Annotated in this window: 51 protein-coding genes, 4 pseudogenes and 1 riboswitch; of the genes and pseudogenes, 45 read left to right on the top strand and 10 right to left on the bottom strand. The window is 41.4% G+C overall.

Annotated elements, in window-relative coordinates:
• Window positions 1-546: 546 nt before the first annotated feature.
• The 3 genes and pseudogenes from EAE90_RS19205 to EAE90_RS19195 all read right to left on the bottom strand — a co-directional run bounded on the left by EAE90_RS19205 (window position 547) and on the right by EAE90_RS19195 (window position 4,134).
• Window positions 547-1,119 carry a hypothetical protein gene (locus tag EAE90_RS19205; RefSeq protein ID WP_214054832.1) on the bottom strand — a complete coding sequence of 191 codons (573 nt, stop codon included), beginning with the start codon at window positions 1,117-1,119 and terminating at the stop codon, window positions 547-549.
• Window positions 1,120-1,615: 496 nt separating this feature from the next.
• The gene (locus tag EAE90_RS19200) at window positions 1,616-3,130 is read right to left on the bottom strand and encodes a trypsin-like serine peptidase (protein WP_214054831.1); all 1,515 of its coding nucleotides are present in this window, start codon (window positions 3,128-3,130) and stop codon (window positions 1,616-1,618) included.
• Window positions 3,131-3,538: 408 nt separating this feature from the next.
• A pseudogene (locus EAE90_RS19195) lies at window positions 3,539-4,134 on the bottom strand (molecular chaperone TorD family protein).
• A 344-nt stretch (window positions 4,135-4,478) separates the two neighbouring features.
• Window positions 4,479-4,665: riboswitch (cobalamin riboswitch) on the top strand.
• A 101-nt stretch (window positions 4,666-4,766) separates the two neighbouring features.
• Here EAE90_RS19195 and EAE90_RS19190 point away from each other — a divergent pair.
• The 15 genes from EAE90_RS19190 to cobS all read left to right on the top strand — a co-directional run bounded on the left by EAE90_RS19190 (window position 4,767) and on the right by cobS (window position 17,817).
• Complete coding sequence (locus EAE90_RS19190; RefSeq protein ID WP_214054830.1) at window positions 4,767-6,149, top strand: cobyrinic acid a,c-diamide synthase CobB; 1,383 nt, start codon at window positions 4,767-4,769, stop codon at window positions 6,147-6,149.
• A complete protein-coding gene (cbiB, locus tag EAE90_RS19185; protein WP_214054829.1) occupies window positions 6,146-7,105 on the top strand; it encodes an adenosylcobinamide-phosphate synthase CbiB in 960 nt (319 codons plus the stop codon). The genes EAE90_RS19190 and cbiB overlap by 4 nt, the downstream gene beginning before the upstream one ends.
• A gap of 15 nt (window positions 7,106-7,120) precedes the next feature.
• Window positions 7,121-7,753, top strand: a complete 633-nt coding sequence (locus EAE90_RS19180) for a cobalt-precorrin-8 methylmutase (RefSeq protein ID WP_214054828.1) — start codon at window positions 7,121-7,123, stop codon at window positions 7,751-7,753.
• Entirely contained in the window at window positions 7,750-8,901 is a 1,152-nt protein-coding gene (gene cbiD / locus EAE90_RS19175) for a cobalt-precorrin-5B (C(1))-methyltransferase CbiD (RefSeq protein ID WP_214054827.1), read from the top strand. Before EAE90_RS19180 ends, cbiD begins: the two co-directional genes overlap by 4 nt.
• On the top strand, window positions 8,898-9,500 hold the full coding sequence (locus tag EAE90_RS19170; RefSeq protein ID WP_214054826.1) for a cobalt-precorrin-7 (C(5))-methyltransferase: 603 nt from the start codon (window positions 8,898-8,900) through the stop codon (window positions 9,498-9,500). The genes cbiD and EAE90_RS19170 overlap by 4 nt, the downstream gene beginning before the upstream one ends.
• Window positions 9,490-10,059 carry a decarboxylating cobalt-precorrin-6B (C(15))-methyltransferase gene (locus EAE90_RS19165; RefSeq protein ID WP_214054825.1) on the top strand — a complete coding sequence of 190 codons (570 nt, stop codon included), beginning with the start codon at window positions 9,490-9,492 and terminating at the stop codon, window positions 10,057-10,059. The genes EAE90_RS19170 and EAE90_RS19165 overlap by 11 nt, the downstream gene beginning before the upstream one ends.
• Entirely contained in the window at window positions 10,052-10,825 is a 774-nt protein-coding gene (locus EAE90_RS19160) for a cobalt-precorrin-4 methyltransferase (protein ID WP_214054824.1), read from the top strand. Before EAE90_RS19165 ends, EAE90_RS19160 begins: the two co-directional genes overlap by 8 nt.
• Window positions 10,806-11,867 carry a cobalt-precorrin 5A hydrolase gene (gene cbiG / locus EAE90_RS19155; RefSeq protein WP_214054823.1) on the top strand — a complete coding sequence of 354 codons (1,062 nt, stop codon included), beginning with the start codon at window positions 10,806-10,808 and terminating at the stop codon, window positions 11,865-11,867. The genes EAE90_RS19160 and cbiG overlap by 20 nt, the downstream gene beginning before the upstream one ends.
• The gene (locus EAE90_RS19150; RefSeq protein WP_036777387.1) at window positions 11,861-12,586 is read left to right on the top strand and encodes a precorrin-3B C(17)-methyltransferase; all 726 of its coding nucleotides are present in this window, start codon (window positions 11,861-11,863) and stop codon (window positions 12,584-12,586) included. The genes cbiG and EAE90_RS19150 overlap by 7 nt, the downstream gene beginning before the upstream one ends.
• Entirely contained in the window at window positions 12,583-13,368 is a 786-nt protein-coding gene (locus EAE90_RS19145; protein WP_214054822.1) for a cobalt-precorrin-6A reductase, read from the top strand. The genes EAE90_RS19150 and EAE90_RS19145 overlap by 4 nt, the downstream gene beginning before the upstream one ends.
• Window positions 13,369-13,381: 13 nt before the next feature.
• The gene (gene cbiK, locus EAE90_RS19140; protein ID WP_214054821.1) at window positions 13,382-14,176 is read left to right on the top strand and encodes a sirohydrochlorin cobaltochelatase; all 795 of its coding nucleotides are present in this window, start codon (window positions 13,382-13,384) and stop codon (window positions 14,174-14,176) included.
• On the top strand, window positions 14,176-14,889 hold the full coding sequence (locus EAE90_RS19135) for a cobalt-factor II C(20)-methyltransferase (protein WP_214054820.1): 714 nt from the start codon (window positions 14,176-14,178) through the stop codon (window positions 14,887-14,889). The genes cbiK and EAE90_RS19135 overlap by 1 nt, the downstream gene beginning before the upstream one ends.
• Window positions 14,890-14,993: 104 nt before the next feature.
• A complete protein-coding gene (locus EAE90_RS19130) occupies window positions 14,994-16,532 on the top strand; it encodes a cobyric acid synthase (protein WP_214054837.1) in 1,539 nt (512 codons plus the stop codon).
• A complete protein-coding gene (gene cobU / locus EAE90_RS19125; protein WP_214054819.1) occupies window positions 16,529-17,074 on the top strand; it encodes a bifunctional adenosylcobinamide kinase/adenosylcobinamide-phosphate guanylyltransferase in 546 nt (181 codons plus the stop codon). Before EAE90_RS19130 ends, cobU begins: the two co-directional genes overlap by 4 nt.
• Entirely contained in the window at window positions 17,071-17,817 is a 747-nt protein-coding gene (cobS, locus tag EAE90_RS19120) for an adenosylcobinamide-GDP ribazoletransferase (protein WP_214054818.1), read from the top strand. Before cobU ends, cobS begins: the two co-directional genes overlap by 4 nt.
• 43 nt (window positions 17,818-17,860) lie before the next feature.
• On the opposite strand, the gene EAE90_RS19115 is transcribed toward cobS, so the two are convergent.
• Together EAE90_RS19115 and EAE90_RS19110 are read right to left on the bottom strand one after the other, a co-directional pair.
• Window positions 17,861-18,166 carry a HigA family addiction module antitoxin gene (locus EAE90_RS19115; RefSeq protein ID WP_214054817.1) on the bottom strand — a complete coding sequence of 102 codons (306 nt, stop codon included), beginning with the start codon at window positions 18,164-18,166 and terminating at the stop codon, window positions 17,861-17,863.
• A 9-nt stretch (window positions 18,167-18,175) separates the two neighbouring features.
• The gene (locus tag EAE90_RS19110; RefSeq protein ID WP_214054816.1) at window positions 18,176-18,472 is read right to left on the bottom strand and encodes a type II toxin-antitoxin system RelE/ParE family toxin; all 297 of its coding nucleotides are present in this window, start codon (window positions 18,470-18,472) and stop codon (window positions 18,176-18,178) included.
• A 285-nt stretch (window positions 18,473-18,757) separates the two neighbouring features.
• Between EAE90_RS19110 and EAE90_RS19105 the strand changes: the two genes are divergently transcribed.
• From EAE90_RS19105 to EAE90_RS19085, 5 genes are all read left to right on the top strand, one after another.
• A complete protein-coding gene (locus EAE90_RS19105) occupies window positions 18,758-19,378 on the top strand; it encodes an adenosylcobalamin/alpha-ribazole phosphatase (RefSeq protein WP_214054814.1) in 621 nt (206 codons plus the stop codon).
• Between the two features lie 4 nt (window positions 19,379-19,382).
• Window positions 19,383-20,432: a nicotinate-nucleotide--dimethylbenzimidazole phosphoribosyltransferase gene (cobT, locus tag EAE90_RS19100; protein WP_214054813.1), complete on the top strand. Its 1,050-nt coding sequence runs from the start codon at window positions 19,383-19,385 to the stop codon at window positions 20,430-20,432.
• Window positions 20,433-20,693: 261 nt separating this feature from the next.
• Window positions 20,694-21,008 carry a hypothetical protein gene (locus tag EAE90_RS19095; RefSeq protein WP_036777367.1) on the top strand — a complete coding sequence of 105 codons (315 nt, stop codon included), beginning with the start codon at window positions 20,694-20,696 and terminating at the stop codon, window positions 21,006-21,008.
• 411 nt (window positions 21,009-21,419) lie between these two features.
• On the top strand, window positions 21,420-21,899 hold the full coding sequence (locus EAE90_RS19090) for an Hcp family type VI secretion system effector (protein WP_214054812.1): 480 nt from the start codon (window positions 21,420-21,422) through the stop codon (window positions 21,897-21,899).
• 7 nt (window positions 21,900-21,906) lie between these two features.
• On the top strand, window positions 21,907-22,692 hold the full coding sequence (locus tag EAE90_RS19085; protein ID WP_214054811.1) for a DUF4225 domain-containing protein: 786 nt from the start codon (window positions 21,907-21,909) through the stop codon (window positions 22,690-22,692).
• 408 nt (window positions 22,693-23,100) lie between these two features.
• On the opposite strand, the gene EAE90_RS19080 is transcribed toward EAE90_RS19085, so the two are convergent.
• Window positions 23,101-23,550 carry a hypothetical protein gene (locus tag EAE90_RS19080; RefSeq protein WP_214054810.1) on the bottom strand — a complete coding sequence of 150 codons (450 nt, stop codon included), beginning with the start codon at window positions 23,548-23,550 and terminating at the stop codon, window positions 23,101-23,103.
• Between the two features lie 840 nt (window positions 23,551-24,390).
• On the opposite strand from EAE90_RS19080, the gene EAE90_RS19075 reads away from it, so the two are divergent.
• Window positions 24,391-25,038 (top strand): hypothetical protein, encoded by a 648-nt coding sequence (locus tag EAE90_RS19075; RefSeq protein ID WP_214054809.1) that lies wholly within the window; start codon window positions 24,391-24,393, stop codon window positions 25,036-25,038.
• 122 nt (window positions 25,039-25,160) lie between these two features.
• On the opposite strand, the gene eutC is transcribed toward EAE90_RS19075, so the two are convergent.
• From eutC to eutA, 3 genes are read right to left on the bottom strand one after another with little or no spacing between them, the layout of a single operon-like run.
• Window positions 25,161-26,027 (bottom strand): ethanolamine ammonia-lyase subunit EutC, encoded by an 867-nt coding sequence (eutC, locus tag EAE90_RS19070; protein WP_246550963.1) that lies wholly within the window; start codon window positions 26,025-26,027, stop codon window positions 25,161-25,163.
• 22 nt (window positions 26,028-26,049) lie between these two features.
• Window positions 26,050-27,411 carry an ethanolamine ammonia-lyase subunit EutB gene (locus tag EAE90_RS19065; protein ID WP_214054808.1) on the bottom strand — a complete coding sequence of 454 codons (1,362 nt, stop codon included), beginning with the start codon at window positions 27,409-27,411 and terminating at the stop codon, window positions 26,050-26,052.
• Window positions 27,412-27,423: 12 nt separating this feature from the next.
• Window positions 27,424-28,836 carry an ethanolamine ammonia-lyase reactivating factor EutA gene (gene eutA, locus EAE90_RS19060; RefSeq protein ID WP_214054807.1) on the bottom strand — a complete coding sequence of 471 codons (1,413 nt, stop codon included), beginning with the start codon at window positions 28,834-28,836 and terminating at the stop codon, window positions 27,424-27,426.
• A 440-nt stretch (window positions 28,837-29,276) separates the two neighbouring features.
• Between eutA and cobA the strand changes: the two genes are divergently transcribed.
• From cobA to cobO, 5 genes and pseudogenes are all read left to right on the top strand, one after another.
• A complete protein-coding gene (gene cobA, locus EAE90_RS19055) occupies window positions 29,277-30,059 on the top strand; it encodes a uroporphyrinogen-III C-methyltransferase (RefSeq protein ID WP_214054835.1) in 783 nt (260 codons plus the stop codon).
• Between the two features lie 31 nt (window positions 30,060-30,090).
• Complete coding sequence (gene cobD / locus EAE90_RS19050; RefSeq protein WP_214054806.1) at window positions 30,091-31,164, top strand: threonine-phosphate decarboxylase CobD; 1,074 nt, start codon at window positions 30,091-30,093, stop codon at window positions 31,162-31,164.
• Window positions 31,157-32,017, top strand: coding sequence for a GHMP family kinase ATP-binding protein (locus EAE90_RS19045; RefSeq protein ID WP_214054805.1), 861 nt, complete (start codon window positions 31,157-31,159; stop codon window positions 32,015-32,017). The genes cobD and EAE90_RS19045 overlap by 8 nt, the downstream gene beginning before the upstream one ends.
• A 19-nt stretch (window positions 32,018-32,036) precedes the next feature.
• Window positions 32,037-32,666, top strand: a pseudogene (locus tag EAE90_RS19040) (NAD(P)-dependent oxidoreductase); the annotation flags it as partial.
• A gap of 55 nt (window positions 32,667-32,721) precedes the next feature.
• Window positions 32,722-33,279 carry a cob(I)yrinic acid a,c-diamide adenosyltransferase gene (cobO, locus tag EAE90_RS19035; protein WP_214054803.1) on the top strand — a complete coding sequence of 186 codons (558 nt, stop codon included), beginning with the start codon at window positions 32,722-32,724 and terminating at the stop codon, window positions 33,277-33,279.
• On the opposite strand, the gene EAE90_RS19030 is transcribed toward cobO, so the two are convergent.
• Entirely contained in the window at window positions 33,272-33,439 is a 168-nt protein-coding gene (locus EAE90_RS19030) for a hypothetical protein (RefSeq protein WP_214054802.1), read from the bottom strand. The genes cobO and EAE90_RS19030 overlap by 8 nt on opposite strands.
• A gap of 621 nt (window positions 33,440-34,060) precedes the next feature.
• On the opposite strand from EAE90_RS19030, the gene EAE90_RS19025 reads away from it, so the two are divergent.
• The 19 genes and pseudogenes from EAE90_RS19025 to EAE90_RS18925 form a co-directional block, all read left to right on the top strand.
• A complete protein-coding gene (locus tag EAE90_RS19025; protein WP_214054801.1) occupies window positions 34,061-34,699 on the top strand; it encodes a hypothetical protein in 639 nt (212 codons plus the stop codon).
• A 237-nt stretch (window positions 34,700-34,936) separates the two neighbouring features.
• Entirely contained in the window at window positions 34,937-36,736 is a 1,800-nt protein-coding gene (locus EAE90_RS19020) for an RCC1 domain-containing protein (protein ID WP_214054800.1), read from the top strand.
• 850 nt (window positions 36,737-37,586) lie between these two features.
• Entirely contained in the window at window positions 37,587-38,609 is a 1,023-nt protein-coding gene (locus EAE90_RS24315) for a hypothetical protein (protein WP_281422376.1), read from the top strand.
• A 656-nt stretch (window positions 38,610-39,265) separates the two neighbouring features.
• Window positions 39,266-39,793 (top strand): GNAT family N-acetyltransferase, encoded by a 528-nt coding sequence (locus EAE90_RS19010; protein ID WP_214054799.1) that lies wholly within the window; start codon window positions 39,266-39,268, stop codon window positions 39,791-39,793.
• 211 nt (window positions 39,794-40,004) lie between these two features.
• Complete coding sequence (locus EAE90_RS24005) at window positions 40,005-40,838, top strand: gp53-like domain-containing protein (protein WP_246550959.1); 834 nt, start codon at window positions 40,005-40,007, stop codon at window positions 40,836-40,838.
• Between the two features lie 600 nt (window positions 40,839-41,438).
• Complete coding sequence (locus EAE90_RS19000; protein ID WP_214054798.1) at window positions 41,439-42,413, top strand: tail fiber protein; 975 nt, start codon at window positions 41,439-41,441, stop codon at window positions 42,411-42,413.
• 4 nt (window positions 42,414-42,417) lie between these two features.
• The gene (locus EAE90_RS18995; RefSeq protein ID WP_214054797.1) at window positions 42,418-42,969 is read left to right on the top strand and encodes a tail fiber assembly protein; all 552 of its coding nucleotides are present in this window, start codon (window positions 42,418-42,420) and stop codon (window positions 42,967-42,969) included.
• A gap of 462 nt (window positions 42,970-43,431) precedes the next feature.
• Window positions 43,432-44,916: a pyocin knob domain-containing protein gene (locus tag EAE90_RS18990; protein WP_214054796.1), complete on the top strand. Its 1,485-nt coding sequence runs from the start codon at window positions 43,432-43,434 to the stop codon at window positions 44,914-44,916.
• Between the two features lie 598 nt (window positions 44,917-45,514).
• Window positions 45,515-46,930, top strand: coding sequence for a tail fiber assembly protein (locus tag EAE90_RS18980; RefSeq protein WP_214054795.1), 1,416 nt, complete (start codon window positions 45,515-45,517; stop codon window positions 46,928-46,930).
• Between the two features lie 197 nt (window positions 46,931-47,127).
• Window positions 47,128-48,114, top strand: coding sequence for a phage tail protein (locus EAE90_RS18975; protein WP_214054794.1), 987 nt, complete (start codon window positions 47,128-47,130; stop codon window positions 48,112-48,114).
• Between the two features lie 495 nt (window positions 48,115-48,609).
• Window positions 48,610-49,197 (top strand): gp53-like domain-containing protein, encoded by a 588-nt coding sequence (locus EAE90_RS18970; protein WP_214054793.1) that lies wholly within the window; start codon window positions 48,610-48,612, stop codon window positions 49,195-49,197.
• Between the two features lie 2 nt (window positions 49,198-49,199).
• Entirely contained in the window at window positions 49,200-49,622 is a 423-nt protein-coding gene (locus tag EAE90_RS18965; protein ID WP_214054792.1) for a tail fiber assembly protein, read from the top strand.
• 590 nt (window positions 49,623-50,212) lie between these two features.
• Window positions 50,213-51,121 (top strand): gp53-like domain-containing protein, encoded by a 909-nt coding sequence (locus EAE90_RS24000; RefSeq protein WP_246550956.1) that lies wholly within the window; start codon window positions 50,213-50,215, stop codon window positions 51,119-51,121.
• Between the two features lie 12 nt (window positions 51,122-51,133).
• Window positions 51,134-51,556 (top strand): tail fiber assembly protein, encoded by a 423-nt coding sequence (locus tag EAE90_RS18955; protein ID WP_214054791.1) that lies wholly within the window; start codon window positions 51,134-51,136, stop codon window positions 51,554-51,556.
• Window positions 51,557-51,958: 402 nt separating this feature from the next.
• On the top strand, window positions 51,959-52,618 hold the full coding sequence (locus EAE90_RS18950) for a DUF4431 domain-containing protein (RefSeq protein WP_214054790.1): 660 nt from the start codon (window positions 51,959-51,961) through the stop codon (window positions 52,616-52,618).
• 374 nt (window positions 52,619-52,992) lie between these two features.
• Window positions 52,993-53,649: pseudogene (locus tag EAE90_RS18945) on the top strand (tail fiber protein); the annotation flags it as partial.
• 228 nt (window positions 53,650-53,877) lie between these two features.
• A complete protein-coding gene (locus tag EAE90_RS18940; protein ID WP_422616004.1) occupies window positions 53,878-54,501 on the top strand; it encodes a tail fiber assembly protein in 624 nt (207 codons plus the stop codon).
• Between the two features lie 428 nt (window positions 54,502-54,929).
• Entirely contained in the window at window positions 54,930-56,258 is a 1,329-nt protein-coding gene (locus tag EAE90_RS23995) for a phage tail protein (protein WP_246550953.1), read from the top strand.
• Window positions 56,258-56,549 (top strand): annotated as a pseudogene (locus EAE90_RS18925) (tail fiber assembly protein); the annotation flags it as partial. The gene EAE90_RS23995 and the pseudogene EAE90_RS18925, both read left to right, overlap by 1 nt.

Genomic DNA, 56,549 nt, shown 5'->3' with positions numbered 1-56,549 from the left:
CCCGGAAAAGCCCCCACATCCCCGGCATTCAAACTGACATCCCCAGTCAAAGGTTTCCCATTAATTTTCCGACTATTTGGCACGGCACTTTTCGCCAAATTCACGGTTTCCATCAAACCAAGGTTTTATAGAATCCATAAATTAACAATAAATCGTGTTGAAGCAGTGTGCTGGGGCATTAAATGGGGATCAGAAGGGTAAAAACTGGATATATCTGTGTGTTAATAAATAACCAGAATGACGATTATGGGGATTAGAATTGTGAATGATTTAATTGTGAGCAACTTTTGGTCATAAAACAACCTATCAATAGTCAGAATAGATCAATGTGTTGGCAAAACATCTATCTTTACCAATCACGATGGAAACAGATTGACTATAAACTGTATCAGGTACCATCTTTCTCTGCTTTTCACATTCTGATTCTGGAGATTTGTTATAGCGAATAAATTGGAGAGTCACCTGTAATCTTGTATAGGATTTAGTAACCATATCAAAACAGGCAACTCCCAATTTTAGATAAAATTTCAACTAACACATCCAAATTTATTTAACAGAAAGCTCTATATTCACACTTCGATTTCTTACCCAAAAAGCCTGGCTGTTATAACAAATCTGTCCTCCGCAGATAGCATTTTCAACTATATCAGGACACCCTTTAATTAATGTATACCATTCTGGGCCAGATCCATCTGAATTTGCATGACCACGACCATGCCGAAATGTTAGTGTACAATTTTCTGTGTCTGTATTGGCAACATTAATATAACTAACACTCCAATCGACAGTTTTGATTTCATTTGTACATCCATCTATCCAGTTATTATTATCTTTTAAATTTCCTAGATAGGTTTGACCTGCCTCTAAACGTATTTTTTCGTCCCCACTATCGTACATGCAGCTAGATGATTGCGTAACAAGGGTAATGCTCTTTGTCGCTGATGAGTTTTTAATTTGTAGTGCATATGTGGCTGATAGATTAGAAATTTTATCTTCTGGGACTTCTAATGTTGCCTCCTTATCGGTAATGTTTTCTTTTGTCTCAGTAGCTAAAGCTAATTGTGTTGACGAAGCTAAAATCACAATAGCTGTACCAACTAAAGTTTTCAAAGTGATCATATTAGTAAACTCCTTTGATGAAATTATTCGCAACCTCATTAGGTGATATTAGGTGATTTTTGCGAGTTAACTTTCACCCATCAGATAGCTTCCATAGGATATTAAGAGCTGATCCCAGTAGAGTTATTTTATTTGTACTTAAATAAGTGTTGTTGAACGTTATTGATATCATAACGATATTTATAAGTATAATTCATATTTTTATCTTTTGAGTTGTTTTTTTAGATTAAATTCCTGATATATATCAGGATGTAATCTGGTGGAGTGTTGGTGAATATGGTTTTTATAGATTTAGTTTATTATGAAAATAATAACAAATAGGTTTTTTTAAATTTAAAATAATTCCATCAATTAAACAAGAGTATCATCTGTATGTTTGTTGTTTTAATGTGATTAGAGGTGATGTTTATCACATTGAACTTGAGAGGTTTTAATTGATTTTATATTTATAAGTGAAAATAAAAAAGGCCAGCAAATGCTGGCCAATGTTAAAGATTTATTTTTTAACTTTAAAATCATTAAAAAATATTGGGCCTTTGTTACCTGCTTGATCTAAGCCGTATACACAAAAGCGTACTGGGGAATCTTTCTTTTTAAGCGAAATCGGGATTCTTCTATAAATAGAGTAACCGGTGTCATCGTCGCATTTTGTGGATTTTAATGGACCTGATTTTACACGTAAGTCAACAATTTCATAGGGATTAAAAGTAGGATCAACAATCCAACTATCCTCTGTTTCAAAAACTAATCTTGTTGTTGGTTTTATTGCCGGAGGCGTGTCATCAATTTCACGTAATTGTATTGATGCGTTAGACGTACTCTGCCAGCTTTTATTTGCAGAATGTTGTCCAATAACACACATAGCGTAAACCCCTTCTTTGGAAGGAACGGTAAGTTTATTCAGCGGTTGTGTAGTGACTGAAATAGGTTTGCTGTATCCTTTAGGATCTGAACAATCAATATTACTCGCAAGTCCTCCTTTATAGCGAATATTATCAAAACCCTGTTCCTCAAGATGTAAATTCCAGGTGGCAGGTTTGTTATTAACTGTGCTCTTAGTAATTAGAGGGCCGCCAGGGTTAATAGTGATCCCTTTTCCATCATCAAATTTACTTAAATCCAGTTTTCCATCAGGGGTAAATGCACGTGCAATTTTATCAACAGGAATGTAATAACTGTCACCTTCACGTGAAAAACCTTTATCCTTAACCAACTCACAAGGCCGATTAACACCACAGCCCGTGTAATTTTGATCAACAGTGGTATTTAATACACCAATTATCTCGGGTTTATCTTTCAATATAACCGGTGAACCAGAAGTTCCTCCCGAAACACCGGCGCAATCAACAGAAACGGCCGGAGACCAAACCCATGTACCTTCATACACGAGAGGGGTTTTTCCAGTAATGGAGCAAGCCGAATAGCGTAGATAGCGTTTATCGCCTGCGATGCCATTGGCTGGAATGTGGGCAAGTTCGATCGGCTGACTGACCGATGGTTTATAATCTTTTTGTAAAGTCACCGGCAGTATCCCGCGATTTGCCAACTCACCATAAGTTGCTTTAAGTCTGAATACTGCAAGGTCGCCGCCTTTCATTGTTGCGTATAAAACCCTATCAACACTAACAGGTTGGTGTTTATTGATTAAGTCAATAAAGTAATTTGGTGTGTATGTCCAACCAGGGCCTACAGGTTGATCAATTATTACTTCGTTAGTATCTAATGAAGAGTCAAAACAATGGCCTGCGGAAAGAATAAGGGCTTGTTGATTGGCATCAGGGGTTTCTGAACCGGCAATAAGTGTTGCGGTACATAGTCCACGACCGCTTAGTTTTCCCACATGTTTAAATCGCTCAGCGCCCGGATCGGTAGATTTTAATAGCGGAGCTTCGTTGCTGGTATTGTCTTGTAGATCAGCCATATGCTCGCTTTTATTTTCGGGAAGTGCTTGTACGAAACAGCTTGTTGACATAATCCCTGTAATAAGTGTAGCTAAAAAGGTTTTTCTCATGTTTTTACCTCATGTTGTTTACATTTTTAATCTTTCCATGTAATGGAAACAGACATTCAATTGAAGAAATGTTTTTAAAGCTTCAATAAATCCTCTATATGAGTATTTAATGTTTATTAATTTATGAATTAATAGACAGCTTTTTTAGCGCATAAAATCATTCCATTGGGTGCCTGTTATCCATAGCCAATAATAAGTAACATAAAAATCAGGTAAATAGTTTTATATACTGCAATAGGGCTATAACGTTCAATGGAACGAGAACGGGTTATAAAGGTTTTTCTGGTATAAATTCGTTGTTATAAAGGATGAATTGATTAAATGAGAGTTGAACTCTGGGAGAATATATATTTATTTGTTGTTACTAAATTTATTACCTGGAGCATTTGTTGTGGAATAATAAAAGTGTTAGAAAAATAATTCTAGCTTTGCCGGAATGAGTTTTAATTCAGTTTGCAATGTTTTTAAATAGTCAATAGCAATAGTCGCTAAAATGGCATAAAAATCATTTTCCAGTTTAGTTGTCTGAACCAATTCCAGATAACGGTAGGCCCACGGTAATAAGTGCTGTTCTAACAGTATACGTGCGGCAGGTTTATGCCCTTGTTCCAAAATATAAACTAAGGCCAGCAGCATCAGACCGAATTGATCTTCGGGTTCCCGTTGTTCACTGGACATGACGATATTCTGTTTTGCCAGAAATTCCCGGTAAGCCAGTGTGCTTTCACCTGATAACGAGTTTTCTCTGTCCAGATAAACCGATCCCCAAGGTGGGGCTGGCATAACACCTTGTCCTTCGAACAGGATAGAGTAGTCATATTGTAAGATTCGGCTGAGAAGGTAGCGAGCTTTTTCGTCAGGTTTTCTATTTTACGGTTATTTGACCAGGGAAATAATTTATCAATATCGGTAAATAATGGAATTAGTGGGCGGATTTGTTCTGATTTCGGCGAGTAATAAAAACAGGTGCCAATAATACGAGGTACAGAGGTATCTAATAGCACTGGCAGTTCCCATTGTGATTTGGTTATACAGATGATGTAAGCAGTGGTTTTACGATAAACAACATCATAATCTTATATGATATGAATAGATAGTTGATTATGATCAACGATTAATCTGTTGTGGCGTTGCTACTATCTTTGTTACCAGATTGACGGTGATTTTTGTTATAAAGTGAATAAGTTTATCGCCGAAAATAATAAAATTAGCCGCTTTGTTGGTATGGAAAAATATATTTAATCTACATTTTAATTCAACGAATTTAATAAGGTTATTATGGTAAAAGTGAATATATATCATTAGTTATCTAATGATTTAATAACTTGAAAAGTAGACCACGTTAAAAATAAATAGACCGCCGTTAGGTTAATACCACACCTTAATGGTGTGGTTGGGAAGGAGGTGAAAATCCTCCGCAGCCCCCGCTGCTGTGATGCTGACAACTCCGCTGATGCCACTGGTCGAAAAGACTGGGAAGGTTGCGGGGAAGGGTGACGCTAAGCCAGAAGACCGACCTGACAGGCATGAGACATTAACTCCTTCGGTGGGAAGCGGGTTGTCATCCGAGTGGTGTGCGCAGTGCTGGCACGTCTTATTGGCGCTCATTCTCCGATCGATATATCGGGAATTTTCTATGCAATGGTCAGGCAGGAAGGCGTTTGTTATCGCCGGTACGGGTAGTGGCTGTGGTAAGACTACTGTCACCCTTGGCATTTTGCGGGCATTGATGTTGAGAGGGCTGGCTGTCCAGCCGTTTAAAGTGGGGCCGGATTATCTGGACAGCGGCTGGCACAGCTCTGTGTGTGGCGTAGCATCTCGTAATCTTGATGCATTTATGCTGCCAACAGCGACGCTTAATGGTCTTTATAATGAGCATATGCGTCATGCTGATGTCGCGGTTATTGAAGGTGTGATGGGGTTGTATGATGGTTATGGTACTAACCCAAATTATTGCAGTAGCGCCGCAATGGCTAAGCAGTTGGGATGCCCGGTGATTTTGTTGGTAGATGGTAAGGCTGTATCGACTTCTGTCGCCGCAACTGTTCTGGGTTTTTGTCGGTTTGATCCCTCTTTAACGATTGCGGGTGTCATTGTTAACCGCGTCAATTCTGAAAATCATTTCGAACTTATTCGTCATGCGATTGAACATTATTGTGGTGTTCCGGTGCTAGGGCGTTTACCCGTGATGAAGGATGTGTCACTACCGTCTCGTCATCTTGGCCTTATTCCTGCCCAAGAGCAGGCGGACAATGATGCTCGCTGGCAGCGGCTGGCTCAACAGGTGGAGACGTATATCAATCTTGATCGTCTGTTGACGCTTTGTGACTGCCCTACTTTACCAGAGGGGGAGACGCCATCATTACCTGATCCCGCATTGGCTGATGGCTTGACGTTAGCGTTGGCAGATGATGAGGCTTTTAATTTTTATTACCCAGATAATTTGGAGATGTTGGAGCGGGTGGGGGTACGTATTCAGCGTTTTAGTCCACTGCATGATCGCCGTTTACCCGATTGTCAGATGATTTATCTCGGTGGTGGTTATCCTGAAATATATGCCGCTAAGTTGGCCGCCAATAGTGCCATGCGGAAAGCTTTACAGGATGCTCATTATCGTCAAGTTCCCATTTATGCTGAATGTGGTGGTCTGATGTACCTTGGCAAATCGTTGACCGACGGGGAGGGGGAGAACCACCAGATGGCCGGTATTTTGCCGGGGGAAAGCCATATGGGGACGCGATTGATGCGCTTTGGTTACTGTCAGGCGCAGGCCCGTTTTGATACTTTGCTGGCCGCAGAAGGTGAGATTTTACGGGGCCACGAGTTTCATTATTCTGATTTTATTAGCTCAGTACCCTCAGTCTTTGACTGTACTAAATGGCGTGACGGGATGGCAATACAGCAATGGGCTGGAGGCTATCAGGTACAGCAGACACTAGCCAGTTATCTTCATATCCATTTTGCTCAGCGTCCTAGTTTGCTTGATCGCTGGTTGAGGTCTGCAAGGAGGCTGTTGTGACACTTGCTGCCTGGTTTGCTGCTTTCTTGCTCGATAGCTGGTTAGGTGATCCGCCGCATTGGCCTCATCCGGTGCGTTGGATTGGTAAGCTGATCTCTCTGGTACAACGGGCAGTTCGGCGCTGTTGTCACAGTGAACGTGCATTGAAAGTTGGTGGAGCAGGGCTATGGATAGTGGTTGTTGGGCTGACCTGGCTAGTAAGTTGGGGATGCTTGTGGCTGATGAACTCTATTCATCCTTGGGTCGGCTGGCTGGTCGAAGTGTGGATGATTTATACCCTGTTGGCTGGCCGTTGTCTGAGTGACACCGCGCTAGAGGTGCATAGCGTATTGCAACAGGGCTCTTTGGATGAGAGTCGCCAGCAATTGTCATGGATTGTCGGGCGAGATACTTCTCAACTGGATACACCGCAAATCACCCGCGCCGTAGTGGAGACGGTGGCGGAAAATAGCGTTGATGGGGTTATTGCTCCGCTGTTTTTTCTGATGATTGGCGGTGCGCCGTTGGCAATGGCTTATAAAGCAGTTAACACCCTTGATTCAATGGTAGGGTACAAAACCCAGGAATACCGCGCCATTGGGTATGTTTCTGCTCGCATGGATGATCTGGCGAATTGGTTTCCGGCGCGGTTGAGTTGGCTGCTATTGAGTGCGGCAGCCTGGTTCATCCGGCTTGATTTTCGCCAGGCGTTGCGTATTGGCTGGCGTGATCGTTATCAGCATACCAGTCCTAACTGTGGCTGGCCGGAAGCGACGGTTGCGGGAGCGTTGGGTATCCGCCTTGGTGGTCCGAATTGTTATTTTGGTGAACGAGTAGATAAACCCTGGATTGGTGATGAACGCCGTAAAATCGCGCTGACGGATATCCCGCGCAGTATCCATTTGATGATGATAGCTTCGCAACTGGCCTTACTGTTGTTTGCGCTGTTGCGTTTACTGTTGGTCGGAATGGCTTAGAAAAGGGCAACAATTATGAACTACCTCCAGAAACCTCAGCAGATTGAACAGAATAGCTTTGCGATTATTGGCGATATTATTGCCAGTGAGCGCCCTGATTATCGTTTTGTTGATGAGATGCAAGAAGCGGTAATTAAACGAGTGATCCACACTACCGCAGACTTTGATTGGTTGGATATTTTATGGTTCTCGCCGGGTGTGCTGGCTCGCATGACTGAAGCATTGAGTCGGGGATGTACTTTGTATACCGATACGACGATGGCTCAGTCCGGTATCAATAAAGCGCTGTTACATCAGATGGGGTGTGAATGCCGCTGCTATATCAGTGATCCGCGTGTAGTCGCAATGGCGAAAGCGCAGGGTATCACGCGTTCTATGGCCGCGGTAGATGTCGCATTGGCCGAAGAAGGCGACAAAATCTTCGTGTTTGGTAACGCTCCAACCGCTCTGTTCCGTTTGTTGGAAAGGCAGGCTTCGCCATTGGCGGTGGTTGGAGTGCCTGTCGGTTTTGTCGGTGCGGCGGAATCGAAAGCCGCGTTGATGCAAAGTGAACTACCTTGTATCGCCGCCGCAGGTCGTAAAGGGGGAAGTAATATCGCGGCGGCGATTATCAATGCCATTTTGTACCGCTTGCGGGAGGCGCCATGAGTGACACTATTCAATTAGACACCATGCAACTAGACACTATCTGGCATAACGGTAAGCAGTATCGCAAAGGTTATACCACCGGTTCCTGTGCTACCGCTGCCGCCAAGGTTGCCGCATTAATGGTGCTGCGTCAGCAAGTTATTGATCATGTTTCTATTGTGACACCTTCTGGTGTGACACTACGTCTTAACGTTGAACAGCCGCTGATTGAAGGCCAACAGGCGACTGCCGCTATTCGTAAAGATGGTGGCGACGATGTAGATGCGACGCATGGCATGCTGATTTTTGCCCGTGTCACTCTATGCGATCACGGTGAGATCCATCTGCGTGGTGGGGAAGGTGTGGGTACGGTTACTCGCAAAGGCGTCGGATTACCGGTAGGCAGCTCTGCGATTAATCGTACACCACGTCAAACCATTGAGGCAGCAGTACGGGAGGCCATCGGCCCTTTACGGGGCGCGGAGGTGGAAATTTTCGCACCGGAAGGTGAAGAGCGGGCAAAGAAAACTTACAACGGGCGATTGGGAATACTGGGCGGCATTTCCATCATTGGCACCACCGGTATCGTCACGCCAATGTCGGAAGAGAGTTGGAAGCGTTCTTTGGCGATAGAACTGGAAATGAAGCGTTCGGCGGGGGCTGAAAAGGTCATTCTGGTGCCGGGCAATCACGGTGAGCGTTTTGTGCGTGAACAATTGGGGCTTGATGGTCAGCTAGTGGTGACTATGAGTAACTTCGTTGGTTACATGTTGCAGGAGGCGGTACGGCTTGGGTTCCGCCATATTATGTTGGTAGGGCATCCCGGCAAACTGGTGAAAGTGGCCGCAGGTATTTTCCATACTCACAGCCATATTGCTGATGGCCGCATGGAAACGTTGATTGCTTATTTGGCACTGATGGGAGCGTCGCAGGAATTGCTGTTAGAGGTGAGTCACTGCGATACCACGGAAGCTGCAATGGAACTGATCGCAGAACACGGCTTGCAAGCGGTTTATGACCGTATTGCCGAACGTATTTGTGAGCGAATGCGTGAGATGTTGCGTTTTGCGGTTAACCCACCGTGCTGTGATGCCATTATGTTCTCTTTTGATAATCAGATACTTGGCACTAGTCGTCCATTGAATGACATTTTGGAGGCAATGCGATGATCACCGTAGTGGGAATTGGTCCTGGCGATACTGCGTATCTGATACCACAGGCACAACACTATATCACTGAGGCGGAGGTATTGGTTGGCGGTAGGCGTCACCTGGAGATATTTAGCGGTGTCACTCACGAAACACGTGTACTGGATGCTGATCTTGCCAGTTTGCTGGTTTGGCTCCAGAACAACAGTACACGCCAGATTGTGGTATTGGCGTCTGGTGATCCGTTGTTATACGGCATTGGCAAATTATTGTCTGAATATTTTACCGCAGATGATCTGCGCATCATTCCGGGTATCAGTTCAATTCAGTATCTGTGCGCCAAAGCTGCGCTGGATATGAACGATATCTATCTGACCAGCAGTCACGGGCGTACCCCGGATTTTGGCTGGCTTTTGCAACACGACAAAGTAGGCATGGTAACTGATGGGCGCGTCGGCCCGCGGGTAATTGCGGAGGCCATTATTGAACGTGGCCTGAACCGTACATTGATTATTGGTGAAAACCTCTCTTTGGCTAATGAGCGTATTCACCGTCTGCGGCCGGAAGCGGTGGCGACTGACTATGACATGAATGTGGTGGTGATCCTAAATGAGAGATGATGAATTTTTACGCGGACAGAAAGTGCCAATGACCAAAGAACCCGTACGTGCATTGGCGCTGGAGCGGCTGGAACTCAGTGATGCCAGCCAATTGATTGATGTGGGAGCAGGTACAGGCAGTGTGGCATTGGAGGCGGCATTACGGTTTCCATCGTTGACTGTTACTGCTATTGAACGCAACTCGGCGGCACTAGCCTTGATTGAAGAGAATCGTCAACGACTAGGTTGTCATAATGTGGAGATCATTGCTGGAGAAGCGCCGTTAGCATTGGATGTGATGGCAGATGCCGTGTTTATTGGCGGCAGTGGCGGGCAATTAACCGCCTTGATCGATTGGGCGCTGGATCACATGTATCCCGGCGGCCGTCTGGTACTGACTTTCATTTTGTTGAATAACCTGAATGATGCACTGGAGCATTTGCGGACCTGTCAGATCAGTCAATTGGAGTGCATACAATTACAAGCCTCTACTTTGGCGTCCCTTGGTAATGGTCACTATTTCAAACCGAATAATCCGACTTATCTGATTTCCTGCTACAAGGAGAAGATCGATGTCTGAATATTTTGATCCTCGAAAAGTGTGGTTTGTCGGGGCCGGACCGGGCGATAAGGAGTTGATCACCTTAAAAGGCTACCGTTTGCTGCAACAGGCGCAGGTGGTGATTTATGCCGGCTCGTTGATCAATACCGAACTGTTGGATTATTGCCCGCCGGAGGCTGAGTGTCATGACAGCGCCGGTCTGACGTTGGAACAGATTGTTGCACTGATGGTTGATGGTGTACGTGCAGGTAAATTGGTGGTGCGACTGCAAACCGGCGATCTCTCGTTGTACGGTTCCATACGCGAACAAGGGGAAGCGTTGACCGATGCGGGCATCAGTTTTGTCTCGATACCGGGTGTCAGTGCTTTTCTCGGGGCTGCCGCGCAATTGGGGGTGGAGTATACCGTACCGGAAGTGGCGCAAAGTTTAATCATTACCCGGATTGAAGGGCGTACACCGGTGCCGCCGCTCGAACAGTTGGAATCCTTCGCTGCTCATCAAACTTCAATGGCGATTTATCTTTCTGTACAGAAGATGAGGCATGTGGCTGCGCGACTTCAAGCTGGCGGCTATCCGGCGACTACACCGGTTGCGGTGATATACAAAGCGACTTGGGCTGACACGCTTACTGTGCGCGGCACGTTAGCGGATATTGCTGAAAAGGTACAGGCTGCGGGTATTCGCAAAACCGCTTTGATTCTGGTCGGTGCTTTTTTGGGAGAGGAGTACCACTATTCCAAGCTTTACGATGCGGGGTTTAGTCATGAATATCGCCGGGCATGAATCGATTGCGGTGTTCTGTCTGACGCCGGGCGGGGTCAGACTGGTACGCCGGTTGCAAGCTCATCTTCCTCTGACCTGTTTTACCAGCGAAAAGCTATTGGTAGCGGGATTTACGCCTTTCAATGGCAGCTTTGGCGACACGTTGCGCGAGGCATTTAAATGCTATTCGGCGTTGGTGGTGGTGGCCGCGCTTGGCATCACGGTCCGCATGCTTGCGCCGCTCATAAACGACAAAATGCATGATCCTGCCGTGGTGGTGATTGATGAAGGCGGTCAGCATGTTATCAGCCTGTTATCCGGTCATGTGGGTGGGGCTAACGCGTTGACTCACCATTTGGCGGCGTTATTGGGGGCTGATCCAGTGATCACGACAGCTACGGATGTTAACGGGATGGCGGCGTTGGACACCCTTGCCACTCAATTAGATGCCGACATGCAGGATTTTCGCCATGTGGTGAAGGTGATAAATCAAATGCTGGTCAGTGGTCAAAAAGTAGGATTGTGGTGGGATGAACCACTACTTAGTGAACGCGAGCAGTGTGATATCCGGGGTTTTGTCTCGGTAGCGTGTCTGGAGGAATTACCAGAATTGGATGCGCTGGTGTGTATCACATTGCGAGATTCATTGCCGGAATTGGCTCTACCGGTTTACAAACTGGTGCCGAAACGGGTGGTGGCCGGGATTGGTTGTCGCCGGGATACGCCATTGCAAACAGTGATTGAGCTATTACAGCAGCAGATGGCGGAAAATCATTTCGATCTGATGGCGTTGCGTGCCATCGGCAGTGTTGTCATTAAAAAGGATGAACCGGCGCTGAATCAACTTGCACAGCGTTGGCGTGTACCGTTTGAGTTGTTCAGTGTTAATGAATTAAGTCTTCATGAGCAACGCTTTCCTGCTTCCGATTTTGTGCGCCAGACGATAGGAATTGGCAGTGTTTCACAACCCGTCGCTTGGTTGATGAGCGAAGGAAAATTGGTTGGTCGGACCTTGCGTCAGCAGGGCGTCACTATCACTTTGGGGGTATCACAATCATGTTAACGGTAATCGGTATTGGACCAGGCAATGAATCCATGATGACGCAGGAGGCCATTGAGGCGATCCGCGAAGCTGAAATTATTGTCGGCTATAAAACCTACACCCATTTAGTTAAACACCTGACGATGGATAAAGAAGTGATTAAGACCGGGATGTGTAAGGAGATTGAGCGCTGCCAGAGAGCGATCGATCTGGCGTTATCCGGCCGTAAAGTCGCTTTGATCAGCAGTGGTGATGCAGGAATCTATGGCATGGCGGGTTTAGTGCTGGAATTGGTTTGCCAGCAACAATGTGATCTTGAAGTGAGGTTGGTCGCCGGGATTACCGCCAGTATTGCCGCGGCGTCGTTGTTAGGCGCGCCGTTGATGCACGATTTTTGTCATATCAGTTTAAGTGATCTGCTAACACCGTGGCCGATGATTGAGAAACGTGTTATTGCCGCTGCGCAAGCGGATTTTGTCATTTGTTTCTATAACCCGCGTAGCCGTGGCCGGGAAGGGCATCTTGCCAAAGCATTTGAACTTATGCGGCCGTGGAAAGCAGCACAGACGCCGGTTGGCGTAGTAAAAGCGGCGGGACGTAAAAAACAAGATAAATGGATTACCACGTTTGGCGAGATGGACTTTTCCCCGGTGGATATGACCAGTCTGGTGATCGTTGGCAATCAAACGACCTATTGCCGTGATGGATTGATGATCACGCCACGGGGGTATGAATTATGAGCCATCCGGCTATCCATGTTTTTGGCGGCACCAGCGATGCTCGGTTGCTCTGTCAGGCACTAGACGCAGCAGGAGCACGTTATCGGCTCTCTGTCGCTACTGATGCAGGAAGACAACTGGCGGGTGATATTCAGGGAGAAGTGGTGGTGGGGCGAATGGATGCCGAGGCTATGGTGGATTACTTTGATCGGCATAAGGTACGTTGGGTGATTGATGCTTCTCATCCTTACGCAAATGCGTTAAGTCACAACGTGATCACCGCTTGTCGTCGTTTGTCGCTGCGGCTTACTCGTTATCAGCGTCCCAGTGAAATTGACTTACTGAGCCATCCACTGTTGCACAAAGTGAATAGTATAGAGGCGGCTTGCGACGTTGCCCGGGCACTAGGGCAACGGATCTTGCTCACCACCGGCAGTAAGCAACTGGAGCTGTATCAGCGTTTACTACCGGGAAAAACCTTGCTGGTGCGAGTATTGCCGACCGCTGAGGTGTTGATTCAGTGTGAGGCGTTAGGATTGGGGGTTGATCACATTATCGCGTTGCGTGGGCCATTTACGGCTGAATTCAATCATGCAGTGTATGAATTTTGTCACCCTGATGTGGTGATCACAAAAGAGTCCGGGGCCGAAGGGGGATATCAACAGAAAGTCGCTCCCTGCCTGGCGCTCAATATTCCCTGTATTGTGGTGTGTCGTCCTACACAGACCTTACAGGGAGATGACGGAGAGCAGATTAGTTCGCTGGATGAGTTTGTCCAACACCTAGCCAATTGGCAGGAATAATGAGGGCAATAAAATGAAAAAAGCACTATTAATTATTAGCTTTGGTACCAGCTATCATCAAACCCGGCAAAAAAATATTGATGTCTGTGAACAACAACTGGCAGCGGCTTACCGTGATCGCGATCTGTATCGTGCATTCACCTCAGAAATGATCATCCGTAAATTAAAAAGACGTGACGGCCTACAGGTGGATAACCCACGTCAGGCGTTGGAGCGTTTAGCCAATGAAGGTTATCAGGATGTCGCTATTCAATCCCTGCATGTTATCAACGGTGACGAATATGAAAAGATCGTCAGTGAAGTGCGTGCTTTTAGTGATCATTTCCAACGATTGGTAGTAGGTACGCCGTTGCTTAATAGCTTTGCCGATTATCAACAACTGCTTGTTGCCCTGAAAAGTCAGATGCCGCCATTAGCGGCGGATGAGCGCGTGGTATTTATGGGACATGGTGCAACCCATCATGCCTTTTCTGCCTATGCATGCCTTGATCACCTGATGAATTCACATAATTTCCCGGCGTTAGTTGGCGCGGTGGAGAGCTACCCAGAAATCGACCATATCATCATTCGCTTGCGGCATCAGGCGGTGCGTAAAGTACATTTGATGCCATTAATGATGGTGGCCGGCGATCATGCGATTAACGACATGGCATCAGACGAGCCGGATTCGTGGCGTTCTCAACTGGAGGCTGTTGGGATCAAAACCCAATCTTGGTTACAGGGATTAGGTGAAAATCCGTTGATTCGCCAGATGTTCGTTCAACACTTGGCAGATGCGTTACAGGCAGATCAGCAGGAGGTGGTGTGATGAATGGAAGACTTTATGCTATAGGCGTTGGTCCGGGCGCCAGTGATTTAGTTACCGTACGTGCAGCTCGAATACTTGCTCACCTTGATGTGCTTTATGCACCCGCTGGACGTAAAGGAGGGGATAGTCTGGCGCTCTCCATTGTGCGTGAATACCTGTTGCCCCACACGGAAATTCGTACCTGCCATTTTCCAATGAGCACTAATGGCGAAGAGAAACAGGCGGTATGGGATGAAGTGGCGCAACAACTGCAAGATGAAGTCGCAAAAGGGTTGCAAGTGGGTTTTATCACGTTGGGTGATGCCATGTTATTCAGTACTTGGGTATTTTTGCTGGCGCGAATTGGTCGGCAAGAGTGGCTGGAAATTGTTCCAGGCATCACCTCTTTTGCCGCGATTGCCGCGCGTACCGTCTTACCGCTGGCGATGGAACAGCAATCAATGGCGATCATGTCTTGTACTGCGCCGGAAACCGAGCTGGAGCAGGCACTGCAAACGCATGATTGCGTAGTGCTGATGAAAGTTTATAACCGTTTTGCCGCAGTGAGTACATTGTTGGCGCGTCTGAATTTGTTTGAACATGCCCTATTGATGGCGGATGCTACATTGCCAAGTGAACAGTGCTGGCGTCGTTTGGATCAGGTAGACGCCGATCGGAAATTACCTTATTTCTCCACTATTCTAGTGAATAAACAGTGGCATACGGAGAAATAAGTGCTGGAGCGGCAGCTAAAGCTGCATGGCGAATGGAATCGTGGCGGTAAAAACTGGGGAGCAGCTTTTTGCTCTGCTACACCAATAATGAAGGAGATAGCATGATGGGCTTGTCTTTAATGTTGCAGGGTACGGCATCCGATGTTGGAAAAAGTGTATTGGTTGCGGGGTTATGTCGCATCTTTGTTCAGGATGGTTATCGCTGCGCGCCGTTTAAATCACAGAATATGGCGCTGAATTCTGGTATCACTATTAACGGTGAAGAGATGGGCAGGGCGCAGATTTTTCAGGCAGAGGCGGCGGGTATCGAGCCTGATGTACGGATGAACCCGGTATTGCTTAAACCCACCAGCGAGCGTAAGGCGCAAGTGGTGTTAATGGGAAAAGTGGCCTGTAGCATGAATGCGGTGGAGTATCACCAGTACAAGCCCAGTTTGCAGCAGCAAATTTGTGAAGTTTTTCACAGTCTGGCCCGTGAATATGACGTCATTGTGTTGGAGGGGGCTGGCAGTCCGGCGGAGATCAATCTGCGAGATCGAGATATTGTCAATATGGGGATGGCGGAAATGGTGGATGCCCCTGTGCTGTTGGTCGCGGATATCGATCGCGGCGGTGTATTTGCGGCCATTTATGGCACATTGGCACTGTTACGCCCGGAGGAGAAAGCGCGGGTAAAAGGGGTGATCATCAATAAATTCCGAGGTGATGTCAGCTTGCTCCAGCCGGGTATTGAACAGATTGAAGCCTTAACCGGAGTGCCGGTATTGGGCGTCATGCCTTGGCTGAATATCGATCTGGAAGATGAAGACGGTGTAGCACTGCAAACCGGCAAATATGATAGCGCGACAGAAAAGGCGCTGGATATTGCGGTGATTCGTCTGCCCCATATTGCTAATTTTACTGACTTTAACGCGCTGGCGGTGCAACCGGATGTTCGCTTGCGTTATGTGACTCAACCATCAGCGTTGCAGCCATCGGATCTGATTATCTTGCCCGGCAGCAAAAACACGTTGGGAGATTTGCAATGGCTGAGGCAGAACGGGTTAGCGGATGCCTTGTTAGCGGCACATCAGGCGGGTGTTCCGGTTATCGGTATCTGCGGTGGCTATCAAATGTTGGGGAAACGGATTATTGATGGCGTGGAATCAGGTATTGAACAGATGAATGGCCTTGGATTACTGGATATGGAAACCTGCTTTGCCCACGAAAAAGTAACGACTAGGGTAAACGGTAAGAGCTTGTCAGCATTGCCGGGCTTGTTGTCAGACTGCATTGAGCAGCCTATTCGCGGTTATGAAATTCATATGGGTAATTCGATACTGGGAGCGGATGCGACCCCGTTTGCCTGTATTACCGAGCGTAACGGCCAGTCTGGTGGTTGGTGTGATGGCGCAGTTAATCGGGAGGGCAGTGTGATGGGAAGTTATATTCATGGTTTGTTTGATAGCGCTCATTTTACCCGCGCTCTGCTTAATACTTTGCGTCAGCGCAAAGGATTGGCGGCTTATCAGGGGGAAACATTGGATTATACCCACTACAAACAGACTCAGTTTGACCTTCTGGCGAAAGCCATGCGCGAACATCTTGATATAGAACGGATTTATCAGTGCATGAAAACCCATCGACAAGGTTCGGCTCCGTGATCTTGATCACTGGCGGGGCTCGTAGTGGAAAAAGTGTGCTGGCGGAGAAACTGGCGGCACAAGCGAGTGAACAGGTGTTGTATATTGCGACTGCCGTAGTAACAGACAGTGAAATGGCTGAACGTATACAATTGCACCGTAAGAATCGGCCCGCTCATTGGCGCATATGGGAGGGCTATCGCGATCTCGGTGCAGTTATCACGACGCAAACCCGACCGGGAGAAGCGGTTATCTTGGAATGTATCACCACCTTAATTACCAACCTATTATTTGAGCAAGCTGGAGAAATACCACCTGAACAAATGGATTTTGCTGTATTGGAGGTGGGAATTCAGCAGCAAATTAGCGATCTGCTAGCAGCTTGTACCTACATGACTTCCCCGATATATCTGGTTACTAACGAACTGGGAATGGGCATTGTGCCGGAGAACCGTCTGGCCCGACATTTCCGTGATATTGCCGGAAGGGTTAACCAGCGGCTGGCGGCTGCGGCCAGTGAAGTATTTTTGATGGTATCGGGAATTGAGGTAAAAATTAAATGAGCCTGCGTTTGTTTCTTGCCACCTTACAATTTATGACTCGCATTCCGGTACCATCGCGCTGGACACAGGGATTAGAAATCGATCACTACGTGCGTGGCATAGCGAGTTTTCCATTGGTTGGATTGATCGTCGGTATGCTTGCGGCGGCGATTTTTACCTTGCTGGCTCCCTGGTGTGGCGCTCCCTTGGCGGCATTGGGTTACGTATTAGCGCTGGCATTGTTAACTGGGGCGCTTCATCTTGATGGTTTAGCGGATACCTGTGATGGCGTATTTTCTGCCCGTAAACGGGAAAGGATGCTAGAGATTATGCGTGATAGCCGTTTGGGAACCAATGGTGGGTTGGCATTGATCTTTCTCATTTTGGCGAAAGTGCTGGTGGTGAGCGAATTATCTCTGCGTGGCGCTTCTATGCTGATGGCTTTAACTGCTGCGTCAGTGGCGGGCAGGAGTGCGATTATCTTGTTAATGTACCGCCAGCGTTGTGCTCGTGAAGGGAGTGGGCTGGGGAATCTCTATATTGGTCGGGTTAACGGTTATCAGACACTGTTGACATTGTTAAGCGGGGCAATGTTGATTGCTCTACTGATGCGATGGTCTGGCGTGCTGGCATTGGCGATTACGCTGTTGGTTATCGGGTTGCTGGCAATGTATCTGCACCGCCGTTTAGGCGGTCAGACCGGTGATACCCTTGGCGCGTCAGTGGAAGTTGGGGAGTTGGTATTTTTACTGGCGCTACTGTGAGTAATTGCTTGGCAAAATACCCAACCCCTATTCTCGCTAAGTGTTAGCTGGCTGAGAGAATAACAGTAATAGGTACATAATGCTTACGGGCGGAAATTTGGCGACTTTCCCAGCGATCATGAGCTGCTTGAAGGTTAATCCAAAAATCCTCATCCGTTTCAAATAAACCGGCTAATTGCGTGGCCTCTGCAACGGATAGGCGCCGGGAATTATTCACAATTTGGCCGATAACCTTGCGAGAAACACCCATCGCACTCGCTAACTGCTGTTGAGTTATTTTCAAGGGTTTCAAAAACTCTTCGGTCAACATTTCACCTACAGTGGTAGGTTCTGCTGTTCTGGTATCCATAAAGCCTCCTTAGTATTTGTGCGGGTCAAGATAAAGATCATAAGCATGGCCGTCACGCCAGCGAAAAATGAGCCTCCATTGAATAGATACACGAATGCTAGACCATCCATCTAAGTTTCCTGAAAGGCGCTCATAATTATTACTACGAGGAGAGAACAGTGATTTCTCTGTAGTGGAGGCCTCCAGAAGAGAAAGCTTTCTACGTAAAGGACTTATGATAGTAGCAGGTATGTCTCCTCCTCGAATGCTGTCAAAGTAGAACTTTGCCAATGAGCCTGTTTCTCCATCCCTAAAACTACCAATCATTGGCCTTTCCTCTAGTTCATTCTTGATAAAATAATTGTACCCAAAATGGACGCATAGTGAAACCAAAAAGGAACAAGATGCCCCTAAAAAACATATGATACGCTGGAATTATAAAACAGAAATACTTTATCTGAGCGAATGAGCAGTGACATAGCTCGCAGCGTTTTATGCTCACCTGATGAAAAAGGTGCTATCGCTATTAGGATAGGGCATTCTGAGAAAACGTTATCCGATAGAATCGATGTTTGGCCAGTTAAAAAACATTCTCAAAATAGAGTAACAACAATGCGACTATTTTTGGTTCGGCACGGTCAAACAGAAGCGAATCTGAGCGGTGTTTTCTGTGGTATGACGGATGTGGAGCTGACTGAAACGGGGATAAATCAGGCTAGGCAAGTTGCCCGTTATCTATCGGCAGTGACATTTTCGCAAGCGATAAGCAGCGCGTTACGGCGGGCGCGTCATACTGCGGAGATTATTCTGGCCGATCATTCGCTATCAGCTACCATTGATGTGCAACTCAATGAGATGCATTTTGGCGCATGGGAAATGCGCCATCACCGCGATTTGCAGCATGAAGACGCAGAAGCTTGGGTTGCTTGGTTAGCGGATTGGCAACAGACATCCCCGACCGGGGGTGAAACCTTTCCGACATTTGCGGCTCGGATAGAGAATGTGGTTCAGCAACTGCTGATACAAGAAAGTCAGGATAATTTGTTGTTAGTCGCGCATCAGGGAGTATTGGGCTTATTACTGGCGCGTCTGCTAACTATGCCGCCTGCTGCTATGTGGCGCTTTCATTTTGAACAGGGAACGTACAGTGTCGTGGAAATCCAACACGGATTTACTACCTTGCGCACATTTAATAACCGGACTGGCTGGCAGCCGCCTGAGACACGGAAATAACACCATGCAAACATTTTCATCGATCATTAATGCGATTGTGCCATTGGATAACGTTGCGATGGCGCGTACTGCTACTCGATTGAATGAGCTGGTTAAACCAACAGGCAGCTTCGGACGTTTGGAACATCTGGCGATTCAGCTTGCCGGAATGAGGGGATTATCGGGCCATCATATTGATCGTAAGCAGATTATTGTGATGGTTGCTGATCATGGGGTTTATGACGAAGGCGTGACCATATCGCCCAAATCAGCAACGGCTATTCATGCGCAGAATATGATGAAAGGGATCACCGGTGTTTGCGTGTTGGCGGCAAATGCGGGTGCTGATGTGAAAGTTGTGGATGTAGGCATTGACAGTGATCCTGTGCCGGGATTAGTGAATATGAAGATGGGGCGTGGCAGTGGCAACATTGCTCAAGGACCGGCAATGAGCCGCCAGCAAGCAGAAGATCTATTGCTGGCAAGCGCACACCTGACGCTGGAACAGGCTGCAAATGGCGTGAAACTGTTTGGTGTGGGGGAATTGGGTATGGCGAATACCACACCGGCGGCGGCTGTGGTCAGCGTCTTTACAGACAATGATCCACAACAGATTGTAGGAGTTGGGGCTAACTTCCCCAGAGAACGCTTGCATCACAAAGTGGCGGTTGTGCAACAGGCGATTGAAATCAATCGGCCTGATGCCAGAGATAGCATTGATGTATTGGCCAAGGTTGGAGGTTATGATTTGGTGGGTATGGCGGGCGTAATGCTTGGCGCCGCCTCTGCCGGGTTGCCGGTGATTCTGGATGGATTCCCTTCTTACGCGGCGGCGCTGGCCGCTTGTCGAATTGCTCCTGATGTGCGTCATTACCTAATTCCTTCGCATTTATCGGCAGAGAAAGGTTCCATTATTGCGTTGCAACACCTGCAACTAGAGCCTTACCTGCATTTGGACATGCGTTTAGGGGAAGGTAGCGGCGCTGCGTTGGCTATGCATCTGGTGGATGCGGCTTGTGCTATGTATAACGATATGGGACTACTCGCTGAAAGTAATATTGTGTTACCGTTCTAATTGTCAGGATAATTTAATAACCAGCATTAATAAGAAAATAAAATAATTATATTCAGACTTGAATATTGTCAGGTCTGGAATTCTACTAATCTTACCGTTGAATGAGACTTATATACGATGAGTTCGTTTATCGTATTTCTTTTACTTCACTGATAAATTTCAATATTTAACTGTTCACGGAAAGTGTTAAGTTAAATTTCATAGGTGAAATCACCTATTATATATTTCACTAAATAACAGTTAAAATAAGGAAGGAATAAAATGTCATCGAAAGTTATAGCTATAAACCCTGGTCAATCGTTTGAGATTTTTAAGCATGGAAATGTAATATTTCCCAATCATTATCCTTTGGCGATTATAAAAAACAATGGTATGGCGCCGATTAGGGCGGTAAATTACTGGGCTCCCCCGATTGGAGATTATAACCAGTATGGTTATATTGATGTTTACCCTGGTGAGGAAAAAACATTTCTCGCACCTGTTAACGCTGTTTATTTTTATAAAATTATAGTCACCAATCTCAGCACTATTTACAACGCAGAAATTGAAGTTACATCGCAATTTTGGAATTGGTAGTTGATCTTTCATGAACCCTATTTTAAGAATTTCACTATCTACCAAACCAATCAGGAGGCAGGTTTTGACCTGCCATCCTTTATTTTTAGTTGATATTAAATTTCGCTCTTTTGGATTCCCTTATTCTTGGATAATAATTTTAAGCATTTTTAGTAAATATATCCCGTAATATTTGCTTGGCAATGACTTTCATTATACTTAATCGTATTGGATTAAAAATCCATTCAAATTTAATTTAAGTGGAATATTGGCAGCAATTAAATGTTATTTATAACACCAAAGGATTAGCTAAATTTCCCTTATCATGAGGTTTATCACATTCTTTGGCAATGAACCCAATATCTATATTATATTTTTTATCAAGATAATATATATTCATGTTTTTGAATATTGACTAACTGATGGTTTTCTATGGCGAATATAATCTATTTAGAAATTAGGGGTGATAAGCAAGGTTTGATATCACAAGGATGTTCAACGGTTGATTCTATTGGTAATACATGTCAGCTTGGTCATGAAGACCATATATTTGTTTATGAATTGACGTCTAATATAACCAGAGGTCAACATGTTAACCATCAGCCGGTTGAGATAAGAAAGCCAATAGATAAATCTTCTCCTCTTTTGGGATTAGCCATAACCAATAAAGAATCGCTGCAATGTATTTTTTATTTTTACAGAACATCAACTAAAGGTGGTTTAGAACTCTATTATAAGATAAAACTCACCGGCGCATATATATGTGGATTGAATGGGTTTTATCCAAACTCATCTACGCATAATGAATGCCAGCCACAGGAGAGTTTATCTTTGATGTATAAATCAATAACGTGGGAACATATTATGTCCGGCACCAGTGCATATAGCATATGGGAAGACAACGTTTACTGAGGATTTTATGAAAGGGATATCTCATCTTTCTTATGATTTAAATAATTACGCTTCGTCATTGAAGCGTAAAGCACACTTGGCTGCTAGTTTTTTTATAGAAGATAGCCAGTTGAGAATGTCATATTTAAAAGAAATTGATGACTTTGTTAATATAAAAACACGTGAGTTTAAAAATACATTTGATGTAAATGAAAAGAAGAGATTGGTTTATGAAGTAAAAGATGAATATGAAATAACGGAAAGAGAATATCAGGCTTTAAGGCGTAAGGATTATACCAAATATATTGTAACCGATATATTTGAAGATCAGGGCGTGGTTAAATACGCAAAAATAGGCGGTGGGGTTGTTGCTGGTGGTGTTCAGATGTTTGCTGGTTTTTCAGTTTTTAAGTCAGGTAAATTAGTAAGATCTAAAACTGTCAAATCACTGGGAGTTGTTTTATTCGCTCATGGAGGTAATAACTTTTATGAATCTATTAGTCCGATTCTTTATGAAAATCAAGATATCGGCTGGGTCAGGGCAGGATATAGGCACATCTCTCATGCTTTAGGTTATGATGATGGTGTAGCTGATGTTGCTTATAGTACAGTTGATTTAGTGGCGAGTGCATATGGAACATATGGAATGTTTAAACTTAAACCGGGAACAGGGAAATTGTTCAGATATATTAATTCGGATTTTTCCAGAAAATGGCGGTTAACACCAAATCCTATTTTAACCATTCAAATATCTGGTAGTATATATAAAGTCAAACTTTTGATAGATGATATAAATAAACTTCATGACGATTGAAATTTATTTTTTATTTTAAAACGAATATAAAAGGCTGCTAATTTTAACCCTGTGATGGGATTACAGCTAACGGAAAGGCTATAATAAATTGAGAATGAGATAAAAAAGAGTAAGTAAATAAATGACATTAATGGAATACTATATTCCTTTTCACTGAAAAACATACCTGATATTATAAATAAACAAACTGAGGTTAACATTATTAGTGGTGCAGCAACTTCTTCAGCTATAAATAGTAGATAATGACAAAAACAATCTGTTTTGCTTTGATATTTATTATAAATGTGCGGGTCATCTTTATGCAGGACAAGAAAGCTTCTCTTTATCTTAATCAATTCTTTAAAGGTGAATCCACTATTTAATATTAATTTTCTTAAGTTAGTTAGGTTCATTTATTTAGACCCGATTTTATTTTGTTTTATAATTGGCTATTTTTGTTGATATTTTATTGATGAATTTAATAATTGGGCTTGTTTTTATTTTAAAACGAATATAGAAAATTAACAATTTTGAACCTGTGATTAAATTACAGCTAACGGAAAGGCTGTAGTAAATAAAAGCAGAAATAGCAAAAAATAAGTAAATAGATGACATTAATGGAATTCCATATGCCATTTCACTGAAAAACATGCCTGTTATTATAAATAAAAAAACTGAAGTAGAAAATGTTAATGGTAAAGAGACTTCTTCAGCTATAAATAACAGATAATGACAAAAACAATCTGTTTTACTTTGGTATTTGTCATAAACATCAGGCTCATCTTTGTGTAGAATAATAAAGCTTCTCTTTATCTTAAGTAATTCTTTTAAGGTGAATCCGCTATTTAATATTAATTTTCTTAAGTCAGTTAGGTTCATTTATTTAGGCTCGATTTTATTTTGTTTTATGGTTATTTTTATTATTTTTTATAATTTCTTGAGTTTTTCTTTTATTTTAAAGCGAATATAGAAAATTATTAATTTTATGCACATGGGGAAAGTATAATTTTGACAAAAATGTTTGTAACATAAACATATCATTGTCACAATGACATAAGTAAGTGATGTAAATGGAATCATAAACCACGCATTATCGTACAGTTCTATTAATATGAATACTACATACCAGGCAGTTATGTATAACACAGGAAAACCTACTTCTTCAGAAAATAATATTATAACATTGTAAATATTATCGCTTTTTGTGTAATGTTTTATTACATATCTTCTTTCATCATCGTCAAGATTTTTAAAGGTTCTTTGCATCATAAGAAGCTCCTTAAATGTGAATCCACTACTGAGGGTTAATTTTCTTAATTTCTCCAAATCCATCTATTCAATCTCATAATATTTTGTTGATATAATGACTTATCATAACATAATTATAACTTTATTATACCTAATAAATGCATTATTTATATCTGTTTTTCAAAAGCTTGTTGTATTTAATGGTATGGTACTGCTGTCGTAATAGAAATGAGAAAGAGAATTGTTATCAGAATAGATAATGCGGAAAAAACAGCACCTTATTATTTCGGTTGTTATTTATTACATGATTGAATGACAAAGTATATACAATGAATTCGTTGATTGTATTTTTTCACTGTGCTGACAAATTTCAATATTTAACTGTTTGTGGAAAGTGTTAAGTTAAATTTTACAGGTAAAACTACCTGTTATATATATTACTAAACAACATAAATAATAAGGAAAAGAATAATGTCAACGAAAAAAAGAATATCTATAGGTCCTCTTCAAACCGTTGAGATTTATAGTAGTAGCAATATTGTAATGCCCAGTACTGTCCCAACGGCAGTTATAAAAAACAGGACTATAGCACCAATTAGAGCTATAAATTACTGGGCTAGTCTGACTGGAGATTATCAGCAGTATAGTTATGTTGATGTTTATCTTGGAGAAGTTAGAATACTCGCAAGACCTACTCACCTTCTTTACCGATATAAAATAGTAGTTTCCAATCTTAGCAGTACTGAAACGGCAGAAATTGATTTTGTATTGGATTCTAAGTATAAAAACACTGCCATTCGTTCAAGAAAAATACTGTTGACCAATCCACATGGATTTGAAATTTATAATTCTGGTGATTCAGTACTCCCTACTGAATTCAGTGATGCAATTATAAGAAACACTGGCTTTGCACATATTAGGGCTATAAATTATTGGGCTGGTCCGTTTGGAAGTTATAATATGTATACTCATGTTGATGTTGACGCCGGTAACACCGATATACTTGCATCACCGCCTAATGTTGTTCATTACTATAAAATTGTAGTCTATAACATTAGCCGTGATGTTCAAAATGCAGAATTTGAAGTTATGTCTCATTTATGGTTAAGCGATAAATGAAGCAGGAGGCAGGTTCTGGCCTGCCATCCTATTTTTTATTTTTATATTGATAATATTCTTAATTAGATAAAAGGGGTTTCCCCCCTTAAATAAAAGAGTGTTATTTATATCCACTATTCTAATTAACGACTAAGCGCAATGCCGGAAGCTTGTTGTTCCAGCATATTTTTCGCTAAATCGACAATAATTGCTGCGGCTTCGATGGGTGGTGTGCCGCCACGATGAATATTCGAGATACAAGTGCGGTCGGCTTCAACCGTTTTTTCTACAGTTGGTTGGTAAACGGCATAGCAGGAGAGACTTTCCGATTGCCCCAATCCGGGGCGTTCTCCAATAAGTAAGATAACCACTTTAGCTTTCAGTAACTCGCCAATTTGATCTTCGATTTTGACACGGCCATAGCGCACAAAAAATGGTGTGCCGATGCACATTCCTGCTTGTTCCAACCCTTTTAACAGTGGTGGCACAAGATCTTCGTAGTTGGTGGTAATGGCATCAGTAGAAAGGCCATCAGAAATCACAACCTGTACATCGGGGCCGGTTTTGCACTGTGTCAGCAAGGTTTCTACCGCATTCGCACTGAGTTTTCTTCCCAGGTCCGGCCGAGTTAAATAGAGATTTTTATCGCTAACTTGAGATTGCACTTCCAGCAATCCTTGTTTTTCTATCCATTCGGTCGGGACTTCTTTTAACACCGTGTCTTTAGAACGGGAGTGATCAGCCTGAAAACGTAGTAATGCCTGAGTGCGGGGGCGTGGACCGCTGCGGCCGGTACCGACTCTCGCCACAGTGCTGCGGCGTAATTCCTGTAAGACTTCCATACGGTTCGGGTTTTGAACACCGATCCACTGTTTGGCTTCTAAGGAGCCTAAATCCGGCGTACAGTTTTCAGCTTCGTCGATGATTCCCGCTGTAGGGGGGGATAATGTTTGTGGTTCCTGGCTAAAGATCGCATTATCGGCACACGTTTTAATTGGTTTTTGGTTCATGGTGGTTTATCTCAGCAAAGAATCAGAAAAAGAACGATGCATCGCCTGCACGTGATGTTAAGCGGCCGTTTGCCATCAATCCCATATGTTCTAGCCAGCGTTCAAACTCTTGGGATGGGCGCAGATTGAGCAGATGGCGGATAGTAGCGGTATCGTGGAAAGCGGAAGTCTGGTAATTGAGCATAATATCATCACCAAGCGGCATTCCCATGATGAAATTACACCCTGCGGTTGCCAGCAAGATCATCAGGTTTTCATTTTGGTTTTGATCGGAATCTGCGTGGTTGGTGTAGCAGCAGTCACATCCCATTGAGACGCCACTGAGTTTTCCCATAAAGTGATCTTCTAATCCGGCTCGGATGATTTGGCGATCATCGTAGAGGTATTCCGGTCCGATGAAACCGACAACGGTATTCACCAGAAATGGGTCATAGTGGCGTGCTAAACCGTAGTTTCGTGCCTCCATTGTCACTTGATCAGCGCCAAAGTGAGCACCGGCGGAGAGGGCTGAACCTTGTCCGGTTTCAAGATACAGGCAGTTATCGCCAGCAAGACGGCAATATTCCGCGCCAACGGCACGGGCTTCATCCAACATAGCCAATTCTACGCCAAACTCTTTTAGCCCTTTTTCACTGCCGCAGATACTTTGGAAAATCAAGCCACCCGGCGCCCCACGTTTAATAGCTTCTATCTGAGTCGTGACATGGGCTAAAACACAGCCCTGTGTTGGAATAGCGAATTTGTCGATCACTTCATAAATGGTATCCAGCACGCGAGTGAGATTTTCCACATCGTCAGTTACCGGGTTAACTCCGATGACTGCATCACCAACGCCAAATGATAATCCTTCGTAAATTTGGGCCAGAATGCTTTGTACATCGTCGCGGGTATCGTTAGGTTGTAGCCGGGCGCTGAACGTTCCCGGTGTCCCAATGGTGGTGTTGGCTTTTTTGATCACCGGCATTTTTTTCGCGCCATAGATCAGATCCGCATTGGAACTAATTTTTGCTACGGCAGCGACAACTTCAGAACTGATCCCTTTACGCAGAAAGGCGATATCATCCACACTAGTATCATCACTCAATATATATTCACGTAGTTCGCCAATACTCCAGTTTTTTATGCGGGCGTAGGCGATTTCGTTAATGTCATCCTGAATAATGCGAGTCACGCAATCCTCTTCATAAGGAATAATCGGATTCATGCGAATATCCGCAATCGTCATTTCTGAGAGGACATGTTTAGCCGCTACACGTTGTTGGGAGTTTTCGGCAGCCACCCCGGCTAGCACATCCCCGGAACGCAATTCGTTAGCCATTGCCAGCACCTGTTTGACATCTTTAAACTGATAGGTCTTACCAAAAAGCTGAGTTTTCAATTTCATGTTTACACTCTCTCAGGAAGGAAAAGCCAGTGATTTGATAGTGACGGGAACGACAGTGCCATTAAATAGTGGCGTGCCAATGTCGATATAATCTCCGGTGCGGGTGATAACTTCATCAATAACCGCCAGCGGCCGTTCTCCCATCAGAGGATGTAACAGCATTCCCAATGCCTTACCAAAGTCTTGACCAGCGACGATGAGCAGCGGGTGAGAAGAGGGATAGCGTCCGGTAAAATTCTGTAAAGCGGTAATGCATGTCTGCACGGCGGCATAGTTCACCGGCAGGGCGTCGGGCAGGGCCAGTGCGTATAGATCCTGTTCGGCATTCAGATCCATTTGTATGAGTGCATGTTGCCAGGATTCTGCCAGTGATTCAGCGGCTTCTGTGTCAGGATGGACGACAGGAATGTTGCGTAGTGGTAGTGATAGCGTATCGAGCCAGATAGTACTACCGGATAACGATAATGTATGAGCGCCGGCGCCAATGACTGTAGCACGCACGGTTTGTTTCGGCACTTGCAGCGGCAGTTTGACGAAATCATTATCACGATGAATAGCTTGTGCCAGCAGTGGCCCTAAATCGTGAAAACGGAAGAGATCATAATCCGATGCTTGACGATAACATTCTCCTACCCCGCCGGAGAGGGTGACGGCATAGAGTTCATCACAGTTTGGCAGCGGTTCGGTCATCAGTAATTGTTGCGCCAGTGGTGTGAGTGGACCGGTGACGACTTCCCACAGCAATTGCGACATCCGCGTAGCAATTTGCTGTATTTGCATGATTGTCAGATGTTGAATATCTGTGTTTTCGCCAAATAGTGAGTCAACGATGAGTGCTCCTGGCGGATGCGCCCGTAAAACTTTCCCTTGAGAGTCGGTTTCCAATAAGCGACCGCCGACATTTAAGCAAGCAGAGGCAATAAGTCGCCCGGCATCGAATAGCGCATAGTTGGCTGTGCCGCCGCCGATGTCAATGTTGAGCACTCTGGCCATTTTCTGTTGTGAAAGTGCTTGAGCGCCGGAGCCTAAACCGGCAATCATGGATTCCAGATGTGGTCCCGCGGTTGCGACAACAAAATCCCCTAATTTTTGTGCCAGTGTCATAATTACAGGGCGTGCATTGCATGTTTTCGCTGTTTCACCCGTAATGATGACCGCGCCGGAATCGATACTTTCTGGATCGATGTTTGCTGCCTGATATTGTGCCTGGATCAAGTTGAACAGTTCGTCTTCACGCAATTGTCCGGCGAAGTCTACGGGGGTAAATAACACCGGGCTTTGCCAGATAATCTCGCGGCTAACAAACTCGTAGCGTGGCACTTGTGATACCGCTGCACGGTTCACCAGTGACAGACGCGAAAAGATCACTTGTGTAGTGGTAGTGCCGATGTCAATACCGACACTGAATAATTCCTTGGCTTCCATCGCTACGCCTCTTGTCTGCAATAAGGCGTATGTTGGCATTTTTTTTTATAAATCAGTATTAAATATCGTCAATTTGGTTGAAAGGTCAACGGTAGTCACAAAAACATTAGGGGTTATAATAAAAATGGCGTATACCTGTCATCTTTCAAGTTGCCTCTTTGCTGGCTGCACTCACTCCCCCCGGTAACATAGTTCTCTATGCTCCCAGGAATTCTCTCCCTTGCCGCCGCGATGCATCTTGAGATCCATAGGGTATAGATACAAGATGCTGGGCGAAGTTGCTAAGAGAAACAAGCAGATAAAGCTGCAATGTGTCAGGGCAGAGGGTTATCATCAATACATTAATAAAAATGAAGAATTATTGATCTTACACCAGATCGTGTTGTTGGCTATCGGTTATATATCTTCCAACAGACTTTCGTTACGGGGTGAGAAAAATGATGAATAGCGGAAAAGTTTGGTTGGTAGGTGCCGGTCCAGGCGATGCGGCGCTGATTACTGTCAGAGGATTGCATTGTATCCGTCAGGCTGAGGCTCTGGTGTATGATCGATTAGTCAGCCCGGACCTGTTATCCGAAGCACCTGATGACTGCAAAATGATTAATGTCGGCAAAACGCCGAACTATCACCCAGTGCCGCAACGGCAAATTAATCAGATCTTGGTAGAGTGTGCGCAACAAGGGTTAAATGTCGTCCGGCTGAAAGGGGGAGATCCCTATGTGTTTGGCCGTGGTGGTGAAGAAGCGGAAGCTTTGGCGTTGGCGAAAATCCCTTTTGAAGTGGTACCGGGCATCAGTTCATCAATTGGTGGTCTGGCTTGTGCCGGGATACCGGTCACTCATCGTGATTATGCATCAGGTTTTCATGTTATTACCGGCCATCTGCGTCAGGGAAATGAGTCACAGGATTGGGCGACGCTGGCAAAGCTGGAAGGTACGTTGGTGATCTTAATGGGAATGACTCAACTGGCGAGTATCTGCGAGCAACTGATTGCAGGCGGTAAAGCGCCGACCACGCCAGCGGCGGTTGTGATGTATGCCAGTCATCAGCAACAACAGGTTGCCAGTGCAACCCTGCTAACTCTGGCTCAGCGGGTGGCAGCTCAGGGATTGACTGCGCCAGCATTAATTGTGATTGGTGATGTGGTGCGCCTGCGGGAAACATTGGCTTTTAGCCGGGATCGTCTATTGCTGTCTTCCGTTCCATCACTGATGGCACTCTGATTTTCTGCTTAACATTTGGGGATAATATTTGATGAGCGAACATGGCGGTAATGTGCTGGAAATGGCGCTGAAAATGGGTGTTACAGTCGAAGAGATGATTGATTTTAGCGCTAATATTAACCCATTAGGGATGCCGGAATCTCTGAAAGCGGCCATTATCGATCAATTACCATGTGCAGAGTATTATCCTGATACAGAATATCGCCGATTGCATGCAGCGTTAGCGCAGATTCATCATTGTACTGCGGAAAACCTGATGGCGGGTAATGGGGCTACTGAATTGATTTATGCTGTGGTGAATTATCTTAAGCCGCGCCGAGCCATGTTGTTAATACCGGGATTTGCTGAATATCGGAAAGCCTTACAGCGGGTTGATTGCCAGATTGATGAGTATGTGATGCGTGAAACTGATGATTATCAGCCTGATCAACGTTTATTGGCGGCATTGGATAGATGTCGCCCTGATTGCCTGTTTCTTGCTACACCCAATAATCCAACCGGTTTAATGCCAGATGCTGCGTTATTGCAGGCGGTATTTGAACGTTGCCGTCAGCATAATATTGCACTGATTGTCGATGAAGCGTTTATCGATTTTCTCCCGGATACTACCGGATTTATTCCTCAGATAGCGCATTTTCCTCGTCTTTATATTCTGCGTTCACTCACGAAATTTTTTGCTATTCCGGGGCTGCGCCTTGGTTATCTGGTCAGTAGTGATGCAACGGGGATTCGGGCAATGAAGCGCTGGCGGGAGCCGTGGACGATTAATGCTTTCGCAGCATTGGCTGGTGAAATTGTTCTTAATGATAACGCTTACATTCAAGCAACCCACCGTTGGTTAGCTGAACAACAATGTTGGCTTTATCAGGCATTGGCTGCATTACCGGAATTGCGTGTTTGGCCTCCTTCGGCAAATTATATCTTCCTGCGTTGTCTGCGCCCGGAAATCAATCTTCAACAGGCATTGCTGAAACAGAGAATACTGATTCGTCATTGTGCTAATTATCCCGGCTTGGATGCGGATTATTATCGGGTCGCTATTAAAGGCGAGCATGATAATCGTCGTCTGGTCTCGGCGTTACGTCAGGTATTCGGTTATGGCTGAAGCACGTTGTCCTGCATCGTGTGGTGAACTTATCCAAGGGTGGATACTGGGTGGCGAGAAATTGATCTCTTGCCCGGTAAACTGGTTCAGTGAGGTGTCTGTTACAGATGGCGTGCCGGGGAAAGATGAACGTCCGCGTATGCGCCAAATGATGAAAATTGTACTGGCGTATTTTGGTTTGTCGGTGGAAATAGCGCGAGGTTTACGGATCTCCTTTACCTCTACGATTCCGGTGGCAAAAGGGCTGGCAAGTAGTACCGCTGATATTGCCGCTACGGCGCTGGCGACGGCGCGTTATCTGGGAGAAACAGTTGATGAAACGACACTGGCTAGCTTTTGCGTACAGCTTGAGCCTACTGATAGCACGTTGTTCAGCCAACTTACCTTGTTCGATCATCAAACGGCGGCTACTCAGATTGCTTGTGACTGGCAGCCATCTATCGATATTTTGTTATTGGAAAGCACTGAAACCTTGATCACGGCTGATTATCACCGTTTAAATCGCCATCCGACATTATTGAAGAACGCCGCAGTGTTAGAACGTGCCTGGAGACTATTTTGTCAGGCTGTTGCGACACGGAATTATCTAAGGTTAGGAGAAGCCACGACGCTCAGTGCGCAGGCCAGTCAAAAACTGTTGGTAAAACCCGCATTTGACAGTTTGTTAGAACTGGTGGAACGCAGTGGGATCTACGGGCTGAACGTTGCTCACAGTGGCAGTGTTGTCGGGTTATTGTGCGATCGTCGCCATCATGATGTTGAATACCTATGCTGGTGGTTGAAACACCGAGGCATAACCCGTTTTTATCCGCGTCAGCACTTGCTGACTATGATACCGGGCGGTGTTCGTTAACTGTAGGAGGAGACTTATGTTGGATTATTTGCCGATGTTTTGTCAGATCCGGGATAAAACCTGTCTGTTGGTTGGCGGAGGTCAGGTCGCTGAACGTAAAGCGCGTCTGTTATTAGATGCTGGCGCACATCTATTAGTTAACGCACGGGAATTCACCTCGCAATTTAAAATATGGGGGGATAACGGCCAAGTGACGCTCATTCACGGAGAGTTTGAGCCTCACTGGCTTGAGCATTGTTGGCTGGTTATTGCCGCTACTAATGATGCGGTGGTGAATGGCTATGTGAGTGATTGTGCGACGGAGCGCCGCATTTTTTGCAATGTGGTGGATGAGCCACAGCAAGCCAGTTTTATCACACCGTCAGTGATTGATCGCTCGCCACTGGTAATTGCTATCTCCTCTGGGGGTAATGCGCCGGTATTGGTCAGATTGTGGCGTGAAAAACTCGAACGGTTGTTACCAATGCATCTTGGTCGTTTGGCCGCTTATGGTGGAACGCTTCGTCAGCGGGTAAAACGACATTTTCATCATTTGGCGGCACGTCGTCACTTTTGGGAACGGTTTTTCACTAATGAGCGATTAATGCAATCGCTGGCGAGTCAAGATCGCCAACAAGTTGATCGGGTAGTAGAAACATTATTCTCTGAGTCAACTCAAGCAAATACAGACAAAACGAACTGATTAAGATATTGGAGCCAGACAAATGAGTGAGGAGCGATATAAACAGAGAAAACAGCGGCAAAAAGAGAGATTTATGGCACAAGTTGCAGCCGCTCAGGAAAGCCGGGGGATTGTTATTATCTATACCGGTAATGGCAGAGGGAAAACCACCGCAGCAATGGGGACGGTGACACGAACATTGGGTCATGGATTAAAGGCCGGGGTTATCCAATTTATTAGAGATGAATGGTCAGCCGACGAGCGTACTTTGTTGCAGCAGCATGGAGTAGAGTTTCAATTAATATCAATAAATTTGACTGGAGAAACGCAAAATCGCACTCAGGATATTGCTGCTTGCTCTGAGGTTTGGCAGCACGCTTTGCGTATGATGCGTGATCCTGAATTATCATTGGTAGTGCTGAGTGAATTGGCTTGCGTGATAAATAGCGGTTATCTATTACTCGATGAAATTATCAGAGCATTAAATGGACGGCCAATTAATCAGACGGTGATCATTACCGGACAAAATTACCCTGCTGAATTAATTGAATTGGCCGATACGGTGAGTGAAATGTGTCCTGTAAAATATGTTTTCACTTAATTATGTGTTTTCCAGTCATCACATCAGATAAAGAGTGATTCACATTTTTATCTTGTTTAACCAGTGCATTAATTTTTCTCATGGTGATATTTGATACTGTGCCAGATTTATGAAAACGCTCTGCCATTTTCTGCATTTTGATGAGTTGTTTATCATTCATTACATGTTACCTCGATTAATAAACCAGACAATAAGTTGTCTTTAAGATTCTTATCATTGATATTAAGAAAGTTTTTGACTAATAGATTATAAACTTTCAACAGCTTATTGGAAAGTTCTTTAGTTAGTGAATTGTCGCCCATGAGCGATGAGAAATCATTAGTGGTAAAAGTTTTCATTGAGAGTATTTATTATTAAAATTATAACTAGTCAAATGTGATTATATTTTTGGAGTGTTAAAAACATACCGGGTAATTATTTTCGAAATAATTTAAAATTGATGGTAAAATTTTACCCTATGTTTACTTAGATTAAGTATATAAAAATAAATTAATATTGAGGTGATTAATTCACTGGTTGTGATGAACTTTGTTGAATATATATTCCATAAAGCTTGATAATACATTAAATAAATTCCATGCAATGTATTTCACCATCCAATAATTTTAGTTTATTTACAAGTTGGGATTTGTATCTAATATTGTCGGCGGAATAAATATAACGTTAATTTAAGTTTTGATATGTGAAACGAATTCACGTAATCCATATCATATTCTGTTGCACACTTTATTAAGTTTCAAACAACGCATGATTATTTAATTTATAAATTAAGAGGTTTAATATGTCTATTGAAAATACCGATATAGCTGAACAAACAACGGGCAAGGATTCAGTTGTACTTGGACATGCAGAAGCGCCAGCAATACATTCTATCGCAATTGGTGCTTCACCCCGAAATTCTAAAACCATCAGTGAAGCGGCTATTGCGATTGGGCAAAATCAAATTGCGGGTAAACAGGGTGATACGAAAGTCGTTTGGCCGATTGCGATTGGTGCTGATTCTGTATCCAACGGCTTGGCTTCTATCGCTTTGGGACAAAAGGTGACTGCGAGTGCGGCTCAGGCTGTGGCGATCGGTCAACACTCCTCTGCAACAGAAAAGGGGAGCATTGCGTTAGGTTCGGATTCTATTGCTAATAAACCGAATGTTGTTTCTGTAGGAAAAACGGGTCATGAACGTAAGATTATACATGTCGCGGCGGGAGATATTTCAAATCACAGTACTGAGGCGGTTAATGGTCAGCAGTTACATGCTGAATCGGCAAGGATTGATATATTATTGGATGCAAAGAATAAGGAGTTGGAAGAGAAGATTCAATCTCTGGAAAGTGATATAGCTAATCTTACTTTGCTAGTTCAGAATAGTGTGGATGATGTTGCATCATTGAAGAAACGGCTTCTCGATGCATTGAATTATTAATATCCGTTGGTTGTTGTTTCACATATTCTTATCCTTGAATACCAGGATAAGAATATATTCCAGATAATATGAGTAGGGGGTTAAATTCAAGTTAATATTTAAATGAATAACGAAAGCTAAATGATTGAATCTCTGCTAATCAATTTGTCTAAATGTTTATTTAGATGGTTGATTATTGGTTTGTTCCATTCCAGCGTTAAATTTTTATCACCTTTAATTATGAAAGGAATATAATATATGTCAACATCATATAGTGTTTCTCAGAATGAACTCAAACAAGTATATGAGCTTTTGCCTGCGCCGTGGATAGCAGAGGCTAATAATAAATGGCAATTAGATATAAGTCAGGTGATTGATATCAATGGCGCGACGATCTATGTTAATCCGTACCAAAATATGATGACAGGGGATAAGATTAATTTATCTTGGCAAGGAGAGTTTGGTAGCCCTTATATATTACAGGATACGGTGACACGCGAAAAAAGAGGGAAGATTCTAACTTTCATCGTACCTTTTCCTGTATTAGAACAATATCCTGGGAGCTATGTCCGGTTGAACTACAATATTACTCGGGCAACGGGAGAATTGGCTCGATCCCAACCAGTGGATTATTACATAATTGGGGAAAGGGCTAAATTGCTGGTAATAGGCGCTCGTTATTCGCGACAGGGGTTTTATAACTTTGGGGCTACTCCTCCTTGTTATATTAGTGCGCTGAATTCCAACACTTTGCGACCTGTACTGGCCGAATGGCAATATGCAGGGGAACAGAAGTGGGTTGCTGGCAGCAATTTTCAAGATGTTTTGCCGTATCGTCCTTTGCGTGTGCGTTTGGCTAACCAATTAGTGACTTTGAACCCGTGTAATATTGCAGGTAATGGCTGGCATGCGATTGGAAATGGGTTGGGTAGAGATTATACCGCTGCGTTTGTTGCCCGGCGAGATAGCGGTTATATGGTTGCCTGGGGAGATGCTGGTTTTGGCGGCAACATCCCGGTTCCTTTAACAACTTTAAATAATATTGTCCAGATAGTGAGTACAGTAAATGCCTTTGCGGCACGGCTAAGTAGTGGTCATGTCGTTGCCTGGGGAAGTGCCGAATATGGCGGGGTTGTTCCAACGGAAATTGCTGGGTTAAGTGATATTGTCGATATTGTGGGATCACTAGGAGCATTTGCGGCTCGTCGGGCTACGGGGCAAGTTGTTGCTTGGGGAAATCGCGGTCATGGTGGATTAGTGTCACCGGCAATTGCGGCAATGACAGATATTGTGGATGTGTGGGGAGCAGCTAGCGCTTTTGTGGCCCAGAGAGCTACGGGCCACTTAGTCGCTTGGGGAAGCGGTGATAAGGGAGGAGCATTGCCGCCGGAAGTTGCCGCAATGACAGATATTGTGGAAGTCGTGAAGGCTGCTTGGGCTTTTGCTGTGAGGCGGGCTAATAATTCTGTTGTTGCATGGGGATATGGTAGTGATTTTGGTAGTGTTGTTCCAAGTGAAATCAGTGCATTGAGGGATATTATTAAGTTAAGCAGTTCGAACAATGCCTTTGCGGCGCTACGGGCGAATGGTTCAGTGGTGGCTTGGGGAAGAGACAGCTATGGCGGAGTGGTGCCAAAAAATATAGCAGGATTAAATGACATTGTTGAAGTGACTGCAACAGTGCATGCATTTACAGCCCGTCGTGCGAATGGCTCTGTGGTAGCGTGGGGGGATGTTGATAGGGGAGGAAAAGTTCCAGAATTTATCTCAAATCTGCAAGATATTATTCAGGTAACAAGCTCGAAGGCTGCATTTGCTGCGTTGCGCCGTGATGGAACGGTAGTCACTTGGGGCGATAGCGAATGGGGGGGAGATAGTCGTGCGGTGGCAGAGCAGTTGAAAAATGTTCGTGCTATCTACGGGAGTAGTACAGCGTTTACCGCGTTAACTGCGGATGGTCGCGTAGTGACGTGGGGTTTAGCTGGGGGAGGAGGAAATAGTAGCTCAGTTCAGGCATTGCTCAAAGGGCAGGTATCCTATGAAATCGCAACACAATAAATTAGAGTTATTTAATTGTCACCCTTAAACGGCTTCTTAGGGAGATAATACTGTTCGGTTAAGATTTCTTATAACGAGCTGGATATTTTTCTGGTGTATAAAGCACTGAACACTCGTAACTTCGGTGCTTTTTCTCTTTTGGTAGGATACACATCTTTATATTCTCTCTCATTTTTTTCAATCTGGATGGCAATGTCTCTGTTCCCCATAATTCCTGTCTGATACCCGATGGGAAATGATTTCTCAATGTATTGAATTATTAATATCCGTTGGTTGTTGTTTCATATATTCTTGGCTATTAGGTTGAGGATATATAATAAATGATTTAGTGGTGAGATTATTATTTGATAATTATTTATGGGATATATTGCAGTGAATAACAAAATAATTTCCTTGCTCGATTTCACATATTAACTGCATTTGCTCGGGTAAATTATATAAATGGTTTTGTTGAGGGAAATGAAAATATATACAAATAACATAGTGTCGGTTTGTATTTGATTGGTTCAATAAGTCATTATATTTAGTGAAGCTATATGATACATTAAATAAACCCATGAAATATATTTCATAACCGAATGGTTTTAATTTATTTACAAATTGAATTTTTTGTATAATATTTTGTTTTAACAATAGTGGCGTTAATTTTGGTCCGAGTGAAAGGTGGGGAGGAGTATAATAATGTTTTTAAATTACGTTAAGTTTGTTTAATATTCCACGGTGACAAATTTGAAAAGAAATTATTATGTGTTATTTGGTTGTTTCTGATGAAAAATACTAAGTTATATTGCTGGGTTTATTAATCTAGTAACAAGTTATAATAATTTAATTTCTGAATTAGGGGGTATATATGTCTACAGAAGATATGAATATAGCTGATCAAAAAGTTGGTAAAGATTCCGTTGTTGTTGGGAATGCAGAAGCACCAGCAATATATGCTATAGCAATTGGTGCTTCACCACTAATTTCTAAATCAATTAGTGAGGGCGCTATTGCTATTGGGCAAAATCAACAGGCGGGTAGAGAAGAGAATCAAAATCAGGATTATAAAGTCATATGGCCAATTGCGATTGGCGCTGATTCTGTATCCAGTGGGACAGCTTCTATTGCCCTGGGGCAAAAGGTTGTCGCTAGTGGGATTCAGGCAGTAGCTATTAGCCAAAATTCCACTTCAACAGGAAGTTCGAGTGTTGCAGTGGGATCAGACTCTATATCCAGCGGTTCGTCTGCTGTTGCTCTGGGGAGAAAAGCGATTGCCAGGGGGAATCAGGCAGTAGCAATTAGTCAAAATTCCTCTGCAACAGGAAGTTCGAGCGTTGCATTAGGAGAAGGTTCTGTATCCAGCGGTTCGTCTTCTATTGCTCTGGGACAAAAAGTTTCTGTCAGTGGGTCTCAAGCAATTGTGATTGGTCAAAACTCCTCTGTAACAGGGAGTAGGAGTATTGTATTAGGATCAGACACTCAATCCAACTCTTCGTCTTCTATTGCCGTGGGGCAAAAGATTAATATTAGTGCGTCTCAGGGAATTGCGATTGGGCAAAACGCCTCTGTAACAGCAAGTGGGAGCATTGCATTAGGCGCAAATTCTGTTGCCAGCAAACCGAATGTTGTTTCTGTGGGAAAACCGGGTAATCAACGTAAGATTGTGAATGTTGCTGCCGGGGATATTTCCAGAAACAGTACGGAGGCGGTGAATGGTCAGCAATTATATTCTGAATTGGCAAAAATGAGTGCATTAGATATGAAAAATAAGCAACTGGAAATGGATATTAAAAAGCTGGAGAGTACTATAAATAGGCTTACCCATTCTATTGCTAATCTTACTCTGCTGTGCCAGAAAAATGCAGATGAAGTTGCTTTGTTGAAGAAATGAATTCTTAACATATTGGATTATTAATAACAAATGGATTTGACTAAACTAATAAGTGCATTTTCAGGCGGGGAAGTTAGTTGCTATTACCTTAACCTTAGCATCTTTCTTTTTCCAAAGGAAAATGCACTAAAGCTCATCAACCATTAGCAGAAAGTTGAAACGAAATCAGGAAATAAAAGAATGGATTAGCCGGTTAATTTGGTAGGGGGTAAGTCCTGAACATAAAAGCCAGCTCGGAAACTGGCCTTTCACGCATCGGTTAAAAAATAGATTTACAGAAAGCAAGGTGTTGACAAGTAGACAACAACGCTATGAACGCTTGATATGAAAGATTTAACAGATTTCATGATGAACTCTCTTTATTGGTAAAATGTGATTTGTTTCACGAAAATCTAAATTGTGGCTGTGATTTTAATCAGAAAAACTTCAGAGTCAAGCAGTTTTTAAAAATTATTTTAAATATTAAAATAATTTTGCGTTGGTGTTTTAGGTGATGAAGTGAGCGAATCACGTGGGAAGAGGATACTGTGCGCTATAAACAATCTTGGATTTTCTCCAAAGATTAATCTCAAACTAAATGTCGATATTTTCTCCATACTTTTAGTAAAACATCTATGTTAATCTTAATATTCAAGTTAAAAGTTAGGAGTTTTTAAGTGAAGAATATAGTGATTCGCCATGTTGAAGAAAGCGATTGTGAACAAGTTCGCCAGTTATACGCTAACCCACAAGTTTACTGTGGTACTTTACAATTACCTTATCCTTCTCTGGAGACATGGATAAAGCGCATTACAAATCTTTCTGCCGGATGTTTCTGTTTAGTTGCTTGTATTGAGGGAGAAATTGTGGGTCAGATGGGTATTGAAATATATCAAAACCTGCGGCGTCGCCATGTTGCTACTTTTGGTATGGGGGTACATGCTGATTATCAGGGACAGGGTATTGGTAGTGAATTAATGGAGGCTATGCTCGACATGTGTGACAGTTGGTTAAACATTGAACGTATAGAGTTGGAAGTATATACAGATAATGATGCTGCTATCGCATTATATAAAAAATTTGGATTTGAGATTGAAGGAATGGCTAAACGTTATGCTTTTCGTAATGGTCGATATGTTGACGCTTATTATATGAGTAGGATTTCAGATATTAGAGGGAAATTCCAATCTACATTAGAGAGCTAGTTTATCAGATGAACAGAAAACAGTATTTTTTAGATATTGAGTTATTTATTACTGCCAATCATCCAAAAATAGTTAATGTTTTAATTGAGAATAAAATCCTATGATTGTTTTTTTGATCTAGAATTTGATTGATGTGAATTTTGATAGATTATATTTATAATAATTTAATATGTTAATTATAAAATAACGTTATTTAACTCAAGGAGGACATATGAGTCCCAAGAATGATTTTAAAGCTTTTTCTACTAATAGTAATGCTAATGTTATAAGTCAGCAAGGATATGAAGGGAGTGCGGAATTGCAAACTGGGTTTCCACCCTATTCTATGACGCCTCACATATTAAATAAGGTATTGCGTCAATCTTCAACCATATCATCTGTTGTGGCTAATTTCATTGCGACACAATCGGGTGATGATATTCTAGATGACGGAAATGTAGCTAAACTTACCGAGCAATTAAATAAGGCATTAAAACAAAAGATCACAACAGAAATTCCCAGTGCTTCATTAACCCAATCAGGCGTTGTTCAGCTTACTGATGTCATTGGCAATAGTGATATATTGGCAGTGACACAAAAGCTTGCTCAGGAAATAGTGAATTCATTACGTGGAGATATTAATACTAGAGTACCTAATAGCCGCAAGGTGAATGGGAAAGTGCTGTCGAATGATATTAGCCTAAGTGCGGGGGATGTAGGGAGTTATACTAAATCTGAATCTGATGTTCGATATGGTAATAAAAATACAGCCTTAAAATCTGCGAATGGCTGGTGGAGATGTGGTGATACAGGAATAATTTATCAGTGGGGTGTTGTAACAGGGAGCGATAATTATTTGATTAACTTTCCTATTGGTTTTCCTAAAGCATGTACAACTGTGGTTGCGACAACTGATGGCGGAAGAAAACCTTCGCCTCCTATAGAGTATCGTTGTTTTGTTGAAGTGGGTGATATTACAGCAGTATCTTTTACAGCAACAACTGTTGGTGCGCTAAACACTGATTTCCGGCCACGAGCAGTCCATTGGATGGCTATTGGATATTAAAAGTATATTATTCCTCTGAAATGTAAATACGATACAGGGAATAAAAATGGTTTATCAGAATGAGTCGATATTTTCACTATTAACAAAGGCATTTCTCTCATTTTGATGTTAATTGGTTTAAACCACCAAAGTAGAAATAAAACTATATGGATTTGACATATTATTGCCAAAGCGTGGGCTATTTAGTCTGCGTTTTGGTTTAATAAAAGATCGGGTAGAAAATAAAAAATTAGTTTATTACTATGTTAAAAAAACTCTACGATATAATAAGTTTATTCTTATTATCTTTGATAGATTAATTAAAGTGAAAAAATATTTTAGATTATTATTTTTTTGCTATTTAGTTAATTAATTCAGATGGCGTTGTAAGAAAAAACCATAGGAATATAGGAAAAATAAAAATCTGATAAGCGTATTTTTAGATGTTGAATCGTTTATTTCTGCCAGTCATACAAAAATAATTAATATTATAATTGAGAATGAAATCCTATCATTGTCTTTTTGAACTAGACTTTGATTGATGTGAATTTCGATAAATCATTTTTACAATAATTTTATATGTTAATTATACAATAATATTGTTTAATTTAAGGAGAGCATATGAGTCCCAAGAATGATTTTAAAGCTTTTTCTATTGGTAATGGTGCTAATCTAGTAAATCAGGAAAAATATGAAGAAAGTCAGAATTTACAGACTGGGTTTTTACCGGATAATATCTCTACTCATTTACTAAATAAGGTATTACGTCAATCGTCGACCATAGCATCTGTCATAGCGAATTTTGTCTCAATACAATCTAACGTGGATATTCTGGATGACGGTGATATAGCTAAACTTACCGCACAATTAAATAGAGCTTTAGAACAAAAAATCACAATAGGAATTCCTCGTGCTTCATTAACGCAAAAAGGTATTGTTCAACTTACCAATGTAGTTGGTGATAATGATACATTAGTAGTGACACAAAAGCTGGTTCAGGAAATAGTCAACTCATTACTTGAAAAGATTAATAATAGAGTACCCAATAGTCGGAAAATCAATGGAAAGACGTTAACCGGAGATATTGATATTTCAGTAATTGATGTTGGCGCTAAAAGGCCGGGTGATATCTATTTGTCTGCACATCCTGATTTGGCTAAAGGAGAATATATTGCGAACGGAGATGTTTATACGGTTGACTCAGCTGTTGGAAGGGCATTGAATGAATTATCAGATTCATATAAGGCTCATTGGGGAATCGAGCCGAATAAAGATAAAATCAATCTGCCGGATCTATTTTTTTATGGGCGCGGGGTATTTATGCGTGCTGGCATGAGACCTGGTGTGATACAGGAAGATGCGATTAGAAATATTACAGGTAAATTGGGATGGTGGAATCAAGGGCTTTTTTCTAATGTCAGTGGAGTATTTGAAGGTGTTGGTAATGACCTTAGAACAAGCGTCCAGGTAGGAAGGTTTGATGGATATTTACATTATTCATATGTAACTTTTGATGCATCACAAGTAGTACCAACGGCAGATGAAAACCGTCCATTAAACGTCAGTATGATACCTGTAATTTATTTGGGAGTATAAGGCAATGATAAATTATTATTTTGATAACACTAAATCACATCGGCCATTTATTGGAGCGGTCAATGCTAATCCGGGTAGTGAACCTCCGATGAATGCTTTACGAATACAACCACTATTTAAAGATGGATTTTGGCCGTGTGAAAAGTCAGGGCAATGGGTGCTTGTTGAAAATAAAAAAGGAATTACGATTTATAATGTTGAATCAGGGCAATCACAGGAAAATAGAGAAGTCATTATTCCTGATGGTTTTACAGAACAACCAAGGCCGTCGCAATATCATAGGTGGAATGGGGAATGGTTAATTTCGAAAGATGATGAGAGAAAATGGAAAAATGATATTCAGCAAGTCGTAATTAACGACGCTGAAAATAAGAAACAACAACTTTTATTCGCTGTAAATAAGAAGGTGACACCACTGCAAGATGCTGTTGATTTAGATATTGCGACAGAAGATGAAAAAGATGCTTTATTAACATGGAAGAAATACAGAGTAATGCTGAGCAGGATAGATACTTCACTGGCTCCCAATATCGAATGGCCGGAACAGCCAAAGTAACTAAAATGGCCTGAATGAACAGGCCATTTATGCCGAGGTTTTATTTATGTTGAAGTTAGAATGCTGAAAAATTCAATTTATAATCTGAAATATGAAAATAAGTAATGACAAAGTGAAATATTTTAGATGTTGAATATGAGTATATTGAATATATTTCTAGTTGAAACTTGTTGGTTTTCTTCTTGTTGCCAATGATATAAAAATAATTATTCTTCTAAGTTAGAAGAACATTTTATTATTATTTTTATGAATTAAACTATGTCTGCCGTAAATTATGGTGAATTGCTTTAATAATAATTCAATATATACCCTATGGATTTCAAGATGGATAGCGACGGCAAGGAAGCGAATCCCCGGGAGCATAGATAACTATGTTACCGGAGTGAATGAGTGCAGCCAACAAAAAGGCAACTTGAAAGATGACGGGTATATAGATAATAATATTTAATCTAAGGGGTATATATGAGTGCTAAGAATGATTTTAAGGCTTTTTCTATTAGTAATGATGCCAATATAGTGAGTCAAGATAAATATGAAAAAGATCAAAGTTTACAGGCTGGGTTTCCACCAGATAATATTACTAGTAATCTGCTAAACAAAGTATTACGTCAATCGTCAACAATAGCATCTGTCGTAGCTAATTTTATTGCGACACAATCTGGCAGTGATATTTTGGATGATGGTGATGTAGCTAAACTTTCAGATCAATTAAATAAGGCATTAAAACAAAAAATCACAACAGAAGTTCCAAATGCCTCATTAACACAAAAAGGTGTTGTTCAGCTTACTAATGTGTTGGGCGATAGTGACACATTGGCTGTTACACAAAAGCTTGCTCAGGAAATAGTAAATTCATTACGTGAAAGTATTAATGCCAAGGTACCCAATACTCGAAAAATTAATGGGAAAGCACTATCTGAGGATATCACTATTACTTCTCAGGATATTTTAGGCGGACAGGCGATTAGTTTAGGTGATAAGGCAGATTTGAATAGCTATAAAACACCGGGAATTTATCATCAAGAGTATGATGCTCATGCTAAAAATGGCCTTAATTATCCTGAATTTCTCGCCGGTGCTCTTGTTGTATTGAAATCGGCTGGGACGGTTCAGCGTTATTTTGTCTATAATAGTAGTCGAGTATATACACGTAGCCAGTTTCATGATAATCCGTGGACACCTTGGACTAAAGAATATAATACGCTGAATAAACCTACGGCTGATGAGATTGGCGCATATACAAAAATAGAATCTGATTCTCGATATATTGCGGGAATTCGCAGGGTGAATGGAAAATCTTTAGTTACAGATGTCACTATTACTTCTCAGGATATTCTGAATGGGCAGGCAATTAGTTTAGGTGATAATGTAAATTTGGATCATTGTAAAACACCAGGGATTTATTATCAGGATTATAATGCTCATGCTAAAAATGGCGTCAATTACCCAGAACCGCTTTCTGGTTCGCTTATTGTGTTGAAAGCGGCTGGAATCATTCAACGTTATTTTGTCTATAACAGCAGCCGGGTATATACACGTAGCCAATTCCATGATAATCCGTGGACTCCTTGGGCGCAGGAATATAATACATTGAATAAACCGGCTGACAGGGTGATTAGCGGGTATACAAAAGCAGAAGTAGATAACTTGGTTAATGCTAAAGGAAATAAAAACACAGCGTTGAAATCAGTGAATGGTTGGTGGAAATGTGGGGATACTGGAGTGATTTATCAGTGGGGGATTGTAAACTGGGCAGCATATGATACACCGGTTAATTTTCCTATCCAGTTCCCTAATGCTTGTGTAAATGTTTCGTTGACATTGGGTGATAAGTCTGATTTAGCATCATCACATAATGTTGTTGCCAGACAATTGTCTGTGACAGGATTTAGTTATTGGGCATATGAGACTGAGAACTCTGCGTTTTGGTTTGCAGTAGGATATTGATATTAACCTATAATGCAAAAATAAATGTTTTTTACTTTTGCATTGCCTCTCAAAACTTAAACAGTTTAAATTAATTGGCTATTAAAGTCTGAGCTCTGTAGTTAACGGGAGTCAGACTTTTTAATTTTTCTTTAATCTGATAGTTATTATCATCGTCAATGTATTCTTTCCGTTCTGCTGTTAGATTCTCAATATATTAAAAATCTCTCTAGGTAAAATAATGCTGACTTTAAGTGATCAGATATTTTAATCAGGATTTTAGATTTTAATCATAAAATTAGTTTGTTTTTGAAATAATTTAATATGTAAAATGTAGAGTTAAAATCATAGCTTTTTATATAATGTGCTGAAAAATTCAGTTTATAACTTAAAACAAGAAAGTTAGATAGAAAAATGTAGAATAAAGATGAGAATAAATTTGTGAAATTTAATTTTCTTTTTTTAAATTATATAAAAATAGTTAATATTCTGATTTATAAGAATGTTTTGTTATTGTTTTTATGAACTAGACTATTGCTGGCGTAAATTAAGAGAGGTTGTTTTTGCAATAATTAAAGGTGTTTATTGTAAATAATATTATTCAATTTGAGGATTGTATATGAGTGCCAAAAATGATTTTAAGGCTTTTTCTGTTAGTGATAATGCTAATGTAGTGAGTCAAGCAAAGTATGAAGAAAACCAGAGCTTGCAGACTGGATTTTCATCAGATAATATTCCTGTTAATCTGTTAAATAAGGTATTGCGTCAATCGTCAACCATATCATCTGTGGTGGCTAATTTTATCGCGACACAATCTGGCAATGATATTTTGGATGATGGTAATATAGCTAAACTTACCGATCAACTAAATAGGGCTTTAGAACAAAAAATTGCAACAGAAGTTCCAAATGCTTCATTAACACGAAAAGGTATTGTTCAGCTTACCGATGTAGTGGGTAATAGTGATACATTAGCGGTTACGCAAAAGCTGGTTCAGGAAATAATAAATTCGTTACGTGAAAGTATTAATACCAGGATACCAAATACCCGAAAAGTTAACGGGAAAGTATTAACTGAGGATATTAATATTACTTCTCAGGATATCCTTGCTGGACAGGCGCATAGTTTAGGCGACAATGCGAATTTAGATAATTACAAAACACCGGGGATTTATTATCAAGAGTATAATGCTCATGCCAAAAATGGTAATAATTACCCTGAGCAGTTCGCGGGTTCGCTGGTTGTATTGAAAGCGGCCGGGGTTATTCAACGTTATTTTGTCTATAACAGCAGTCGGGTATATACACGTAGTCAGTTTCATGAAAGCCCGTGGACGCCTTGGACGAGAGAATATAATACATTGAATAGACCGACTGCCGGAGAGGTTGGTGCATATGCAAAAGCAGAGTCTGATTCTCGATATATTACAGGGCTACGCAAAGTTAATGGAAAAGCGTTAGCTGCGGATATCAATATTACTTCTCAAGATATCTTCGCTGGACAGTCGATTAATTTAGGTGATAACGCGGATTTAAATACTTATAAAACACCTGGGATTTATTATCAAGAATATAATGCTCATGCCAAAAATGGCGCTAATTATCCTGAGCCGTTCGCGGGTTCGCTGATTGTTTTAAAAGCGGCAGGCGTTATTCAACGTTATTTTGTTTATAACAGTAGTCGAATATATACACGTAGCCAATTCCACGATAGTCCGTGGACACCTTGGGCACAAGAATATAACTCATTGAATAAACCCTCTGATAAGGCTGTTGGGGAGAATACGGAAGTAGAATCTGATAATATTGATATTACTACTAAAGATAAATTAATACAGCAAGCAGAACATGAGAAGTTTCAGTTATTGACTAAAGTTAATAATCTGGTTGCGCCACTACAAGACTCTGTTGATTTAGGCATTGCTACCGAAGCAGAAAAAGCAGTTTTACTGGAATGGAAGAAATATCGGGTAATGTTGAGTAAAGTTGATATTTCATTGGCCCCTGATGTTGAGTGGCCGGAGCAGCCGAAATAATAAAAAAATGGTCTGAATAAACAGAACATTCATATAATGATTTTATTGATATTCGAGAGAAGAGACTGAAATATTCAGTCTGGAACTTGAAATGGAAAATTTGTAATAGGGAATTTTGGTCTAATAGGCGTGAATTTAGGTAAATCGTCTACGTAATGAATTAATATACTAATTGTAAAATAATATAATGGGGAGATATGAGTATGAAAAATGATTTTAAAGCTTTTGCTATTGGTAGTGGCGCTAATGTGGTTAGTCAACAACTCTATGAAACAGATCCGAATTTGCCGCGTGGGTTTCCAGACCGGCAGTATATTGATAATCACATGTTAAATAAGATATTTCGCCAAACATCAACAATAACATCGGTTGTAGCTGATTTTATTGCGACACAATCTGGTGAGGATGTTTTAGATGATGGTAATGTCACTAAACTCACCGCACAGTTAAATAAAGCTTTAGAACAGAAAGCGATAACAGGAATTCCCAATGCTTCATTAACACAGAAAGGTATTGTACAACTTACCGATGTGATTGGTGATAGTGATACATTGGCAGTGACGCAAAAGCTGGTTAAAGTAATAGTTAATTCATTACTTGAAAATATTAATGGCAGAGTACCTAATAATCGGAGAATCAACGGGAAGGAGTTGACTGAGGATATTACACTTTCCGCGATTGATGTTGGCGCTAAACGACCTGGTGATATTTATTTATCTGCACATCCGGCATCAGATTTAGCTAAAGGAGAGTATATTGCGAATGGTGCTATTTACCCAATTGATTCTGCTGTTGGTAGAGCATTAAATAATTTATCTGATGCATATAAGGCGGCATGGGGAATTAAACTGAATGGTGATAAAATCAATCTCCCTAATCTGTTTGTTGATGGACGAGGGATATTCGTGCGTGCTGGATTGACACCTGGTGTGATACAAGGAGATGCAATTAGAAATATTACAGGTGATGTAGGATTGTGGAATGATGGGCTTATTGCTCGTGCCAGCGGAGTATTTTATGGTGTTAATGCGAGTTCTAAAAATAGCCTTGAGAGGAAGAACGCTCCTGATGAATATGCAAAATTCTCACATGCCACTTTTGATGCATCAAGAGTAGTACCAACGGCAGACGAAAACCGCCCATTAAATGTTAGTATGATACCGGTGATTTATTTGGGTGTATAAGGTATAGTTTGGTAATTGTTTATTAGATTGTCTGATGAAGTAATCCTTTAGTGAATATCATAAGAATATAGCCAGAATTTAAATATGGATTTTGGCTATATATGAATAATATGAAAATTGATAAGAAATAATCTCTGTTAACAGACCTGAATAAATAGTCTATTTATTCAGGAAATTCTGTTTTCGTTATAATTAAAATATTGAAAGGTTATATTTGTGACTTAAAAAAAGAATTGAAGGAAAAAATAAAGATATGAAAAAATAATAATTTCCAATATTGAATATAATGATTTTTTGGATGTTTTTGATTGCGATATATCGGATTATTTATTGTTGTCAATTATATAAAAATAGTTACTCCTTTTAGTTATAAAAATATTTCATTATTGTTTTTCTAAACTAGACTATTATCGATATGAATTGAGAGAAATCATTTTTAGTGATAGTTCAATATGTTTATTATGAAATCATGTTATTTAATTTAAGGAGATGTATATGAGTGCCAAAAATGATTTTAAAGCTTTTGCTATCAGTAGTAATGCTAATGTACCCAGTCAACAAAACTATGAAACAGATCCGAATTTGCTGGTTGGTTTTCCAGACAATCAGTATATTCCTAATCACATCTTAAATAAGATATTACGTCAAGCATCAACCATATCATCCGCTGTAGCTGATTTTATTGCGACAGAATCTGGCACTGATGTTTTGGATGATGGCAATGTAACTAAAATCACCTCACGCTTCAAAAGCGTATTAGACAAAAAAATTGCCAAATGTTGTAATCTTAATGTGAATACGGCTAACAAAGTTGTCAACGGTTGGTGGAAATGCGGTGATACTGGAATAATTATCCAGTGGGGCCAGGCAAACGGCTGTGGGGCTATAAATGATTACAGATACTTCCCGATTCCATTCCCTAATGCTTGTTTCCAGATCGTTGCAACATATTCTGAGTTTGAAAATGCTGGCGCTGGAGTTGCTGCTTTACCTATTTCTGCAAGTCAATTTATTGTGACATGCAGAAATGGTGCAAGCCAGTTAGCAAGTAATTTTGTGAGATATGTGGCGATAGGATATTAATTATGTATTTTTATAGTGCAAAGACAAATTCATTCTATCCAATAGAATTGGAACAGAATTATATTGCTTCTGGTTCATTGCCCGATGATATTATTGAAGTTGGTCTTGATATTTATCAAGAATACGCCGCGAATAATGCACCAGAAGGAAAATATCGTATAGCAGGCGAAAATGGTTTACCGGAGTGGGTTGATATTCCTCCACCAACAAAAGAAGAATTGCAGCAGTATGTTGAAAGTAAAAAACAACAATTTATTGTGGAGGCTAGCCAGCAAATAGCGCCATTACAAGATGCTGTTGATTTAGGGATTGCAACTAAAGAAGAGGAGGCGGCTCTGTTGGTATGGAAGAAGTATAGGGTAATGCTGAACAGGATTGATATTTCACTGGCTCCCGATATTGAATGGCCGGAACAACCGAAATAACGAGAATGGATAGAATAAATAAGCCATTCATACAATGGGTTATTTAATGTTAGGTCATAAGGTTGACTTAAAATCAGCATATAATATTGTTGAAAGACAGTTTTCTATAACGGGATTTAATTGTTAAATATGCCCTAAATAAATTTCTGTGTTTTTGTTTTTAACATAATATTGATATATGGTTACAGTAAAAAATGAATGATTTTTATTTTTAGTTGTTATCCTAAAACCACCTCTTGGCGAGGTGGTCTTTTACTCAATCAGTTTTGTTGGTGTTATAATTAAAATACTATAATGTTATGTTAGTAACTTAAAAAATAATTGAAGGTGAAATTTAAAAAAATGAAAAAGAGTAATTTATGAAGTTGAATATAATTATTTTTTTGGGGGGAGGGATATTTTAATTGTAATGTTTTGGGGGATTTATTGTTGCCAATTATACGAGAACAGTTAATTTTTTTAGTTATAGAAATATTTCATTGTTGTTTTTATGAACTAGACTATTATTGATGTGAATTATGAGGAATCATTTTATTGATAGCTTAATATGTTTATTATGAAATAATGACATTTAATTTAAGGAGATGTATATGAGTACCAAAAATGATTTTAAAGCTTTTTCTACCAGTAATAACGCTAATGTGCCCAATCAGCTAGATTATGAAGCATACCCGAGGTTGCAGGTTGGGTTTCCAGATGACCAATATATTCCTAATCACGTATTAAATAAAGTATTGCGGCAAACATCAACCATATCATCTGTTGTAGCCGATTTTATTGCGACAGAATCTAACAGTGATGTTTTGGATGATGGTAATATAACGAAACTTACTACACAATTAAATAAAGCATTAGAACAAAAGATCAAAGTAGAAGTAGAATCTGATAATCGATTTATTCGGTTAAATACGAATACAAAAACATCTGGTTGTATCTTATCTAAGACAGCAAATTTATTTGACGATCAATCTCTGCGGGATTTGTCATTGTCAGGCTTCTTGCGTCCAAATGGTTGGGCGGATTTAGGTGGTTTGGCAATTCATGTAGCTCACCCTAGTGCAGGGATTCAGCACTCAAGAGGGATTTCCTTTGAATACGGTAGTACATCTGGCGGTCAAGAGGGGTTTGGAATACATACGTATGCATTTGACAAAGATGGTAAGTTTAAAGGTAAAAAAAGAATTTTAACGGAAGATGATCGTAATAAAGCGATATTATCAGTAAATGGATGGTGGAGATGTGGTGATACTGGAATGATTTATCAATGGGGTAATGTACCTATTGATGATAATCAGGGAAAAATTGTAAATTTGCCTATTTCATTTCCAAATGGGTTATTATCTCTTCATGTAACAGCTATTTCATCAGCACCAAATAAAAATATTGATACTTCTGCTTATGGAAAACCATTAAATAAGTCTCAGATACATGTTTCTGTTTCATCAAATTACCATGATAATGACGTAAGTAGTGTTTATTTTTTTTCTATTGGTCATTAAGGAGAAGAAAAAATGTATTATTATAGTGCCAAAACAAACGCATTTTACCCCATAGAGTTGCAACAAAATTATATTGCTTCTGGTTCATTGCCCGATGATATTATTGAAGTTGGTCTTGATATTTATCAAGAATACGCCGCGAATAATGCACCAGAAGGAAAATATCGTATAGCAGGCGAAAATGGTTTACCGGAGTGGGTTGATATTCCTCCACCAACAAAAGAAGAATTGCAGCAGTATGTTGAAAGTAAAAAACAACAATTTATTTTGGAGGCTAGCCAGCAAATAGCGCCATTACAAGATGCTGTTGATTTAGGGATTGCGACTAAAGAAGAGGAAGTAGCTCTGTTGGCATGGAAGAAGTATAGGGTAATGCTGAACAGGATTGATATTTCACAAGCTACCGATATTGAATGGCCGGAACAGCCAAAATAACGAAAGTAGCCTGAATAAACAGGCCATTCTTATAATGGTTTTGTTAACATTGGTTAACAAATCTAACCTGAGATCAGCATACACTGGATGTTTTAAATCAAGCTGCTATTAAAAGTCTGAGTTCTGTATTTAACAGGACTCGGATTTTTTAATCTCAATATCAAATTAGCGATGCTTGAAGAACTTATCTAATTCCGTATGAGGGAATAAATAGATGTGCTCAGATTATTCACAGTCGTGTAGCATCGGGCAGACTTTTTCCGAATGACTTTGAGGAAATCAAGAGTTGAAAATACAATTATCCTCCAGAGGAGGGAATTGTAAGTTAGAAAAAATTCAGGTTGTGATTTTATCTTTAATGTATTTAAAATAATGCTGAAAAATCACCAATAGGAGTAGTGTATGAGAACACTAATAGGTTTTTTGGCATTAATACTGTGTAGTGTGCCATTCCTATCATTCGGTGCGAGCTTTGATTGCGCAAAAGCCACCAGTAAGGCTGAAAAATTGATCTGCTCGACCCCGGCATTATCTCAAGCTGATGACAACCTATATATTAATTACCTTCAGGCCAAACTGGCTACAGGCAACAATGCGGACTTTAAGGCTCTGGTAAAACAGAATTGGGAACTTCGCGAAAAATGCGTGGCAGTTGAATGCCTTCAAGACTGGTATCAACGGTCATCTGAAATGTACAGAAAGATTGCCGCAGATAAAACAACAGAGAACTGCTATAAAGAAAGGCAAAAAATTACTCTTGATGGCACATTATTAAGGATTACCTATCCCGGCCCGCCAAATTACGAAAGCGTGGAAAACGGGGATAGCCCTGAGACTTATTGGGTGTTGCAACCGGATAGGACGATAAAATGCGCTAAAGGTGCGCCAGAATGGGGCGATCGTAGTCTGATGCAACTGGTAGTTCAGGATGAATTTTATACAGTATATCGCAGCCTTATTGGGCACCGCGTGAAAGTAACCGGAACCATTATGTACGCGGTTACTGGACATCACCATACACCAATAATGCTTGAAACCCAACGAATTGAAGCTGCTAAATAATTTGGAAGTAATAATGCTTGCTCAGAGAGCAGGTTATTTAGTTATCCATAGGGAGAAATTTCTCAGTTTGTCTAATCAATGGTAGCTCTAAGCCAAGGATGGCTTAACGCTGAAATTCCCTGAAATTGTTGGTGTTAGCTTTTGATAGTTTGCTGGAATCGAAATATTACAATTCCAAAATATTGGGTGCTTATTGCTTATTGCTTATTGATGATAATGATACAAGAATATTTAACATTAATAAGCAATAAGAACACCACATTATTATTTTTATAAACTAGACTTTAATTGGTGTGAGTTGTAAGGGAATTATTTTTGCAATAATTTAATATATTGATTATAAAAGAAAGTTATTTAATTTAAGGAGAAAGTACATGAGTCAGAAGAATGATTTTAAAGCTTTTTCTATTAGTGATAATGCAAATGTAGTCAGTCAAGAAAAATATGAAGTAAATCAGAGTTTGCAGACTGGATTTTCACCAGATAATGTTCCCACTCACTTGTTAAATAAAGTATTACGCCAAACGTCAACGGTATCGTCTGCCGTGGCTGATTTTATCGCGGCACGATCTGGCAATGATGTTCTGGATGATGGGAACATAGCCAAACTCACTGCACAATTAAATAAAGCATTAGAACAAAAAATTGCAACAGACATTCCTAGCGCCTCATTAACACAAAAAGGTGTTGTCCAGCTTACAAATGTGATTGGCAATAGCGATACATTAGTGGTTACACAGAAACTTGTTCAGGAAGTAATAAATTCATTACGTGAATATACTCGCGAAGAGATAAATAACCGGATTAAAACAGCCAATGAAATTCCTGTTGGTTCTCCTATTCCTTGGCCGTTGCCTTATCCACCTATCGGTTATCTTGTTTGTAGTGGTGCATTTTTTAATAAATTACAGTACCCGAAGTTGGCGGAAGTTTATCCTGACGGTAGATTACCCGATCTAAGGGGAGAATTTATCCGGGGTTGGGATGATGGAAGAGGGGTAGATCGATCTCGTTCATTATTATCCTGGCAAGAAGGATCTTATTTGGTACAGGAAGTTTATGCTCCTGGTGATAATATTGTTGCCTTCTCACTCAATGATCGTGAAAAATTGAAGTGGGATGTTCCCGAAAGTAGCAATGTTTCGACAAGAATTAAATGGATTGGAAATACTCATCTTGCGGAAGGGCATAAGGATTATATAGGAGTGTCAAGACCTCGTAATATCGCATTTAACTATGTCGTAAAGGCGGGAATAATAGTGACACAGGAATATATCTTAGATTCAGAAACTGCCATATTAGGCGAAGACGGATTAGCAACTCGGGCTGGTTGGATCAAGGTTTATCATGTTAATCCTTATTCGAGAGAATTTGTTGGAACTAATTTTGAGTATGTTGCAGAAGGTGTAGGTTTATCAGCGTGTTCTTACCCTGATGCGCCAGAGCTTCCCGATTCTGATGATATGGCTATTTGTCGCAGTGAAGACGGTAAGCGTTGGGAAATTGTTCCTAACCACCGAGGAAAAATCGTTTACAACAAACAAACTCGTGCACAGCAAGAAGTTACTGAATTAGGTGAGCTGCCAGAAATTCTGACATTCAAGAAACCTAATACCGATTATGATAGATGGGATGGTAACGAGTGGGTGGTTGATAAAAACCTTCTCAAATCCCATCAGATTGAGGAAGCAAAACAGAAGAAAGCAGAATTGTTAAGACAGGCAAATGAAACACTTTCATTGCTGCAAGACTCAGTTGACCTTGAAATTGCTACCGCAGCAGAAAAAGCCGCTTTGCTGGAGTGGAAAAAATATAGAGTATTACTCGCTCGTGTAGATATTTTACAAGCGCCTGATGTTGAGTGGCCGGAGATGCTTAAGTGAATGAAATCAGGCAAGAGGCGTTTTACACCAACCAAGCCCCAGCTATAAAAAACCAACCATAATAGGTTGGTTTTTCTAGGGAAATTTGGTCGATATGAGAGGATTTGAACCTCCGATCTTCACTGTGGTATCTCAATACTTAAAGACAATAACAATTTTGAACTGATTTTTGTTGAGATAGAAGGAATAAGAGAAAAATAGTTTCCAGGTGTTAAATATATATTTCTGAATGTATTTTCGATTCAAAAATATTGAGCTATTTATTACTGTTAATTATACAAAAATAGTTAACCTTATAAGAAATAATAACAACGCATTATTATTTTTATGAGTTAGACTTTGATTGGTATGAGTTGCAAGGGGATTATTTTTACAATGGTTAAAATATATTGATCATGAGATGGTATTATCTAAATTAAGGAAGGGATATGAATCACAAGAATGATTTCAAAGCTTTTTCTATTAATAATAATGCAAATGTAGTGAGTCAAGAAAGATATGAAGAAAGTCAGAGTTTAAAAACTGGATTTCCACCAGATAATATTACTGTTCATTTGCTCAATAAGGTATTACGTCAGTCGTCAACAATAGCATCTGTTGTGTCTAATTTCATTGCAACCTATTCCGGCAATGATGTTTTGGACGATGGGGATATAATTAAACTCGCTGCCCAATTAAATGAGGCGTTAGAGCAAAAAATTGCAACCAAAGTACCAAATGCTTCATTAGCACAGAAAGGTATAACTCAGCTTACAGAGGTGATTGGTAATAGTAATACACTTGCAGCAACTCAGAAGCTTGTTTCCGATGTAAATAATAATGCTAACAGCAGATTGTCTAAAAACCAAAACGGTGCCGACATTCCAGATAAAAATGTGTTTGTGAAAAATTTGGGTTTATCGGAAACGGTGGAGTTGGCGGGAAAAGCTGTGCCGAGTAGCCGGAAAATTAATGGCAAGGCGTTGACTGGGGATGTCAGTTTGAGTGCGGGGGATGTGGGGGCGGTGAGTACTCAGAGATTAGCTGAGATCAGTAACAACGGAAAGTTTCAAGACTGTTTATCAACGGGATTCTATCGCGTCGGAGTGTTTGATTCAAACACCGTTTCAGATTTCCCCCGCGATTCTGTGAATACTGTGCTGTATTCGTATGGAATTCTTGAAGTACAAACGTCAAGCGAAACAATTTCACAGCGATATACATCGCACATAGGGCAAATAGCCATCAGACAATCGTGGGATTCGGGTAAAACGTGGCACGGCTGGTATGTTGCATACGACAATAATAGTCGTGATGTTGTGACGGCTGGTATTCCGCTTCCGTACCCGCATAGATATGCACCCGTCGGTTACTTAGCATGCAATGGTCAGACATTTGATAAGTCCCGATATCCCAAGTTAGCGTTAGCCTATCCTGACGGTAGGATACCCGATTTAAGAGGCGAGTTTATTCGCGGATGGGATGATAGCCGGGGAATAGATCCGGGGCGTGTGTGCGGAACATGGCAAGGGGATGCAATCAGAAATATTACGGGTTCATTTCCTGGGGCGATCGCATCGAACTTTCATCTCGCAGCACAAGGGGCGTTTTACGGTGAACTTAATCTTGGAATAGCTACAGACGGTACTCCCAAGTCGGCGAATATTAATCCGGATAACGCATACGGCTTTGGATTCGACGCATCTCGTGTCGTCCCAACAGCAAATGAAACTCGCCCCCGTAACGTCGCTTTTAATTACATAGTGAGAGCAGCATAATGACTGAACAAAAATATGCTTTAGAACGTGAAACAGCCGTATTGGGTAAAGATGATTTAGCAATTCAGGCGGGTTGGATAAAAGTTTATCACACTAATCAGGTTACACGGGAATTCACACACTCTGATATTGAATATGTCATGTTGGGTGTCAGTTTGTCAGCGGGTGCTTATCCCGATGCGCCAGATTTTCTCGATTCTGATGATATGGCTATTTGTCGCAGTGAAGATGGTAAACGTTGGGAAATTGTCCCTGACCACCGAGGGAAAATCGTTTACAACAAACAAACCC

Origin of the sequence: Photorhabdus caribbeanensis (assembly GCF_018448885.1) — a bacterium.
Taxonomy (GTDB): Bacteria; Pseudomonadota; Gammaproteobacteria; order Enterobacterales; family Enterobacteriaceae; genus Photorhabdus; species Photorhabdus caribbeanensis.
Note: the sequence above shows the minus strand (reverse complement) of the source record. Positions and strands in the feature narration are given on the sequence as shown.

Excerpts from the sequence above, each read along its gene's own strand:
- EAE90_RS19110 (WP_214054816.1), bottom strand. The coding sequence starts at position 18,472 with ATGATTGGTAGTTTTAGGGATGGAGAAACAGGCTCATTGGCAAAGTTC.
- EAE90_RS19080 (WP_214054810.1), bottom strand. The coding sequence starts at position 23,550 with ATGAACCTAACTGACTTAAGAAAATTAATATTAAATAGCGGATTCACC.
- EAE90_RS19190 (WP_214054830.1), top strand. The coding sequence starts at position 4,767 with ATGCAATGGTCAGGCAGGAAGGCGTTTGTTATCGCCGGTACGGGTAGT.
- cobT (WP_214054813.1), top strand. The coding sequence starts at position 19,383 with ATGCAAACATTTTCATCGATCATTAATGCGATTGTGCCATTGGATAAC.
- EAE90_RS19090 (WP_214054812.1), top strand. The coding sequence starts at position 21,420 with ATGGCGAATATAATCTATTTAGAAATTAGGGGTGATAAGCAAGGTTTG.
- eutA (WP_214054807.1), bottom strand. The coding sequence starts at position 28,836 with ATGGAAGCCAAGGAATTATTCAGTGTCGGTATTGACATCGGCACTACC.
- EAE90_RS19065 (WP_214054808.1), bottom strand. The coding sequence starts at position 27,411 with ATGAAATTGAAAACTCAGCTTTTTGGTAAGACCTATCAGTTTAAAGAT.
- EAE90_RS18965 (WP_214054792.1), top strand. The coding sequence starts at position 49,200 with ATGTATTTTTATAGTGCAAAGACAAATTCATTCTATCCAATAGAATTG.
- cobD (WP_214054806.1), top strand. The coding sequence starts at position 30,091 with ATGAGCGAACATGGCGGTAATGTGCTGGAAATGGCGCTGAAAATGGGT.
- EAE90_RS18995 (WP_214054797.1), top strand. The coding sequence starts at position 42,418 with ATGATAAATTATTATTTTGATAACACTAAATCACATCGGCCATTTATT.
- EAE90_RS19085 (WP_214054811.1), top strand. The coding sequence starts at position 21,907 with ATGAAAGGGATATCTCATCTTTCTTATGATTTAAATAATTACGCTTCG.
- EAE90_RS18975 (WP_214054794.1), top strand. The coding sequence starts at position 47,128 with ATGAGTATGAAAAATGATTTTAAAGCTTTTGCTATTGGTAGTGGCGCT.
- cbiK (WP_214054821.1), top strand. The coding sequence starts at position 13,382 with ATGAAAAAAGCACTATTAATTATTAGCTTTGGTACCAGCTATCATCAA.
- EAE90_RS19030 (WP_214054802.1), bottom strand. The coding sequence starts at position 33,439 with ATGAATGATAAACAACTCATCAAAATGCAGAAAATGGCAGAGCGTTTT.
- EAE90_RS18990 (WP_214054796.1), top strand. The coding sequence starts at position 43,432 with ATGAGTGCTAAGAATGATTTTAAGGCTTTTTCTATTAGTAATGATGCC.
- eutC (WP_246550963.1), bottom strand. The coding sequence starts at position 26,027 with ATGAACCAAAAACCAATTAAAACGTGTGCCGATAATGCGATCTTTAGC.
- EAE90_RS19000 (WP_214054798.1), top strand. The coding sequence starts at position 41,439 with ATGAGTCCCAAGAATGATTTTAAAGCTTTTTCTATTGGTAATGGTGCT.
- EAE90_RS23995 (WP_246550953.1), top strand. The coding sequence starts at position 54,930 with ATGAATCACAAGAATGATTTCAAAGCTTTTTCTATTAATAATAATGCA.
- EAE90_RS19025 (WP_214054801.1), top strand. The coding sequence starts at position 34,061 with ATGTCTATTGAAAATACCGATATAGCTGAACAAACAACGGGCAAGGAT.
- EAE90_RS19020 (WP_214054800.1), top strand. The coding sequence starts at position 34,937 with ATGTCAACATCATATAGTGTTTCTCAGAATGAACTCAAACAAGTATAT.
- cbiG (WP_214054823.1), top strand. The coding sequence starts at position 10,806 with ATGAATATCGCCGGGCATGAATCGATTGCGGTGTTCTGTCTGACGCCG.
- EAE90_RS18980 (WP_214054795.1), top strand. The coding sequence starts at position 45,515 with ATGAGTGCCAAAAATGATTTTAAGGCTTTTTCTGTTAGTGATAATGCT.
- EAE90_RS19170 (WP_214054826.1), top strand. The coding sequence starts at position 8,898 with ATGATCACCGTAGTGGGAATTGGTCCTGGCGATACTGCGTATCTGATA.
- EAE90_RS19145 (WP_214054822.1), top strand. The coding sequence starts at position 12,583 with ATGAGCCATCCGGCTATCCATGTTTTTGGCGGCACCAGCGATGCTCGG.
- EAE90_RS19095 (WP_036777367.1), top strand. The coding sequence starts at position 20,694 with ATGTCATCGAAAGTTATAGCTATAAACCCTGGTCAATCGTTTGAGATT.
- EAE90_RS19180 (WP_214054828.1), top strand. The coding sequence starts at position 7,121 with ATGAACTACCTCCAGAAACCTCAGCAGATTGAACAGAATAGCTTTGCG.
- cobO (WP_214054803.1), top strand. The coding sequence starts at position 32,722 with ATGAGTGAGGAGCGATATAAACAGAGAAAACAGCGGCAAAAAGAGAGA.
- EAE90_RS19165 (WP_214054825.1), top strand. The coding sequence starts at position 9,490 with ATGAGAGATGATGAATTTTTACGCGGACAGAAAGTGCCAATGACCAAA.
- EAE90_RS18970 (WP_214054793.1), top strand. The coding sequence starts at position 48,610 with ATGAGTGCCAAAAATGATTTTAAAGCTTTTGCTATCAGTAGTAATGCT.
- cbiD (WP_214054827.1), top strand. The coding sequence starts at position 7,750 with ATGAGTGACACTATTCAATTAGACACCATGCAACTAGACACTATCTGG.
- cobS (WP_214054818.1), top strand. The coding sequence starts at position 17,071 with ATGAGCCTGCGTTTGTTTCTTGCCACCTTACAATTTATGACTCGCATT.
- EAE90_RS24000 (WP_246550956.1), top strand. The coding sequence starts at position 50,213 with ATGAGTACCAAAAATGATTTTAAAGCTTTTTCTACCAGTAATAACGCT.
- EAE90_RS19115 (WP_214054817.1), bottom strand. The coding sequence starts at position 18,166 with ATGGATACCAGAACAGCAGAACCTACCACTGTAGGTGAAATGTTGACC.
- EAE90_RS19135 (WP_214054820.1), top strand. The coding sequence starts at position 14,176 with ATGAATGGAAGACTTTATGCTATAGGCGTTGGTCCGGGCGCCAGTGAT.
- EAE90_RS24005 (WP_246550959.1), top strand. The coding sequence starts at position 40,005 with ATGAGTCCCAAGAATGATTTTAAAGCTTTTTCTACTAATAGTAATGCT.
- EAE90_RS19160 (WP_214054824.1), top strand. The coding sequence starts at position 10,052 with ATGTCTGAATATTTTGATCCTCGAAAAGTGTGGTTTGTCGGGGCCGGA.
- EAE90_RS19205 (WP_214054832.1), bottom strand. The coding sequence starts at position 1,119 with ATGATCACTTTGAAAACTTTAGTTGGTACAGCTATTGTGATTTTAGCT.
- cobA (WP_214054835.1), top strand. The coding sequence starts at position 29,277 with ATGAATAGCGGAAAAGTTTGGTTGGTAGGTGCCGGTCCAGGCGATGCG.
- EAE90_RS19075 (WP_214054809.1), top strand. The coding sequence starts at position 24,391 with ATGTCAACGAAAAAAAGAATATCTATAGGTCCTCTTCAAACCGTTGAG.
- EAE90_RS24315 (WP_281422376.1), top strand. The coding sequence starts at position 37,587 with ATGTCTACAGAAGATATGAATATAGCTGATCAAAAAGTTGGTAAAGAT.
- EAE90_RS19105 (WP_214054814.1), top strand. The coding sequence starts at position 18,758 with ATGCGACTATTTTTGGTTCGGCACGGTCAAACAGAAGCGAATCTGAGC.
- EAE90_RS18955 (WP_214054791.1), top strand. The coding sequence starts at position 51,134 with ATGTATTATTATAGTGCCAAAACAAACGCATTTTACCCCATAGAGTTG.
- EAE90_RS19045 (WP_214054805.1), top strand. The coding sequence starts at position 31,157 with ATGGCTGAAGCACGTTGTCCTGCATCGTGTGGTGAACTTATCCAAGGG.
- EAE90_RS18950 (WP_214054790.1), top strand. The coding sequence starts at position 51,959 with ATGAGAACACTAATAGGTTTTTTGGCATTAATACTGTGTAGTGTGCCA.
- EAE90_RS19150 (WP_036777387.1), top strand. The coding sequence starts at position 11,861 with ATGTTAACGGTAATCGGTATTGGACCAGGCAATGAATCCATGATGACG.
- EAE90_RS19130 (WP_214054837.1), top strand. The coding sequence starts at position 14,994 with ATGGGCTTGTCTTTAATGTTGCAGGGTACGGCATCCGATGTTGGAAAA.
- EAE90_RS19200 (WP_214054831.1), bottom strand. The coding sequence starts at position 3,130 with ATGAGAAAAACCTTTTTAGCTACACTTATTACAGGGATTATGTCAACA.